Here is a 55,927-nt window from a genome sequence, read left to right on the forward strand (position 1 = left end):
AATGTGACCAAGGTACTGAGCAGCCGGATGAGAATGGTTTTCAAAAGCATAGATGCCTCATTGGAATAAGGTTTCGGACCGCAACAGAATTGCGGTCCGAGGTATCAAAATCGGGCAAATATGATCAGTTTTTGGTCACGGCCTGCGGCAGAAGATCGCCTGACGCGAAAGGCTCTACATCAATGTTCGAGTTGAAAACAATCGGTGTCACATATTGCAAAAGCGGAATGACATAGCCCTCTTCGGCGATGTAGCGCGACACGGCTTTGTAGCCTGCGATCCGTTTTTCTTCGTCGGCTTCGACAAACAGCGGGCCAATTTTTTCAACGAGATCCGGTGTGTCCCAAACCGCGTGGGGGGAGGGGCCAAACATCGAGAAGCCTGTGGATGTTGACGGGTCGCCAATCGAGTTGCCCCAATTGTAGAAGGCCGCAGGTGCAAGCGTGTCTGTGGCGCGCAACTCATAGTGTTTTGCGATTTCATAGACTTCGATTTCGGCTTCAATGCCAACTTTGCGCCACATGCCAACGATGGCTTGGATCATTTCGTAGTCTTTTGGCTTAAATCCGCGCGTGGTTTGGATTGTGAACTTCACGGGATTGTCGGTGGAATATCCCGATGCCGCCAAAAGCTCTACGGATTTCTCTGGGTCATAAGCGACTTGGATGCTGTCGTCATAGGCCGCATAACCGGGTACTTCGAGTGTCGAAAGGGGGACACCATAGCCGTGTAAAAGACGATCGATGAGCAGCTGTTTGTTGATCGCGTGGTGGGCCGCAAGACGCACGTTTTTATCCGTCATGACCTCAATGTCGTTGAGGAAAATCATGCCGATATCGGTGATTGGTATCGCCTTGCCAGAGAGGCCGTCTTTGGCGATCAAACGGTCATATTCTTCATAGGGAATGTTGGTTGTGATGTCGGCATTTCCCGACTCCACTTCGGCCACGCGCGAGGCCGCATCGGTCACGAATTTGATCGTCACGGTTTTAAATTCTGGCGCGCCGCCCCAGTAGTCTTCAAAGGCTTTTAGGCGTACATAGGCACCCGGCTCGAATGCGTCGACCATATAGGGACCCGAGCCGATGGGGGCCTTTTCGAAGCCTTCGGAGCCAACTTCTTCGTAGTACGCCTTCGGTAGAATAAAGGCCGTCAAGAAGGCCATCCATTTGAAAAGCGCCGGTTCAAATTCAATCACATCTGCAGTGATTGTGTTGCCCTCAACCGTGAAATTACCGATCTTGGACCAGACAAATTGCATGGGATTGCCAGTTTCTGGGTTTGCTGCGCGCGTGAGGGACCAGACCACGTCTTCTGGCGTCAGGTCGTCGCCATTGTGCCATTTAACACCCTCGCGGACGGTCATAGTCACTTTGGTTTTGTCGTCGTTGAAGCCCCAATCCGTCAACAGGCCGGGCTCGAAAGAAAGGTCCGCCGCTTGATTGATGTAACGGTCAAAAACCGCCAGATACACGGATTGCAGCGCGGGGTTTACCGCAGCGGGGCCAGTGGTTGGGTCCCAGCTTTGGACGGAGGTATTATAGGCGATTGTCAGGCTGTCGGCGTCTTGGGCAAAGACCGGTACGCCCGTTGCTAACAATCCGGCGAGCGCGGTAGTTGCTCCCACAAAACCACGTCTTGTGAGGTGTGTTTCATTCTTCATTTTGTAACTCCCGTTGGTTGAAAGGGGCCCTTGAAGGGCTCTTGTTGTGATATTATTTGTATTCACATTATCGGATATTAGTTTGAGCTTAAAAATTTTATAATTAAAGTATTAATTCGCAAAACGTCCGTTTTTTTGGTGTTTGCACGTTATTTAATCATTTGGGACACAAAAGTTCCCGATCCTGCGCCGGTTCCAGCACCGGGCCAACAGGAGGCTCCGATCATGAACAACCCGTTCAGTGGTGTGCGCCCATCCGCGAAGCCACGAACGGGGCGGAAAAGGAAGTTCTGATTGAGGTGATGGGAACCGCATATTTGATCGCCGCCAACAAGGTTCGGGTTCTCTTTTTCTAGGTCAAGAGGGGACACAACGGTTTGCGCCAAGATGGTTTCGCGAAAGCCTGGAGCCTGTTCTTCGATCAAGTCGAGCGCGCGTTCCGCCATCGGATTTTTTGCATTTTTCCAGTCTTTGGCCGTTATTTCGCCCGCAGCATCGCCTTCTATATCGGCGGGAACCATGCGTACTTGAACCCAAAGAACGTGCTTGCCCTCCGGCGTCCGACTGGTGTCAAAGGCCGTGGGCTGTCCAACCACAAGCAAGGGAGTCTCAGGAAGAAGACCCGCAGAGGCCTGCGCATATGCAAACGACGCCGTCTCCATTGTGCGCCCGATATGCACATAAGCAAACGCCTTGAGGGCGTCGGCTTTCCACGGGACGGGGCCGTTAAGCGCGAGGTGAATCATCATCGTCCCTGGCGCGTGTTTGAATTTCTTGAGGCCCTTGTTGAAACGGGTATTTCCCGAGTCTTCGCCTATCATACGAAGCAAGTGTTTCGGGGCAAGCCCCGCCAATATAGTTGAAGCTTCTACTTCTTTGCCATTGACACGCACGCCGGTGGCAACGCCATTCTTGTGCAAAATCTCGTCGACTTCGGCGTTGCAGGTGATCGTACCGCCATGGCTTTCGATCATCGAAACCAAAGCACGAGTGACGGTATCTGCGCCGCCTTTGCCGATCACCATTCCCATGGCCTGTCCGCCCATGGCTTCGAGGTAAGGAAAGATTGCGCCGCCAGCGATATCGGGTGCAAAATCGAGGTGCATACCCCAAGTGGACAAGGCCGTTTGTAGGCGCGGATCGGTGAAGTTTTCCTCAAGCCAAGCACGGGGCGACGTGACCAAAAACTGCGCAATCTCAAGGCTTTTCGCTGTACCCAATACGCGCCACGATTTCCAGAAAAACTTCAGCAACGGGCTTGGCCGCATCGGGGTGCCGAGCAGGCCACCCACAACACTGGCGCGCTGTGGGAAGGCCTTCATCAGACTGCGCCATGTCGCCTTATCCGCCTCAGAGTGAAAGGTAGAAAGCGTTTCTTCGACATCCGTTGTCACGCCTAGATGGTCGCCCGGCTCTAGTGCTTGGGCGAAAGGGCGCGTGATGGGTACGAATTCGACACCGTGTTTGGCAAGTTCTGCGCCATGTTTGGCCATAAATGCTGAACCCGCAAACATCGACAGGTTCATCGCTGCGACGTCGTGGCGAAAACCCGGCAAGGTGAGCTCTTCTGTGCGGACCGCGCCGCCCGGAGTGGGGCCGCGCTCAAAGATGTGCACGGATTTCCCGCGCGCTGTGAGGTCCGCAGCGGCGACAAGTGCGTTTATGCCCGCGCCGATAATGACATTAGGTGCAGGCATCTCATCTACCTCGCAAAGCTTTTGACGGTTTCGAGCGCACCATCGAGTTTGTCGCCCTCGACATCATCGAGCGCTGCTGTTCGCAAACGGCGCATCCAATCTGCGGCGTCCGCGCGTCCGTTGAGCAAATCAATCGCGCCCATAATGCGGGCAAATTTGGACATGCCGCGCACATGCGTATCCGAGTAGCCCTTGATGAGGCGGTAATTGGCAAGGATTTCGCTCGCAAGCGCGGTGTCCGTTTTGGCAATTTTCAGAACGGTGGCGAACCACGTGTTCATATGCGCCATTTCGCTGTCGTGGCGCAAAAGGCCGCGGCGGATTGGGCGCAGAGAGGACACAAACCATAGGGACAGATAGCCAAGCAAGCTGTCGGTGCGAATACGGCGGCCTTTGTCGAAGTGCTTGAAGTAAAAGGCGTCGATGCCTTTACGGCGTTGCATAAAACGGCCAAGAGCGCGGGGGAGGGTTGTGGTAAACTCTTCATAACGCGGGTGAAAATATTCGGTGAGGTGTAGAACTTGGTCGTCTTTGACGATGACTTCGTCCTTTACCCGCTCAAATCTGGAGGCGCGCGTTTTAATATCGGCGACCCGCAATAGATCATCATAGACCAGCGCGCGCGCGCAATATTTGGCGGCATTATTGCTCATGTCAAAAGGAGCGGCATCCAGAGCCACGACCTTCTCGACCATATCAAGATATTGATGGCCGTAGCGGATGTCTTGGAAGTCCACGACTTTTTTAATGCCAAGTCCGGTCATTTCTTGGGTGTCGTCAGGTAAGGCCAGCAGGCGTTTTTCGAGCGTTGCCCATGATTTTTTGAGGCGCTTTGGAACGTTGAGTACGGATACTGGTAAGGCGACGACCTCTGGTTCTGGCGCAGGTTTGTCGCCCTTGGCGATGTCATAGGCGTCACCGAATGCGCGCAAGGATGCCTCGACGCCACGGCCAGAAGCGCGGATTACCTCTTCATAACTGGCGCGCTCAAACGGCAATGCACCCGATCCCGCCAAGGCGCCCAAAAGCGATGACGAGATCACCGATCCTGCTCGCTTGGCCACGGTTTCCATGTCGAAGGCCACAACGTGGTCCGCCGCAATGCCCATGGCTTCAATGACGTCCGCGCCATCTACGCGTCCGTCGCCGGGTGCGATTTTTTCCGAAACCGCCGCGATCCGGTGGGTGGATGTGATCAGCGTTGTACGACCGGGGGTTACAAAACCACGCATGATCGCACGGCCCCCCTCCATCAATTCCGACGCCATCAAAATGTCGACGTCGCCAATGGAGGGCGAGAGGGAAAATACGGGCATGCGCCCTGTGTCACGACACATTTCGACATAGTAGATCGTTGCGCCTGTACGCTGTGCGACGCCCGCAACAGACGTGGATTGCGCGCGGTAACCGCTGGCCTCGGCGACGGCCACGATCCAATTTGTCAGGACGCCTCCGCCCTGACCCCCAACAGCCAGAGCCGCCAGTGTGATGATTTTTTCGCCGCTGGAACCGGGGGAACGACGGGCGACAATCGGTTTATTTGGAATGTTCATTGATCGGTTCCTTAGGCAAATGTGACGCGTTTGGCGTCTCGGCGTGTTTGAAGCCAAGCGATGACTTTGCCCGTGCCTTTGGCGCGACGTTTTTCACGGGCGCTTGGATTTGTGATGATGTCGGCTTGGAAGAACGATGGACAAAGGACCGCCGCATCCGCCACTTCGCCACAGTTGCCACAGCCAACACAGGTCTGGTCAATCGCGGCTACGGGATCGTCGCGCAACGGGTCACCTGTGTCTTTGACGGACAAGGATGGACAACCAGACAGACGCATACAGGCGTGATCGCCGGTACAAATATCTTCGTCGACACCAAAGCGCGGACGCACAACGCGTTTGCCCTCTTTGGCGGCTTTGGCCATCTGGGGTTTGACGCGGCGCTGTTTGTTGAGCATGCATTCAGACGAGGCAACAATGACCTTTGGCCCATCGGCGTCCGTGGTCAGGGCCTCTTTCAAGGTGTCGCGCATTTTTGTCACGTCATAGGTGTTGTCCAACTGACGGATCCATTTGACGCCCATCCCCTTACAGGCGGAAACGATGGAATTTTGGGTCTGTTTGGTTTTGTTATCCGCACGTGAAGACAAGTTATCTTGGCCGCCGGTCGCCGCCGAATAGAAGTTGTCGACGATGACAATCACATTGTCGTTCTTGTTAAAAACGGCGTTGCCAACAGAGGAAGTCAGGCCGTTGTGCCAAAACCCGCCATCACCAACGAAGGAAATTGAGCGACGCCCAGATTTATTGACGTTCTGAAGGGCAGACGCCGAAGCGGGGCCAAGTCCATAGCCCATGGTTGTCGCGCCGAGGTCAAACGGCGGCATGATCGAGAACAGGTGACAGCCAATGTCGGACGCGATGTGATGCTCGCCGAGTTCTTCCTCAACCAGTTTCGTTGCGGCAAAGATCGGGCGCTCTGGACAGCCTGTGCAAAATCCGGGGGGACGCGAGGGCAAGCTTTTGGAGAGATCGGGGATCGCTACAGGCTCTTCGTTGCTCATGACTTTGGCGGTGGGCACCATATTTGGCGCATGTTCAGAGAAGAAGGTTCCAAGCCCTTCGACCATCACTTGGCCGGTGTATTCGCCACCCATTGGCAAAACGCCTTTGCCCTCAAGTTTGACGGTTTTCCCCTTCTGATAGAGCATATGTGCGATTTGCTGCTCGACATAGTTTGGCTGGCCTTCTTCGACAATCAGAATGGCGTCTTTGCCCTCACAGAAGTCCAGAATTTGATCAGGAACCAGTGGGTATACACAATTGAGCACCAACATATCCACGTCGGTTTCGCCATAAATATCGGCCATTCCTAGACGGTTGAGGGCGCGGATAACCGTGTTATAGGTCCCACCTTGCAGGATGATCCCGACCTTGCTGTTGTCTTTGCCAAACCGCTCATTGATCTCTTTGTCGATAATGAATTTTTGCGCGGCGGGGAGGCGTTTGGTGAGTTTTTCTTCTTCGTGGATATAGGTCGCAGGCGGTAAAACGATGCGGTCAAGATTGCGCTGTGGGTTTTCCAACGCGTCCGACACCGTCACTTTTGGCGGCTTGTTGTCTTCGGCGATAAAGTGACCGTGGACGTGGCAGGAGCGAATGCCAACTTGGAGCATCACCGGCGTGTTTGAAATTTCCGACAGCTCGAACCCGTCGCCAACAGATTTAACGATCGACGGAAGATTAGGGCGCGGATCGAGCATCCAAACCTGTGATTTCATCGCGAACGCATAGGTGCGCTCTTGCATGATGGAGGAGCCTTCGCCGTAGTCTTCGCCGACGATAATCAACGCGCCGCCCGTCACGCCGCCAGAGGCGAGGTTGGACAAAGCATCAGAGGCCACATTGGTGCCAACAACTGATTTATAGGTCACCGCCCCGCGAATGGGATAGTGCACGGAGGCGGCGAGCATTGCTGTTGCCGTCGCCTCAGAAGCGGAGGCTTCAAAGTGTACGCCAAGCTCGGTTAGAATCTCTTGGGAATCCGAGAGGACGTCCATTAGATGCGAAATCGGGGAGCCTTGATAGCCGCCCACATAGCCGACGCCGTTTTGCAAAAGGGCCTTGGTGATGGCAAGAATGCCTTCGCCTGTAAAGGTTTCACCCTCTCCCTTTTTTAATTTCTGAACTTCCTTGGCGAATGAGCGTTCGGCCATGGTTTACTCCTTTAAAAGTCGTGATGGCGGATGTCGTAGAAGATCCGCACAAGAAATGTGTTGAAAGTTTCGCGCTCGTCTGGGCTTAGGGCGGCCAGCATCGTGTCGCGCATTGTTTGCATCGAGGGCCACGCAGCGTCATGCACGGCGCGGCCTTCTATGGTAAGGCTAATCAGGCGGTAACGGCTGTCGGTTTCAGGCGCCTCACGGGAAATAAGCCCCGCGCTTTCCATCGTGTCGAGCGTCCGAGAGAGCGTGGATTGTTTGATGACGGTCAGCACAGAAAGCGCGTTGATGGTGCAGGCACCGTTTTCCGCCAGCGACGCCAATGTCCGCATTTGAGCAACAGAAACGCCGGCCTCTTTGAGAGCGGATTCGACACCCTTATTATATCGCGCGGCGATGCGGTTCATCAGATAGGGGGTGAATTCTTCGAGGGACTCAGAAGGATTGCTCATGCGCCAAGCTCCTTGGCTGTTAAAAAGCCTGATCCGCCCGAGAGGCCCGGACCAGGATGCGTTGACGCCCCGATATGATAGAGGCCCTTGATGCCCGTTTCGTGGCGCACGCTGTCTTTGAAGGGGCGCCACAGGAAGAATTGCTCAACCGAGCACGCGCCGCCATACGGGTCGCCGCCGACAAGGTTCATGTTGTATGCTTGCAAATCCGCTGGAGAGATGGCACGGCGGGTAACAATGCGCGCGTCAAAATTTTCGATGTGTTGGGATAGGATTGCCTGAATGCGGTCGGCATAGGCTTCGCGTAAATCCTCGCTCCATTGTCCGTCGACTGGAGCTTCGATTTCGCCTTTTGCATCGCCTTTGATGAAACGTGGCGCTTCCGGCATTTGCAACCAAAGCACAGTTTGGCCCTCGGGCGCACGGCTAGGATCGGCGGCGCAAGGTTGGCCAACACAGATGGTCGGAACTTCTGGTAGCATCCCGCGCTCGGCCTCATTGCCAGCCTTTGAAACGGCGTCAAGACCGGCGGTCAAATGCAACAATTGGACGTTTTCCAACCCTTCGGTTTTCCAATTTACCGGACCATCAATAAGGAAGTGCAGTTGGAAATTACCCTTGCCGTATCGATACTTGCGCAAGTCTTCTTGTTTCTCTGGCGTGGGGGCCAATGTCTCGAACAATTGATTTGGCGTGGTTGAGGCTAACACCGTTTTGGCGGAAACCTTCTCGCCTGAAGCCAGTTTAACGCCCGTCGCCTTGCCGTTTGACGTCGTGATTTTTGCGACTTTGGCGGAGGTTTGAACGGTTCCGCCATGCTCTTCGATGATAGCGATCAGCCCGCGCACCATTTCCGCCGCGCCACCTTTGACAATCGGCGCACCTGCCGCTTCAAGGGCGAAACCAATGACTTGGCCCATTTGCCCTGAGAATGTGGCCTCGGGGCTAAGTCCTGCATGCAAGCACCATGGCGCCCAAAGCGCGCGCGTTAGGTCGCCCTCAAAGGAGGTTTCAAGCCAGCCGCGCATGGAGGTTAATGCATCGCCCATCGTTGCGGCGATTCCACGGGGTTTGCGTTTCCATGTTTCTTTTGCCATGAGTTTGGCAGTCGATTTTGACCATGGATCGCCGCCCATGAGGCCAAACAGCAGCTCTGCGTTTGCGCCAAAGGCATCAAGATCCGCCGCGAGTTGTGTCCCGTCGCCCGCTTGCGCCGCGTTAAAAGCCGCCACGTTGCGCGCGCGGTCAGTCGTATAAGTCAACGCCCGCCCGTCAGGCATCAAAACACCCGTGGGCGTATCGGTGGCGCAAAATTCAACGCCGTGCCGTGCGAGGTCTGCGCCCAATGCACCATGCGCCGCGCCAGTAACCCAGAGCACAAAGGTTGTGGCGAGGGGATCGTACGTCACCCCCTCGGCCAGATTTTCGGACCGCATGCAACCGCCAGCAATCGCTTCACGCTCAAAAAGCATGACGCTTTTGCCGGATTTCGCGAGCATAGCCCCCGCAACCAAGGCATTGATTCCGGAGCCGATGATGGCGATGTCAGTTGATGTGGCCATTACGCGTTCCTATGCGTTTGGAACGAGGGCCAGAGCGCGAATTGGCGAGCCTGTCCCTTTGACGATTTTGAGCGGTGCCGCGATGAGGATCGCACCTTTTGGAGGCAGTTCACTGAGGTTTGTCAGGGACGCGAGGCCGTAGCGGTTGTTCTTGTGGAGCAAGTTATGCGCAGGGAAGGGGATTTCAAATCCGCCCGCTGCGCCGGCATCTGTCCCGATGCACTGTGTGCCCCAGCCAAGCGCCTTTTTCTCTTCCATAAGATACACAATAACTTCGGCGTTCGGGCCGGGTGTATGCGGGCCATTTTCGTCGGCGTTCAGGAACTTGGCTTCGTCGGTATTGTATTGATCCCAGTCCGTGCGCATTAAAACCCACTCGCCTTCTTTGATCTCGCCGTGTTCGGCTTCCCATGCCTTAATATGCTCGACGGTGAGCAGGAAATCGGGGTCCGCTGCGGCCTCTTTTGAGCAATCAATGACATTGGCGGGGGCAACGAAATTCTGTGGCGCGATGGTGTCGACGGAACCGTCGGGGTAGTCTTTGCCGGTGACCCAGTGGTGCGGCGCGTCATAGTGGGTGCCGGAGTGTTCGCCAAGTTTCAGCCAGTTCCATGCCCACCAAGGACCACGATCGCCATATTCGGAAATTTTGTGGATTTCGACTTTTGGCGTGTTGTCAGCAAAGTCTTCAGGCAGCTTCAGGAGCGGTGTGTCTGGGCCAAGCGGCGCGGTGCAATCGACCACTTTGACAGAACCATCAAGTAGGCCGGTGGCGACCTCAGCAAGCAGATTTTGAGCGTTCATTTAGGGGAATCCTCCGTTGATTTTATTTTGTATTGTTTAGGTGTATGCAAATGCATGTAGATATATTCTTCAAGAGCAAAGTTTATTTTTGGCGATCTTTTTTCGATTTTTGAGGATTAAGATGAGGTTATGCCGCACCCCTGATGGAACATTAGGCTCGTAAACTCTATAAAATGCCCAATTTGTGCGCGGTATTGGCCCGTTCCATCCCGAGGAGAACCCTGTCGCGCACCGGCGCTCCACCTGAAAGGGTGTAATAAAATACTTGAAGTTTAAAATTAATGATGGCACGTTCACATTTGAATAAACGAGTTACATAGCCTTAGAGGAGTTCATATGACTGAGAAAGTTGTTCCCGTTGTCACACGCGCAGCCGAGCTTGATGATGGAACGTCGCAATCTGGTGATTGCGTTCGTAAATCTGGCGTTAGCCCGCAGCACACACCCGCAACAAAAATCTGGTTTGGACGCGTTTCCAATGACCCAGGACATCGCTCCCCCCCGCATCACCACGACGAATGCGAAACAGGTGGTTACGTTCTAAAGGGACATGGCCGCATCTATTTTGGTGACGGCTATAAAGAATACACGGACCTACATGAGGGCGATTTTGTATTTGTTCCACCTTACATGCCGCATGTCGAAGTCAACATGAGCACCACTGAGGAGCTTGTTTGGCTCACATGTCGGACGCCTGACAATCTTGTCGTCAACCTTCCCGATGTGCCTGACGAAGACCTCGAAGGCTACCGTCGCCCATAATTTAAGATGCGCCCTTACTTCGCCAAGTGGCAAGGTGAGGGCGTTTTTACAAAAGGAACTTTCATGAAGCTTCTCCGCTATGGGCCCATTGGCGCCGAACGCCCCGCAATTCTTGATACTGACGGAAAAATGCGCGATCTGGCGAATGTAATTCCTGATATTAACGGCGCTGCATTGTCCCCTGAAGGGTTGGCTAAGGTCGCAGGTCTTGATCTTGCAAGCCTGCCCATGGTGCAGGGCTCGCCGCGGATCGGTTCCGCCATCGCGCGCCCCGGGAAATTTATTTGCGTTGGCCTGAATTATGCAGATCACGCGCGCGAAACAGGTAAAGAACCCCCCGCCGAACCAGTCCTGTTCGCAAAGGCGACGACTTCGCTTTGCGGTCCGAATGATGACGTGGAAATTCCGCGCGGGTCTGATCGTACGGACTGGGAAGTCGAGCTTGGTATTGTGATCGGCAGTCGTGCGAAATATGTCGATGAGGCCGATGCGCTGGATTATGTTGCCGGCTATGCCTTGGTCAATGATGTGTCTGAGCGTCGTTTTCAATCAGAGCGGGGCGGTCAATGGATCAAAGGCAAAAGCCACGATACCTTTGGGCCTGTCGGACCTTGGATGGTAACGAAAGACGAGTTCGCAGATATTCAAAACGTTGATCTTTGGTTGGACGTGGATGGCCAGCGCCGCCAAACTGGCAATACCAAAACGATGATCTTTGGTGTGGCACATCTTGTGCATTACATTTCGCAATTCATGACCTTGGAAGCGGGCGACATTATTGCCACCGGTACACCTCCGGGCGTGGGTTTGGGGATGAAACCGCCGACCTTCTTGAAGGCCGGAGAAGTAATCACTCTGGGCGCTGCGGGCCTTGGAGAACAACGTCAACGGATGGTGCAAGCATGAGTATAGATTTTGAAAAAGTGAAATCGGCGCTTACCGATCTGAACGGTAAGACCGCCATTGTTACGGGCGGAGCACGGGGGCAGGGCGCGATCGAGGCGGAACTGCTTGCGCATGCAGGGGCCAGTGTTTTGATCTGCGATGTCCTCGAAGAAGAAGGCATTGCACTTGCCGCGCGGCTTTCCGAGGACGGTAAAGATGTGCGCTTTCAAACGCTTGATGTGACGTCTGAGACAGCATGGGTGAAAGCTCTAAGTGTTATTATTTCGTGGACGGGTCGCCTTGATATTCTCGTCAACAACGCTGGGATCATCAGTCGCAAAATCATCCGCGATATGTCGGTTGAGGAATGGCGCAAAGTGATGGACGTAAACGCAACGGGCGCTTTCATCGGTACCAAGCTTTGCGCGCCGATGATGGCGAAAACGGGCGGCGGAAGTATCGTCAATATTTCCTCCAACAGCGCATTTTCTGGCCATTATGATGCGGCCTATACTTCCTCCAAATGGGCGTTGCGCGGGCTTACCCGCACGGCGGCAATGGAATATGCGCAAGAAGGCGTTCGGGTGAATGCGATCTGTCCTGGGTTGATTGTGACCGACCTTAATCGTGGCTCACCCCACCTTGCTCCGATGATTGGCATGACACCGATGCAGCGTTCGGGCGAAGCGGATGAAGTTGCACAACTCGTACTTTTCTTGGCCTCCGAGGGGTCCGCCTTCATCACAGGCGAAGATTTTGTGATTGATGGCGGCTTTACCGCAGGCGCTGGCTATCGTCGCGTCGCAAAGGAAACTGGAATCCTTTAGGATCCCAAAAACATCTCCGGCCTTCTAGGGCCGGGGCTGCTTGTTGCGCACGTCGAGCATGATCGAAATGCCTCGTGCCGCGTCGGTTTCCGGCACGTTGGCGAACATTTCGTCGATCCAGCTGAGGTGCTCTGCGGTCATCACATCCAAAAGTTTGCTGCCCTTTTCGGTAATTTTGACCAAAAAGGCGCGCCGGTCGCTTGCCATATTTTCGCGCACGGCCAGACCTTCGTTGACTAGGCGCTCAACAACACCCGTAACATTGCCGTTCGAGACCACCAAATGTTGCGACAGCTCACTCATTTTCATGCCTTCGGGATTGGCATAAAGCGCGGCCATAACATCAAAGCGTGGCAGGGTTGTATCGTATCCCGAGCGCAATTTATCGCGCAGGGTGCCCTCAACATGGCGCACCGCCTTGAGCATCTGAAGCCAAAGCCGCAAACGCTGACGTGCGAGGGCGTCGTCCTCGACTTCGTGTTGGTTTTTCGTGGTCATAATTGGCCCCTAATCGCCTGTAGTTAACAGACACTTTCCTATACCAGCGGAAGCGCCCTTGGGTAAAGCGAAAGGTTCAAGGCTCAAGCATCAGGAAGTTTGCGGGATTTGCCCTCGGCGTCAACGGCCACCAATAACACATCCGCCGTCATGATACGCCGACATGCCGCTTCTGGCTCGGCCCATCCAGATATCGCAAGATTAAAGGAGCTGTTGCCCCGACGAGATAGTTCGGCGTAAACCGCGAATTCTTCTCCAGCGGCCAGTGCCGCGTGAAAGTTCAACTCTTTGATGCTGGCAATCACCACATTGCCATTGCTAATTTTACGCCCCGCCAGGCCCGCAGTGTGATCCAGTTGCGACATGATCCAGCCGCCAAAAATCGCGCCACTTGGGGTCGCCTCATTATAGGGGGCGACCGTGATCAATGTGGCGGGAGTTGTGGGGCGCTGCACGACGTCATTCATGTGGAACAACCGCCGTCGCTTCGATCTCGATGCGTGCTTCATCCTCCATGAGGGCAACTACTTGCACAACCGCCATCGCAGGGAAGTGGCGCCCAATAACATCACGGTATGCAGCACCAAAGGCGCGCAGATTCTCATTATATTCTTGTTTATCAGTGATGTACCACGTCAAACGCACCAAGTGTTCTGGGCCAGCTTTAGCCTCTGCAAGAACAGCAACGATGTTTTTCAGGGTCTGGCGGAATTGCCCCACCATATCGGTGTGCTCCCATTCCTGCTGCCCATTCCAACCAACAAGCCCGCCAGTGAAAACCATCCGGCCCTCGGCCAATACGCCATTTGAATAGCCTTTTGCGGGCGCCCAGCCGTCGGGTTGAAGAAATACGTGCGGTGTAAGGGTGGTCATATAAATTCTTTCTAATTATGTCGTAGGCGAAATGAGATAGGCAGACATTTCTGTCCGCAAAGGGGCAGGCCACGGTGTAGATTTTGAGGTTGAAGTGTCGACGTAAACAACGGTCGTCGATCCTTCAAAGCGGGTTTCGCCCTCACTGGAACACTTCAAATCAAAACTCGCAGATGAGGTGCCAATGCGGGTGACGGCCAAGGAAAACTCAAGCCAGTCGCCAAGCTTGGAGGGGGCGCGAAACCGCATATCGATGCTGCCTGTTGGGGTGCCCATGCCGTCACCCGTTTGAAGCATTTGCGCCCAGCTGGTCCCAACCGCATCGCCGAAGAACCGTTCGACCAACGCAGATATCATCTCGAAATAGCGCGGATAGAACACGATCCCTGCGGGGTCGCAGTGATTGAATTCGACTTGTCGTTTGAGGGTGAAAACCTTGCTCATGTCTCGCCCCCAGAGACGGAAATGCTTTGCCCCGTGACCATGTCGGAGCCTTCACCGCAGAGCCACAAAACAGTATTCGCAACATCTTCGGGTGGCACGAGCTTGTTCATCGGGTTGGTTGCTTCCAGCGAGGCGCGGGCCTCTTCGGGGGAGCGACCCGTTTTCTCAACAATATTCGCGATGGAGCGTTCGGTCATTTCCGTATCTAAAAAACCCGGGCAAATCGCATTCACGGTGATGCCCTTGCGTGCCAATTCAAGGGCGACGGATTTTACCATTCCGATCACGCCATGTTTTGCGGCCGCATAGGGCGCGACATAGGGATAGCCCTTGATCCCAGCGGTCGAGGCAATCGCGATCATGCGTCCCCATGGCTTGTCTTTCATCGCCTTCGTGGCTTCGCGCAGGGTTAAAAACGTTCCTGTCAAATTCACAGACATCATGCGTTCAAACGCGGCAAGTTCGGTGCGTGCGAACGGCGCACTTTCGGAGGCACCCGCGTTGGCAATCACGATATCTGGCGCGGTAGTTGCCATAACGCTGGAGATCGCGGATTCATCTGTGATGTCGCAAACAACCGCCGTTATATTGCTGTGTTTCGCGGCGACCGCTTGCAAAGGCTCAAGCCGACGCCCACAGATCGTGACCATTGCGCCAGCCTCGGCCAGCGTTAGCGCAATAACTGCGCCAACGCCTGAACCCCCACCGGTAACGAGGGCCGTTTTTCCTGCGACGCTCATGTTGCCATTGCTTTCGCGCGTTCCGCCAAGGAATTCGCTTGGCGGCGACCACCCTCATAGGGCGCGGGCCATTCTTGCTCGGTATCGCCGAGCTCAACAGCTGCATGCAGCGTCCAATACGGATCCGTCAAATGCGGACGCGCCAGTAGGACCAAGTCCGCACGGCCCGCCATCAATGTGGAATTGACGTGATCGGGTTCGTAAATATTGCCCGCGACCAAGGTTGGAATACCAACTTCGTTGCGCACTCGATCCGAGAACGGCACTTGGAACATCCGGCCATAAATTGGCTTTTCCGCCTTGTCCGTCTGTCCAGAAGAAACGTTTATCGCAGACGCGCCTGCGTCTTTGAACATCTGCGTGATGCCAACGGAATCTTCGGGCGTAACGCCGTCTTCACCCATCCAATCGTTTGCCGAAATACGGACAGTCATCGGTTTTTCTGCAGGCCAAACGTCGCGCATCGCGTGGAAGATTTCGAGGGGATAGCGCATGCGGTTCTCAAGGCTTCCGCCGTATTCATCGCTGCGCTTGTTGGTGATGGGCGAGATGAAGGCCGCGAGCAAATAGCCGTGTGCGCCGTGCATTTCGATCATGTCAAATCCAGCAGCATCGGCGGCTTTTACCGCGTCAACAAACTGAGCTTTGACCATGTCCATGTCATCGCGGTCCATTTCTTTGGGGACAACATTGTCCTCCATCAAAGGAATAGGTGAGGCCGACAGAAGCTCCCAGTTTTCACCATCGGACAAGGGCATATCAATGCCGTCCCACGCCAACCGTGTAGAGCCTTTGCGCCCAGCATGACCAATCTGTGCACAGATTTTCGCCTTGGTTTCTGTATGGGCAAAGTCGACCAAACGCTTCCACGCAGGGACTTGCGCGTCAGATATACAAGGGCAACCGGGCGTGATGCGGCCTTGCTTGCTCACACAAAGCATCTCGGTAAACACAAGCCCTGCACCACCTTTGGCGCGTTCGGCATAGTGGACAAAATGCCAGTCGGTGGGCATGCCGTCTTTGGCTTTATACTGCGCCATCGGGGAAACAACGACGCGGTTTTCTAGCGTCATATTCCCCAGTTTAAACGGCGCGAACATCGGGCTGCGTTTGGAGTTGCTGCCAGCTTGCGCCTGAAACCACGCCTCCGCCGAAGCGAGCCATTTAGGGTCGCGCATCCGTAGGTTTTCGTGGCTGATCCGTTGGGACCGCGTGAGCATGCCATAGTTAAGCTGCATCATGTCCAGCCCAAGATAGCGCTCGACATCTTCGAACCATTCGGTCGAATTACGGGCCGCCGAAGTGACGCGCAAAACCTGTAGTTTGCGTTCATCTTGATAGGTTTGCAGCGCTTCAGAAACCGGCTTGTCGGAACTCAACTCATCAGCAAGCATGATCGCGCTTTCCATGCCAAGCTTAGAACCCGATCCAATCGAGAAATGCGCCGTCGCCGAAGCATCGCCCAAGAGCACAACATTATCGAAATACCAATTTTCACAGGTGACGCGCGGGAATTGAATCCACGCAGAGCCACGAATGTGATTGGCATTGGTCATTAAGGCATGGCCACCCAAATGTTTGGCAAAAATCTTCTCGCACAGGGCAATGCTGTCGTGCTGATTTAGGGTGTCAAAACCGAAGGATTTATAGGTTTCAGGCCCGCACTCCACGATGAACGTCGCGGTGTCATCATCGAACTGATAGGCGTGCGCCCAAATCCAGCCATGCTCGGTTTCTTCAAAAATAAACGTAAAAGCATCGTCGAATTTTTGATGCGTGCCAAGCCAGACAAAGTGATTGCGGCGCATATCAATTTCCGGCTGGAATTTGTCTTCATAAATTCCACGCGTCATAGAATTCAGGCCATCCGAAGCCACAACGATATCGAACTCTTCTTTGAGGTCTTCAATGCGTTCGGGCGTAATATTCGTTTCAAACTCGATCTTCACACCGAGTTGGCGCGCGCGGTCTTGTAGCAAGAGAAGCAGTTTTTTGCGCCCAATACCGCAAAAACCATGGCCGCTTGATGTCATGCTTTCGTCGCCGCGCACGACCTTGACGTCATCCCAATACGCAAAGCTGTCACGGATCATTTTCTCAGAGACGGGATCGTTTACTTCGAAGTTTGACATGGTCTCGTCGGAAAGGACGACGCCCCAGCCAAATGTATCATCCGCTTTGTTGCGTTCGAAAACGGTAATGTCATGGCTGCTGTCGCGCAACATCATTGAAATTGCAAAGTATAGACCCGCTGGGCCGCCTCCGAGAATCGCTGTCTTCATCTTGGTATCCTTTACGGGTGGAGCTTTTGCTGCCTCTATGTGAAAGGCAACGCATGAACTAGGCAATTTACTTTAGATATAAAGTTAAATTCCGATGATGCATCTGTCAACGACCTTTGTGCGGAAATCAAAGATTCCGCGTGGCTAAGATATATTTGTGGAAAATTCATATGTTTAACGCATGAACTGGCACAGATGAGCCGTTGAGGACAAAAGCCTCATTTCGGGGCAAGCTTGACGATTGAACGAACTTTAAGCATAAACTATATAGACCCGCGTATCACCTCGATATTGGTCGCAGTAATTGAAGGATAAGTTATGCCATTTGAAATTTCAAAACCCATGCGTTTCGGCGATTGCGATCTGACCGGAATTGCATACCACCCTGCCTATTTATCCTATCTTGTGGATGTAAATGAGGCCATGTTTGCCTCTTTTGGCGTCACGTGGAAAGAGTTGATGTTTGAACGGCACCTGGGGTTGCCCAGCGTGAAAATGAATATCGTGTTCAAAAAACCAGCAGTTTATGGCGATACATTGAAGTTTGCGGTGCACGTAAAACGTATCGGTAAGTCTTCGCTAGAACTCTATACCGTGGTGACCGTGGATGGGGATGTGATTTGGACGATTGAGCAACTCATTGTCATGACCTCGACCAAGGATCACAAATCCCATCCTTGGCCCGATGATTGCCGCGCAGGCCTCGAAAAATATCTACATCCCGAGTTGAATGACTAGGATCAGAATTCAGCGATTGATCCAGAAGATGACACTTGCGGAATAGAACGTGTGTGCGCATCGGTCGAAGCGCATGGCAATACGTCGCCAATCTTTGAGTTTGGCGAATATGTTTTCAACCGCTTCAATCAGGATCGCAGCCTATCGCAAGAGTTCATTTCAAAGCCAATCGCAACGCAGCTCTTACTGAGTGGCGCGGCCTTTGTGCGGCATAAAAGGGCAGGGATACGGGCCTAGCTGAGGCGAGTTCGAATTAGTCTGACACCAACCCCCCAAAACTCTCGCGGCGCAAGCGAGGCTGATGGAAGGTCCGGCGCTGTTTGCGCGACAACCAGATCCCCGCATCTTGCATCCATTTGCGCAGCGTCTCGCGCGAGACCTTCAAATCATGATCTTCAGCCAACTTCTCAGCCGCAAGGGTTGGCCCAAAGTCCGCATATTTTTCCTGAACCAAAGTAATCGCAAAATCCCGGATCGCAGGATCAATCCAATTATTAGATCTACGGCCGCGTGCTCGATGTCGAATGGCCGCTGCACCACCGGATTGAAACGCTTTCAACAACCGTTGTATTTGCCTTCGGCTCAACCCCAGCACATGCGCCGCGGCAACAGCTGTCATCCGGCCCTGTATTACTTGGCTCAAAACCTCAATCCGGTTCAACTCACGCTCGCTCATCATCACCCATCCCACGACCACACTCCAATCCTGTTTCAGACGGGGAAGTGTGACATTCTAACTTTGCGGCTACATGAGAAAGTCCTATAATCAATATTATGTAAAATAAAATTGTCTTCTATAACCGCGCGTCATCGATAAGTGCCCATAACAGAAAAAAACAATTACCGACGAAAACGATCATTAGGCTCAGGTCTCATAACCAAAATAGGCCTGTAGCAGCGAGTGCGATTGCGGAGATGAATACGTTAGGGCATCGATCATATCGGGTTGAAACGCGCCGCCAGTCTTTCAGCTTTCCAAACATATGTTCGATCCTGTTGCGCCTTTTATACCGGCGCTTGTCATGCTTGATGACCTTTTTACGGGACTTTCTGCCCGAGATGCAGGGCTGTGTTCCCTTTTCATCAAGGCATTCCGAAACCAATCAGCATCATAGCCACGATATTCCCGCAGCCAATCTGCAGCGGGAATATCACCCAATAAGGCGGCCGCGCCAGTATAATCGCTGTACCATTGCCCGGCAGGCGATGCTTGCATCGCTGAGAGGGTTGACCTGCGGTTATAATGAAATGAATTGGGCGACCTTTGGTGTCAGGGATTGCATGCAATTTGGTGTGCATCCCACCCTTTGTGAGCCCGATTAGGCGAGCAGACCCCCTTTTTCAACCGTAGGCTTGAAGCCGTACGGTGAGCCTTGAGGTCGGTCGCACCAATTGAGATTGTCGTGTTGTCAGGTACCTCAGAAGCTAAACCAGCCATAATGTTGGCGAAAATACCCATATCACTCCAACGCTTCCACCTATTGTATAGTGTCTTGGGATGGCCATAAGCCGCAGGCGCATCACACCATCGTAACCCATTGCGATTTATGAAAGACAAGATGTAATCTTTTTTCGAAAGAGTAAGCCGCAATTTTCCTGAAGATGGTCTTGTCGCAGTTTAATTCCGGTCTCCTTCAAGCAATGTTTGCTATGAATGGGAACGAGATACACAGACGAGTTTCGCGGTGATGCAGTGCGCATTGCAACGACCAGTGGACTGACACGGCCACAAGCGGCCTCTGATTTGGGGATTTGGCTTTCGACGCTGAACAATTGGGTCCAAAAGCATCAGCATGATGACCTGGTGTCGGGTCCTTACGAAGACGTCGAGAAAGAGAACGAACGTCTTCGCAAGGACGTCCGGCTGCTTCGCGAGGAGTATCCGTGTTGGTCAAGTGGGTGAGGTTCGCCTTCATTGATGCCTGGAAAGAAGGGTGGCCCGTGGAATTTCTCTGCCGCATTATGCAGGTTACATCGCATGGTTTTCGCGCGTGGCGGGTTCGCCCGATGAGCCAACGGCAGCGCGGCGACATGGTTATTCTGGCGCATATCCGAGAGCAATATCGTCTGAGCCTGCATAGCGATGGTCGACCACGCATGACCGAAGAGTTGCAGGAGATGGGGCTGAGGAGAGGTGGTCCTACTTTTTCGACCAGTTAGCAGCCATTTTAAGATGGATCAGGATTTCATTTAGGCTGCCATTCTCATTGGTTCTGTTTTTCTTTCATAAGCGTCGTCTGGCGTCAATATTCCGTGGGTGGAATGCGGGCGCTCGGTATTTTAGTAGGCCAACCATTTCCCGATACCGGCGCGGAACTGTGAACCCGAAATGCGTTTAGGTAAATGCATTCATACTTCAAGGATCGCCAGAGCCGCTCAATCATGCGGTTATCAACCCAGCGGCCTTTGCCGTCCATGGATATCGCCACGTCGCCATCTTTCAGCGCCTGTATCCACTCAAAGCCGGTGAACTGGCTGCCTTGATCGCTATTCATGATCTTGGGTTTTCCGTATTTGGCCATTGCCTCGTTCAAGGCATCGACACAAAAATCCGCTTCCATGCTGTTTGATAAACGCCAGCTCAAAACCTTGCGACTGTACCAATCCATAATGGCGACCAAATAGAGGAACCCGCGCTGCATCGGAATGTACGTGATGTCGACACACCACACCTGATTTGGTCTATCAATTACCAATTTCCTCAACAGATAAGGGTAAACCTTGTGTTGAGGATGTTTCTTGCTGGTGTTTGGCGTCTGGTTGATTGACACCAAACGCATGAACCGCATTAATCTGCGCACACCCCTCTCAGCAATGCAAACATAGCTTGCCGGCAGCGGATGGCGGCCTCATTTGTGACCCTGCCGTTGCATATAACGCGCCATTTGCCGTGACCCATACCAAGGTGTATCTAGGAATTGCTTGTCAATAATTTGCATGAGCCGCAAATTCTCGATCTGCGCTTCATCAACCCGCTCCGGATCTCGCCCTCGTTTGTAAAATGCAGTGGCCATATTCTCAATCTCAGCGCGTTTCCACGTCCCTATCTGGGTGGCCTCTCGGTGTTTGCAAACAAACACCTGCCGGTAATAGATGCACCCCATACTTCTTCGACAGTTCCGCCATCGTCATTTCCTCACGGATTGCCTCAAGTGCAACCTTGGCTTTGAAATCGGCCGAATGGTTCTTTGGTTTCGTCATTTTGAATCGCCTCTCTCAGAAGTCGATCCATCCTAACTATAAATCGCTCAAGGCAGAGCTGATCTGGTGCAAACGCTAGGAAACCAGACGCAAGGCTGAAGGGTCATCTTTTGGTATATCAATGGGTTCTATAATCCACGACGGTGTCATTCTTCGTTAGGTGGCAAAAGCCCCTTGGCCTTTGAACGAAAGGCTGCCTAAATGAGTTGAGAGACAGGAACGTAAGCGTGACAAGACAAAATTGTCAAAGGCCCATTTATTTCCGACCATAATCGGTTTGAGACCAATCGCCGCTTTAAGCCTTCAAGGCGGTTTTTAAAGGCCCCACGCGCTTTAGAAAATCTCGCGCCGTTGCAGCACACTTTGGTCTCACCTCATGAGGGTATCAGCCATCCGCCCAACTTTGTTAATATCTGCTCCTGCCTTTTTGACACCGAAAACGTGCGACGCGCAGTTCACGGCTTGACCAGTTTGTTCTTTTCCGCTTCTGCGGTCAGCCAATCATAGAAAGCTCTAACCTTCGCCCGACGCATGTGGCTGTGAGGGCAAACCAGCCAATAGGCCAAATCTGTTTTCAAATCGAGATCGAAGGGCTTGACCAATCGGCCAGATTTCAAGTCGTCCGTGATCGACGAATGGCTAACGAGGGCAACCCCAGCACCACTGATCGCCGCTTCGATTGCCATTCCTTCAACCGTGAACCTTGGGCCTTGTCCGGTTTTAATACCTTCCACACCCGCCGCTTTTGTCCACATTTGCCAGTCTGGAACACCCGTCTTCATCTTGCCCCAGTCGACATGAATTAAGCGGTGCCCCACCAGATCCTCGGGTGTACAAAGGGGAATGGGGCCGTTCAAAAGGTTGGGACTGCAAACCGGACTCACTTCTTCATTCAGCAGTTGGGTGACGTGCAGTCCTTTATAGCCGCCCATGCCCAAACGAATGCTGACGTCGATGCCATCAAGGTCAAAGTCCTTAAAGTCCAACGACGCGTCCAGCCTGACGTCGATGTCGGGATATTTGCGCGAAAAATCTGGCAGTCGGTTTAGCAACCACTTGCTCGCAAATGTCGGCACGCTGCTGATCGTAAGAAGGCCGGCTTCCTCATCGCGCGCCAAACGTTCAACGGCCTCCGCAAGATTGTCAAAGCCCTCCGTCACCAGTGGCAATACGGTTCTTGCCTCTGGTGTGAGTTGGACGGCTCTCGTCATCCGCCGAAACAGCTCAACTCCGAGATAATTTTCCAACTGCTTAATCTGTTGGCTGATGGCGGCGGGGGTTACAAACAGCTCATCTGCAGCCTTAGCAAAGCTCTTCCATCTGGCCGCTGCTTCAAAGGCTTGCAGTGATTTTAAGGGCGGAAGTTTGCGCATCGTGGCCTCTGACTACATTATAGATAAGTAAATCTAACTTGTTCTAATGGATTATATCATTTGTACGATACGCCCAGTGGAGTCTACATCTGATTCAGAAATGTAAAGTCGAATCAAAACAGGAGCAAGCAAATGCAAAACCAATTTCCCCAAATGTCAGTCACGGTTTCCGGGATGATTTCAGAAACGGCCTATTGGGTTGTTATGCGCGTTACAGGTGGGTTCGGTTTGATCGCAAAGGCATTCAAAGATTAGAAATTTCAAAATGTGCGTGCGTTAGTTAGTTTATGGTTTGGCCGCATTAAATCGGCCAAACTTAAAAAGACACTATGCTCTATGGGTGTTTTCACCAACATTATGGCTGGTTTAGCTTCTGAGGCACCTGACAGCACGCCAATCTCAATTGATGCGACCGACCTCAAGGCTCACCGTACGGCTTCAAGCCTACGGTTGAAAACAGGGGGTCTGCTCGCCTAATCGGGCTCACAAAAGGTGGAATGAACACCAAATTGCATGCAATCCCTGACACCAAAGGTCGCCCAATTCATTTCATTATAACCGCAGGTTAACCCTCTCAGCGATGCAAGCATCGCCTGCCGGGCAATGGTCCAGCGATTATACTGGCCCGCCTTATTGGGTGATCTTCCCGCTGCAGATTGGCTGCTGGCAGATCGTGGCTATGATGCTGATTGGTTTCGGAATGCCTTGATGAAAAAGGGAACACAGCCCTGCATCCCGGGCAGAAAGTCCCGTAAAAAGGTCATCAAGCATGACAAGCGCCGGTATAAAAGGCGCAACAGGATCGAACATATGTTTGGAAAGCTGAAAGACTGGCGGCGCGTTTCAACACGATATGATCGATGCCCTAACGTATTCATCTCCGCAATCGCACTCGCTCCTACAGTCCTATTTTGGTTATGAGACCTGAGCCTAATGACCCGACAGACCCTGAATGGGCATGGTATGTTATCCTACGCGATCAAGGCTGTTCGTGCTTTCCGTGTCTAAAACAACGGCACGAGTACGTCCAATCATCAGCGCGGCATTTGCGGCCTCACGACCCTTTTGCACGAAGTGGTCGGCGAAAATGCTCATGTGGTGGGTGGTTTCTTGAAAGTGGTGCGGCGTCAAGGATACTGACAAAATTGGCACACCAGTCTCAAGTCCAGCCTGCATTAGGCCCGTAACAACAGCCTGCGCCACAAACTCGTGGCGATATATCCCGCCATCGACGACCAGCGCTGCGCACACGATTGCGCTATACCGACCTGTGCGTGCCAACTCCCGCGCCATCAACGGCATTTCAAACGCGCCAGGCACATCAAAAACGTCTATGTCATGGCTGTCAATGACTTCGCAAAACCCGACCAGCGCCTGATCAACAATATCGGAATGCCAATTGGCTTTTATGAAGGCGTATTGGGCTTGTTGCATATGTCTTTCCTTTAGCAAACTATTGGCCAAGGCGATCACATGCAATGCGCGCTGCGCAAAGGGCACAGGCGGAAAACACACTCTCTTTCATCCGGACTATGACCGTCGGCTCGGGAATCACACCCAATCTGCTGGACCCTTACACAAGAATATAAGGCGCTCGCGGGCTTGCGAACGTGTTCGCTTACCGCCGGTGGGGAATTTCACCCCGCCCTGAGAATTAAATTACTGGTTATCGAAATAGCCAAAAAGTGCAACCCCAAATTCTCCCTAACTCAATTGCCGCAAGTCATGTAGCGCACACCTTTTGTCTATCGAGAGGAATCGGTTTGGGAACAACCTATCTTCAATTAGTTTTACAGAACGACGCTGGTCATCACCTCTGACCAAACGCCAATCATCAAAGCCGCCGACTCTGCGCCGGGATTTATGTGTCCAATGGAGCGGTCGCCAACGCCGTGACAAATCTCCTCACCAAACGTCGTTTATTTGGCCGCCCTGTTTCGGGACCGACATCTGGTTTAAGCTTTCTTCAGACATCTGTGAAATATAGTCGCGCAGCAGCCTGACACGGTTTGGCCGAAAGCTCTCGTCGGCTGGTTCTGCCGATTCCATTCTCGACATGAGGAACTTCCTAAAGTCCTTCCGGAGGCAACACCAAGCGAGAAGTCCTGGGCCTCTGTCGAGGTACACAATCGCGAGCGGATAGACGCGCCGATCGGTGAGCGCTCCATCCACATCTCGATATCGAAGGTCGATTGCGGTTTCTTCCCAGCTGGCAGTCCGGATCTGGGAAATATCCGGCGCTACGTTTGGGGGGACTTGATAACGATAGACCATATGCGTTGCATGAAGAATTTGGCGCTGCAGCCGTTCCGGCAGGGTCGCTGCGATCTTTGCGAGCGCGGACTCGGCCGCCTTGGCCAATTGTGCATCACCACGCTGGCGCACATCGCTCAGGCCGACAACCAGGGCTTCCATCTCAATCCGGTCAAAGGTCTGGGGCGGCAGAGCGGGATCTTCGGTTAGGGTGTAGCCAACCCCTGCCGCCCCGTCGATCAAGGCGCCACTCGCCCGCAGGCTTGCAATATCGCGATAAAGCGTGCGTTCCGACACTTCGGTCTCGATGGCGAGCCGAGCAGCGGTCACGGGCTTGGGCAACACCCGCAAGGCGTTCATCAAGCGAAAAAGGCGTTCGGGGCGGCTCATAACATCCTGACGGAAACTGACAGTAGACCCCCTCTATAACCGACACCAGATCGAAACCAAACATGGAAAACAACACTGTGCTCACCCTATATCATGCGCCCCACTCGCGGTCTTCACGCATCATCCGCCTGATCGACGAACTAGACATCTGGACACAGGTCGAAATCCGTGTCGTCGGTGTCGCGCGTCAGGATGGATCGGGCGGACACGATCCGAAAAACCCGCATCCCGAAGGCAAGGTGCCGTTACTGGTTCATGACGGTATTGAAATATGGGAATCGAATGCGATCATCCTCTACCTGACCGACCTTTTTCCAGATGCAGGAATGGGGCCTGTCGCCGGTGATCCGCAACGTGGGCGGTATCTGAGTTGGCTTGCTTGGTATGGCAACGTTGTCGAGCCGGTCATCGTGATCGCGGCTGCGGAGGTGTCGCACCCGATACTAGATGTCACCTTTCGGGGTGTACCGGAGATGACAAGTCGATTGGTCAAGGCCCTTGAGCAATCGCCTTTCCTTATGGGCGATAAATTTACGGCGGCTGACTTGCTGATGGTCTCGCCGTTCACATGGTTTCCCGCCTCAGCCCCCGACCACCCGGCCATCAAGGCATGGATCGAACGGTGCGAAGCGCAACCATCAGCGCAGCGAACTGCAGAGTATGAGACACGGCAACTTGAGCAGGACGTTTTGGCCTGATCGAAACTGATATGCGGCGGCAGACAATCCGCCGCGTATCAAGTTCTTAGAGGTCGGGAAGTTTTCCAACATCGTCGACCCTTTTAATACCCGCTCAACTATTGAAGAACTTGACCTCCCTCGTTATTCGCTGCGTTGCAAAATTCCGGTGTGACGGGATCAAACCTGCCGTTAGCAGTGAAGCTAATCGATGGCCGCTTTTCTCCAGATGCTCATTCGGCGGTCAAAGGCCCCTAGGCCAACAATCACCATGATCACGGAAGTCAGATTCGACATAAGCGCGTTAATCTGGGCCTTTATTGGAGACGAAAGTTTCCCTTAATCAATCAGACCCCTGTCCTTGGCCATGACACCATCCGGCTGAATGCTTGCAATCATATCCTTAGATCGCCGCGTAAGAGTGACCCATCCGCGGACATCGTGGATTCAACATAATCTGTGATCTTGAGAATGGATCCATTGGCTTCAACCCAGGTCTTACTTTTGTGCTCCTGCGTGGATATCCGCTGCGGCAAACCCCATTCAAACCTAAAGCAGTTGTTCAAGGTTTCGGCCTCTTCTGTGAAAGCAGACCTTGGCTGCATTGCAGAAAAATGGATTATTGGGCTCAGACGGGAATTGAACACGCCAACAAGTGTCGTTCTTTTGAAAGACAGCTCTTACAGTAATTTAACTCAGCACATGGTTCGTCGCAGACAGGGCGACCGGCGGCGACCTTTCCAACGCTTCAGATACCGATATTTCAATCGTGCGACACATCGCATCCAATGGCAGGCCGTTCTGAACGTTGCGGAATGGCAGTTCCAACTCGTTCGTTACAGCCTGAAGTCCAAAGAACGCATAGGCCACAATTGCGGCGAAGACAGGTGCGAACCAGCCGGTTGCCTCAATCAGCGCGAAGGGCAGCAGCCAGCAGTATAGATAGGTCGTTCGCCGCACCAACAGGGAATAGACGAAGGGTAGTGGCGTCGTGAATATCCGTTCACATCCGGCCTGCGCCAATGCCATCGACGACAGCGTTTGCGAGATCGTCATTTGCCCAAATCCACTGATTGCGTCTTTACGCATCAGCAGGCCGATTTTGTCAGCAATAGACCGCAAAGCTGCATCTGCAGGGTTCTTGTGAGCCGTCATCGCGGTGGTTTTTTCTTCGCCTATCCAGCCGACGATGTCGGACTTCACATCCACACTGCGCAAAAAGCCGCGGTGCAAATGCGCGAAAGCAACTGCGCAAGATAGGATATGCTCTCGATCTTCCCCCTTGCCGACAAAAACGCACATGTGCCGCCCCAGATTGCGCACATCAGCAATCATTCCACCCCACAGCTTGCGGGCTTCCCACCAACGATCATAGGCGGCGTTGTTACGAAATCCGAGGAACAGCGACAGTGCGACGCCAAATATACCCATCGCGGCTATCGAGATGTGCGGCAACGGGATGACGTATTGATCCAATGCCAAAACGATCACAGACAGCAGGGCTATGCCCAATATCTTGTCGATAATCTTCGGCACCACCGATCCTTGCATGACGAAGAACAGCTTAAACGAAGACGGAGACTCTCTGACGATCATCTGGCTGTCCTTCTCAAGTGTAAATTCGAAACGTTCAAGTTTGAGCCAACCTTTCACCCAGATGATCTAACAGCAATCGCACTTTCGGCGACAGATGCCGGTTTTGCGGATAGATTGCCCATATTCCATCATCCGGCGCACGATAAGTGTCGAGCATGGGCACCAACCGGCCGGCCTGCAACTCCGCTTCGACGTAATAATCAGGCAGTTGGATGATCCCGACGCTTTTTCGAGCGGCATCGACCAAAGACCATCCGCTGTTGCAACGCAAATTTCCTTTGACGCGGATATGGCGTGACTTGCCCTTTTCCTGAAACCGCCAATAGCCCAGCGTTCCTTGCAGACAATTGTGCTGGTCAAGTTCGGACAGCGTATGCGGCACACCATTCACAGCCAGATAATCCGGCGAGGCACAGACGAAATGGGCGCGCGACGCGAGCCGTTTGGCCATCATAGTGCTGTCTTTAAGCTCGCCCAATCGGATCGCCAGATCGAAGCTTTCCGACACCAGATCAAGCCTCTGGTTGGTCAGCTCCAGATTAACCTCGAGTTCCGGAAAGCGGGCGACAAAGTCGTTGATCAGCGGCGCAATTCTGGATTCGCCGTAGGTCACGGGCGCGGTCAGGTTAAGCCTGCCCTTGGGGGTCTGGTGCAGATCGGTGATGGCACGGTCAGCATCTGCCAGCCCATCCAGAACCTGTCGGCAATGATTGTAATAGATTTGCCCTGTATCGGTGATCGAAACCTTGCGCGTGGTGCGATAAAACAGTTTGACGGCCAGCCGTGCTTCGAGTGCCCCAATTTGACGGCTGACCTGCGCCGTGGAAATCCCCAAGCGGTTGGCGGCGGCGGTAAAGCTCTCGGCTTCAGCGACTGCGACGAATTCTGAAATGCCTTCCCAAATTGCCAACATTGTTTCCTCTACCGCCGATCCAAGTGATTTTCACTATTACAGTACAGTAACAGTCATTTGCATAAACGCCCAATTATCCTTTGACGGAAATAGTGTAAAACATCAATCACAAACCGCCGCACCAGAAAAAAGTGAGTTGAGATGACCAATATAATTAAATCCAAGGCCGCCGTTGCCTGGGCCGTTAACCAGCCGCTCTCTATTGAAGAGATCGACGTGATGCCGCCGCAGGCCGGTGAGGTCCGCGTCCGTATTGTCGCTTCCGGCGTCTGTCACACCGATGCTTTCACCCTGTCAGGCGATGATCCCGAAGGCCTGTTCCCAGTCATTTTGGGCCACGAAGGCGGCGGGATCGTTGAATCCATTGGCGAAGGCGTGACCAGCGTGGCCGTTGGTGATCACGTGATCCCGCTTTACACACCCGAATGTGGCGAGTGCAAATTCTGCAAATCCGGCAAAACCAACCTGTGCCAGAAAATCCGCGAAACCCAAGGGCGCGGTTTGATGCCCGATGGCACCAGCCGTTTTTACAAAGACGGCAAACCGATCCTGCACTACATGGGCTGCTCGACTTTCTCGGAATACACCGTGTTGCCGGAAATCTCGCTGGCTAAAGTGAACCCCGAGGCGCCATTGGAAGAAGTTTGCTTACTGGGTTGCGGTGTCACCACGGGCATGGGAGCTGTGATGAACACCGCCAAGGTCGAAGAAGGCGCGACCGTCGCGATCTTTGGCATGGGCGGCATTGGTCTGTCGGCTGTGATTGGTGCGGCAATGGCCAAGGCCAGCCGGATCATCGTGATCGACATCAACGAGAGCAAATTTGATTTGGCTCGCAAACTGGGCGCGACGGATTTTATCAATCCGAAAGACCACGACAAGCCGATCCAAGACGTGATCGTCGAGATGACCGATGGCGGCGTTGACTATTCGTTCGAGTGTATTGGCAACGTTAACGTCATGCGTTCGGCACTGGAATGCTGCCACAAGGGCTGGGGTGAATCCGTCGTCATCGGTGTCGCCGGTGCTGGTCAGGAAATCTCCACCCGCCCCTTCCAACTGGTCACTGGCCGTGTCTGGCGCGGGTCTGCGTTTGGTGGCGTCAAGGGTCGTTCCGAGTTACCTGATTACGTCGAGCGCTACATGCAGGGTGAATTCAAACTAAATGATTTCATCACCCACACCATGGGTCTTGAGGACATCAACACTGCGTTCGAGTTGATGCACGAAGGCAAAAGCATCCGAACCGTCATCCACTTCGACAAATAAACCAATAAGTCGGTCGCGCCCAATATGGCGCGGCCCATATCCAAGCAAAGGGTGCAGCATGTCACTAGAAATCACGAGTGTTTACAAAAGCTTCTGCGGCTGGACCAAACATTACACGCACCGTTCAACCACGCTGAACTGCGACATGCGGTTTGCAATCTATCTACCGCCTCAGACGGCCAACGGGCAGAAGGTGCCGGTGCTTTATTGGCTGTCCGGGCTGACCTGTACGGACGAGAATTTTATGCAAAAGGCCAATGCGCAGCGTATCGCAGCAAAGCTTGGCGTTGCTATTGTCGCCCCCGATACCAGCCCGCGCGGCGTGGGTGTCGCTGATGACGAAGGCTATGATCTGGGACAGGGTGCCGGATTTTATGTCAACGCGACGCAGGCCCCTTGGAACCGTCACTACCATATGTACGACTATGTGTTGAATGAACTGCCGCAGTTGATCGAGGCCACTTTCCCAGTCAGCGATAAGCGCTCTGTTTTTGGCCATTCAATGGGAGGTCATGGTGCGCTGGTTTTGGCGCTTCGCAACCCTGACGCCTTTCAATCTGTTTCGGCGTTCAGTCCGATTGGCAACCCGGTCGACTGTCCTTGGGGCCAAAAAGCCTTTGCCGCATATCTGGGCAACGATACTGGCGCATGGGCCGATTATGACGCCAGCCTGCTGATGCGAAAAGCCAAAGGGGCTGTTCCCGCACTTGTGGATCAGGGTGAAGCTGACGGTTTCCTTGAAGAGCAGCTTAAGCCAGAAACATTGGAAGCATCAGCGAAAGTGAGCGGATATCCATTGGAGCTGAACCGGCGCGAAGGCTATGATCACAGCTACTATTTCATCGCCAGCTTCATCGAAGATCATCTGCGGTTCCACGCGAAACACTTGGCCGCATAGCGACCAGCCGCCAACCATTGGAGAGATAGTCATGAGTAAAGCGTTTACAAAAGAAGACGATGGCACCGAGAATGTTCGCTTGGATGATCTGCCACAAAGCCCGCATCCAAACTTGGTGACCCTATCAGGTCTCGATGCGCTCAACAGCCGACTTAGTGCGCGTCAGTCGGATCTGGCAAAGCTACGGGGCGAAACTGATGACTTTGACAGCAAGTTGGCCATTGCAGTTGCTCAACGTGACATCCGCTTTCTTGAAGGGCGTGTCAGCCGTGCGATCCTCGTTGATCCCGAACGCCACGCCCCGGACATCGTCGCATTTGGCGCAGAGATCGAAGTTATCACCGAAGACGACAATCGCCAGACCTTTCGGATTGTCGGCGAGGATGAGGCAGACCCGACGCATGGCTTGATTGCCCCATATTCGCCGCTTGGCGTTGCGCTGATGGGGGCGCGGCTTGGCGATACAGTCGAATGGCAAAAGCCCGCCGGCATCGTTGATCTTGAGATCGTTGGGATCCGGTTTGATTAGAAAACATCGGATGATCTGGCCCGCCGAGAGGCGCAAAACTGCGCAACCGTCGCGCCAAAAAGGAAATTTGGAATGAACTCCATTGTCCTGATCGGGCTTTCGCTTGCGTCGGTTGTATTTCTCAGCCTTGTCCATTTGCTTGCTGATATGTTGCGGTGGAAGCACCAAATGCCTCAGAAGTATTGGCTGTCGTTCGCTGATGGCATTTCCATCAGTTATGTCTTTCTCGGCCCTCTGCCCAAGATCGTTGACGGGACAATTGCCTTTCCAGAATCCCTTGGACCTATGGCGGAAACCCCGAAGCACAGCCCGTTTCTGCCGCTCCTGATCGGTCTCGTCGCGTTCTATGGAATGGAACGCCTTGTGGAAAAACCAACTGGATTGCGGGTATGGATACATCTTGCGTCTTACGCGTTTTACAAAGCAATCATCGGATATCTCATCGTCCAGATGAATGATCCCGTGGCAATTGTCATTTTTGCACTTTCGATGGCTGTTCATTTTTTGGTCGTGGATTACCGGATGATGAAAATCCACAAAGAAGTCTATCAACGTATCGGGCGGTGGGCGCTGACTGTTGCTATACTTGCCGGGTGGATTGTCGGCATCACCACCTTCATCTCGCCGGTTCTGGTCACTCTTCTGTTGTCGTTTCTCGCCGGTGGTATTGTGCTGGTTGTGCTTGAAGAAGAGTTTTCGCGCGAACACCCTTCTTCGTTTCCGGCGTTTTCGACAGCGGTCATTGTTTACGCGGCAGGACAGATTGCAATCTGACCCGCCCAAAAACTCACGCCGAGAACAGTTCAATTTCTTGACAGTCTGTAACCGTGATTCAGGGTTTCAGACTGTCAATATGGCCATCTAAACCTGCCATTGTTGGACGCCATCACGAGGCATCTATTATCATTTTAACAGCGATCCAACAGGATATGCGCAAAAGGAGAAGTACTATCTCCAGTTCCTATTCAGGTGGGTGCGACCACGTCCACATCAAATCCACAGCCGAACCCATCGACAATCACGTCTGTCATTGCAATGTTTGCAAAGGCGTGACCGGCCAACAAACCACCCATGTGGCATTTTTCAATCGCGGTGATCTACAGATCGACCACCCAGAGAAAATGAACCGCCAACCGTTCAATAGGGACAATCCCGACGGCTCTCTTGAACTGTGCGGTTTTGATGCTGGATGACAAACAAAAGCGAATCCGCGTCGCGGTGCCGAACGTCAAGGGCTACGAAGGTCTGCGGCCGGAATTCGTTTGCCCCCCATTCTGGAACTTATCAATCTGACGCTACCGCTCCGGAAACAAAAAGGCCGCGGTTCGGCTGGCTTTTGACTTCGCCACGCTGGCCGGAATGCCCTGCGCGACGATCGCTCCGCCCTCATCTCCGGCACCCGGACCGATGTCGATGATCCAATCGCTATTTCTGGCGACCTGCATGTTGTGTTCCACCAGAATGATAGAGTTGCCCGCATCAACCAGCTCGTTCAATTGGACCATCAGCATTTTGACATCCTTCGGGTGCAAGCCGGTAGTAGGCTCGTCCAATATGTAAAGCGTGTCACTGCGTCCGGCGCGTTGCAACTCCGTCGCAAGCTTGATCCGTTGCGCTTCACCGCCCGACAGCTCGGTCGCAGGCTGTCCAAGTCGTAGATATCCAAGGCCGACCTGCAACAATGCATCAAGCGCGCGCAACACCGTTCGGTCATCGGCGAAAAAATCATGCGCCTTCTCGACAGTCAGGTCGAGCACTTGCGCGATCGTCTTGTCGCGATAAGTAATTTCCAAGGTCTTGGCGTTATAGCGCTGCCCCTGGCACACCGGACAGGGCGCATAGACGCTGGGAAGGAACAGTAATTCAACGCTGACAAATCCCGCGCCCTCGCAATTGGTGCACCGCCCCTTCGCGACGTTGAACGAAAAGCGCCCAACATCATAGCGGCGCGCCTTCGCTTTCGGGGTGGCCGCAAAGAGCCTGCGAACATGATCAAACAGCCCCGTATAGGTCGCAAGATTGGACCTCGGCGTGCGTCCGATGGGTTTTTGATCGACCGTCACCAAGCGCCGGATACCCTGCATCCCGTGAACGATCCGCCCACCAGTTGAGGTTTCAAGTTCCCTCTCTAGCAACTCGGCCTCATCGCTTGGGGCATCAAGAACTGCCTTCTTTCCCAAGGCGTCGCCGGCGAGCTCGACCAGTGCCTGACTGACAAGGCTGGATTTACCCGAGCCTGATACACCCGTGACCGTCGCTAAAACTCCAAGCGGAAACTCAACATCAAGGCCACGCAGATTGTTGCGCTCGACCCCTTCAAGCTTCAGCCAACCCTTGGGCTCTCGTGGATTGCGACCCGTCGCAACCTCCGGGCTGAATAGATACCGCCCCGTATGCGATGCCTCAACGTCGCGCAGCCCTTCAATCGGCCCGTTATATACCACCTCGCCGCCATGGGTTCCCGCGTCTGGTCCGATATCCACAATCCAGTCGGCATGGCGGATAACATTGTCATCATGCTCAACCACGAAAAGCGAGTTTCCAGACCCCTTGAGCTCATCCAGCGCCCCCAGCAGCGCCAGCGTGTCGGACGGATGCAACCCAGTAGAGGGTTCGTCCAGAACATAAATCACACCAAACAACTGTGATCGTATCTGTGTCGCCAACCGCAGACGTTGTAATTCCCCGGGCGACAGGCTCGGTGTGCCGCGTTCAAGTGAAAGGTAGCCAAGGCCCAGCGTCGTAAGCGCATCGACACGGGCCAGTATATCGCTGGCGATGCGCTGCGCCACGATGATCTTTTCGGGGTGCTGATCGCCCTCGCACGGTTTCGCATGGGCCGTTTCGCGCAGAGTTTCGGCAAGCTCGCTCAGCGTAAGTTGCGACACCTCGCCAATATCTAAGTCCGCAAATTTCACCGCAAGCGACTCGCGCTTTAACTTCTTGCCGTTGCACTCTGGGCACTCAGAAATCTGCATGAACTGCGAAACGCGTTTCTTAGTGCGGTGGCTTTGGGTGGTTGCAAATGAGTGTAAAACATAGCGCTCGGCACTGGAAAACGTCCCCATATAGCTCGGCGCCATGTCACGCTGCTGCGCCACACGGGTTTGCGCTGGGGTAAGCCCCGCATAAACCGGCACTGTAGGTGTCTCTTCCGTGAACAACATCCAGTTGCGGTCTTTTTGCGGCAAATCCTTCCACGGGATATCGATGTCATGGCCAAGCGACGCAAGGATATCGCGCAGGTTTTGTCCGCCCCACGCAGGCGGCCAGGCAGCGATGGCACGCTCACGGATGGTCTTGGTATCGTCCGGAACGAGCAGTCTTTCCGTGACTTCAAACACCCGCCCTATCCCGTGGCAACGCGGGCATGCCCCCTCCGGCGTATTTGGCGAAAACGCATCGGCATAAAGAATTTGCTGGCCGCGTGGATATTGCCCTGCCCGCGAAAACAACATGCGCAACCCGTTTGAGATGGTCGTCACGCTACCAACCGAGGATCGCGCTGACGGCGCACCGCGTTGCTGCTGGAGCGCGACCGCGGGCGGCAGGCCATCGATGGAATCGACATCCGGTTCACCGACCTGATCAATTAGGCGTCGCGCGTAAGGCGACACCGAATCCAGATAGCGCCGCTGGGATTCCGCAAACAGCGTCCCGAACGCGAGCGATGATTTTCCGGACCCCGAGAGGCCAGTAAATACCACCAACGCGTTGCGTGGCAGATCAACGTCTATATTTTTAAGGTTATGAACGCGAGCGCCCCGCACTTGGATGCAGTGATCAGGGTCACAAAGGACATGTTCGATTGGTTCTGAGGTGATGGTGTTCACTCTTTCTGATGTAGAAATATTACTGCTGTAGCGCCCAACTTACAGCCCTCTAAATCCGGAGGCTGATTACTTGATGTTATGCGACCATATCTAATGTGGTGAGTTTATGCATAGTACCTCTCTTTTGGCTCTGCTGGCGGGATGTATCCGATGTGCTCAAGCAGGCGACGGTTATTGAACCAATCGACCCATTTTAACGTTTCCCATTGGACAGCGGAGTGAATAAATACTTTGCCTCGCGCAGACACCTTTAGGGTGTAGTTCAGCTAAAAATTTTCAATTCTCAGCAACTCTAAACCTCTGGGAATTAAGTATGCGAGTTAACGTCACACCGCCTGATGTTCATTGAGCCAGCTATTGGAGGCACATTTGAAGTGCAAGCCCCCTGCCCCGGCTATCATAGGCAATGATCTAATTAGGGCAACTTGCTGAGACCATACACGCCAGTAACGTATGCATTCTTGAGATAGACAGGTAGCTTATCGGGATAGCCTTGGATCTCTTTTTTGGAAAAAGCTGCAAGTGTGGCAGCATGCACAAACCTCGTCTTTGTGCCGTCAACGAGCTGGATAAGTGTCTCGAGCTTAAAGGTAGCCGGTCCACCAGCCATTTTGCCTTTGCGCGCCCGAGATTTAATGATGAAGGTTTCAATTTTGTGCTCATCGGCAAAGGCTTGCAATTGCGCCAAACAAAACTTTAATTCTGCATCCGAGGTATCGTCTGAAATTTCAATCCGGGTTGTTCCAATTGGAAGTTTGGCAGGTTGCCCGTCTTCATCATAATAGACCACTGCCAGCCTCACTTCTTGTGCCGATATTTCACATCCACAAATTCGCATACATATCTCCAAATAGTCTCGGTTGGAGGCTAGTGCGTCTTTTGAAAATTGTCATCAATTCTAAAATTTACTCCCTCCTGTTGTTATCCCCCCATTTGCGGAAACCTTTGCAAATAGACCTGCGCAGCCATTTGGGGGTGGTTTAATGTATATCACCGCCAATACTGATTTCTCCAAATGGTTAGAGCACCTTCGCCCAAAAAGAAGATTTCCGATCATGCTGTGTCTGAAGGGTTTGGAGATATCTATCGTGAGGGAAAAACCCTCGATAATCTGCGATCTCTGCATCGACTGACGTGCAATCCGCCAAGTGATCGGCAGCATGGCCGTATCGTGTTGAGCACCCCTGCCCCAGTGTGAAGTCGATCATTGCGCGCCAAAGAAGCGCCGCGGCGAGCGGATACCTTACTCGGAGGACTTCGGCGGCTGGCGTTAAGAGCAAGTAGTGATCGCCGTTGATTTCATCTGCGCGGGTTTCGATCAATTGGGCCGCTGTCAGCAAGTCGGGCCAAGTGATGCAAAATTCCAGAGCCGTTGAAAAGCTTGGAAACGATAGGGCATGTGTCTTGGCAGCATCCTCAACCTCAACATCTTCGAAATCCGGCAGAAGTTTCAGATACTGGCGCAAATGCTCTTGGTTTAGCGTCGCCGCAAAACAGGCCCAACGGTGCGCTTGGGCTTCTTCAATCCGCTCAAGGACAGTTAGGCAGGCGATATAGGCCGCGTCCCATTCATCCCGACCTAGAGTGCGCCCGTCTTGGTCAGCATCAAGGAGAAGATCCAACGCCCCTTCAGGTCGGTCTTCCGCGAGCAAAAGCATGGCCACTTCCGCCGAAATATCCTTCCTCTTCAGATCCTCATCCGAATATTGCGCTATATAGGCATTCGTGTCGCCAGCGGCCAAGGCTATCTCTTGTAAGCAGCCTTTGACGAAACTGGCTTTGCGTTCATCTGCGTAGGTGCTCCCACCGCGGAGTTGGCGCAAAAACTGGATTGCTTCGTGATCTTCCTCTTCAACCTCAAGAGGGGCCACAGCATAGGTCTGAACATTGGCCTTCAACCGTGCAAGTCCGGCGGCCCCAAGAGTAGGAGACATGAGAGGAATAATGCCGTCCCATTCTCCGTATCCGTTGTCCTGTAGGGCAATCCACACTCGGTCGGCCAGCGCTGCTGGATCAACCATTGCACGGGAAGCTATGTCTTCAAACTGCTCGATTGCCGAGCGAAACACATCGCCAACGTCGCCCCTGCTGTCATCCACACGCTCATAGGTGGAAGGGGCGATTTCAATGAACTGCCATAAAAGGTCAAACGCGGTTGTCGGATCCTCTGGTGCGATTTTTTCGGCAATCATTGTCACTTGTGTATTGAGATCCTTGATCAGGGCCTTTCGCTTTCGCCAACTGACAAAGCCCGTCGATTTTCGCAGCGACACGAGTCGTTTGCGCACTTCGCGTGCCAACTCGGAAGCCCCGAGGTTGTGGCTAAGCTCCAAGCGTAGCCTGCGTTTTATTTCAGCACTGCCGGTACTCACCTCGATAAGCAACGCGGCCAATTGCTCGGCTCCCAGTGCTTCCAGATTGGTTTTGTTCAGGGTCTTTTTTGACATACCCAATTGTGGCATCTGGAACGCTTGAAGGAAAGCGGGCGTTAACATGCTGCAACAATTGCCATACCATACTATGGCTTTTTTAAAGTTTTTGAAGTATCCTAGCATTGCAAAAATGTTAAAAATGCAATACATCAGCATGGCAAAGAGTAACTTTATGCTAAGCTAAGGGGTGACAAATGACCGTCGCACGCACAAAGCAAAGACAGGCTAGAAATAGGGTCCGCCTCGCAGCAGAGGCGTCCCAAGCCTTTGAAAAACCACTTGGTGGCTGGCTAGCTACTTTCCAAGAAGCAATCGGCATGAGCGCGGCCACCTTGGCTGAACGTCTGGGTATTTCTCGCAACAGTATCTACAGCTCGATTGAAAAGGAACGGATTGGGTCAATTTCAGTGAACCAACTCGCAAAGATGGCTGACGCAATGGGTGGTAAGCTGGTCTATGCAATTGTACCGCGCGAGGGGGACATCGAAGAGATCCTTATGACTCAAGCCCGCAAGAAGGCAGAACGCATCATTCAGCGCACCCGCGCACACATGGCATTAGAGGAACAAACCGAGGGCCTAGGCAGCCAAATAGAGATGATTGAAGAGTTGGCGACTGAACTGGTGCGTGAAATGCCAAGGGATTTCTGGAAGTGACCTTAACATTACATGAGCCATCGGGTGCCACCCCACTGACGCCCGACGAACTGCTTGGTTTGAAGGTCAAACACATCACCAATCGTGGCGAACTCAATGAGTTGGAGGGTGCCAACATCGTTGAAGGTCTGACTTGGCTCGATCGGCGGCCAAAATCATTCGACGTCCTGACAGACGGTGCTGCGCGCGAAGTCCATAAACGTCTGTTCGGGAAAATTTGGGACTGGGCAGGCGCATACCGCATGACTGAGAAGAACATAGGTGTACCAATTTGGCACATATCGACGGAGATGCGTACTTGCCTAGACGATGCCCGTTATTGGCGCGAGAACGGCACCTACGAACCTTTGGAAGCCACAGCGCGATTCCACCATAAGCTGGTATGGATCCACCCATTCGCAAACGGCAATGGACGCTGGGCAAGGATCATGGCGGATGTCTATCTTACTGGGATCGATAAAGATATTTTTCTAGATTGGTCAGGTAGCGGAACGTTGGTTGCCGAGAGCGATCACCGCGCAAGGTACATTGCGGCATTGCGCGCGGCAGATGGCCATATTTTCGAACCAGTGACCGAGTTTGTTAGAGACATTGCACAGTAGTTGGAGTGTAAAGTGAAGGACTTCCGGCGCTGTGCCTCGCTGGAAATCAATGGCGCATAGTTGACCATTCATCTGTTCAAGGTTGCATGGTCAACTTCAACGCCACACTCCTGCATGATCTCTTCGTGGTCTCAATAAGACACGGCATATCGCACATAGAAGAAGACAGCGTACAGTACGACGGCCCCGGAATATTTGGTAGATGCATTCGCCGAATGCGGACCTGAACGCCAAACTGCCAAACCTGTTTTATTTTTGCGACAGAGCCGGACTTTTGACCATCATGCGCCCCGATGATAAAAAGCCCGCGCCAAGGGCAATCACCCTCTCTACCTTTCGCAAGAAAAGCTAACGACTTTTAAAACCTTATTTGACCTGTTAACTCTGCACGCAGTCACGTCTTGGAAAAGAGATCCTTAGAATGCTCGATATACCTCAGCTTCGTACAACCCTGTCTCAACACTTTGATCTTGCACCGAATGTTGAATTGGCATCCTCCATGCAGGATATTTACAGTCAAATGGACAGGGTGGTTTCTCCAGCCGATTGGGCCATCTATGCGCCCTACGTCAAAGCGATCAACGATCTTAAGCGCGAGCAAAATGCCGTGATCCTCGGGCACAACTACATGACGCCCGAAATTTACCATGGCGTCTCGGATTTCGTTGGCGACAGTTTGCAACTTGCGATGAAGGCGACCGAAGTTGACGCGGACATCATCGTCCAAGGCGGCGTTCATTTCATGGCCGAAACCAGCAAAATTCTGAGCCCCGAGAAAATGGTGCTGATGCCCGACATGGCAGCGGGGTGTAGCCTCGCGGAATCTATCACTGCTGAAGGCGTCGCAGCAATGCGCGCAAAATACCCCGGCGCACCGGTTGTGTCCTATGTCAACACTACGGCGGAAGTGAAGGCGGCCTCGGATATCTGCTGCACGTCCTCCAACGCCGTTCAGATCGTCGACGCCATGGACAGCGACATTGTGATCATGACGCCGGATCAGTTTTTGGCGCAAAATGTCGCCAATCAATCCAAGAAAAAGATCGTCTTCTGGGAAGGGTCCTGCATCGTCCACGAGCTTTACACCGCCGAAGAATTGCGCGCGTACCGCGAGTTTGACCCAGAGGTTAAGATCATCGCGCATCCGGAATGTACGCCCGCCGTTGTCGCAGAAGCCGATTTTTCTGGCTCCACCAGCGGCATCATCAACTGGTTGCATAAGAACAAACCCGAGAAGGCAATGCTGGTGACAGAATGCTCCATGGCGTCAAATATCTCGAATGAATTGCCAAGCATTGAGTTCGCCAAGCCATGTAACATGTGCCCCTATATGAAGAAAATCAGCCTAGAGAAAATTCTCTACGTTCTGCACACGCATGAAAATCAGGTCGTGGTTGACCCTGATGTTGCCGCCCGCGCCCGCGTCTCGGTGCAGCGGATGATTGATCTTTCACGCAAGCTTGGGCTCTGAACTGACATGAAAGAAATCACGACCGACCGTATTGTCATCGTCGGTGCAGGGCTCGGCGCGCTCTATGCGGCGCTTGAGCTTGCACCGCGGCCGGTACTAGTGATTGCGCCCGAAATCCTCGGGCAAGGCGCGAGTTCTGCGTGGGCACAGGGTGGCGTGGCCGCAGCAATGGCAAAAGCGGATAGTGCGGCGTCGCACTCGGCGGATACCGTGCGCGCAGGGGCTGGGATCGTGGATGAGGCCGTCGCCGATCGTGTAACCCAAGATGCCCGTGACCACATCCTTGAGTTGACCGACCTTGGCACCCCGTTTGATCGCTCCCCCGAAGGCGGTTATGTCATGTCGCGCGAGGCGGCGCATAGTTTTGCGCGGGTCGTGCGCGTCAAGGGAGATCAGGCGGGGGCGGCGATCATGGCCGCCTTAATCAAGCAAATACGCAGGGCCCCCTCAGTGCAAATCTTGGAAGGCACAATGGCCTTGGCGCTTGAAACCCAAGGCGAGGCGGTTACGGGGATTGTGATCCAAGCTTCAGGCCCAGAACGATCCGCCCCCGTGATGTTGCGCGGCGCGGCCTATCTTTTGGCGGGCGGCGGTTCGGGCGGGCTTTACGCGCTCACCACCAATCCCGACCGTATTCGCGGGCAGGTCATTGGCATGGCCGCACGAGCAGGCGCGATGATTGCGGATGCGGAATTCGTGCAGTTTCACCCAACGGCCTTGGATGTCGGCGAAGATCCAGCCCCCTTAGCCACAGAGGCCCTGCGCGGCGAAGGTGCGACCCTGATCAACAAACACGGCACGCGGTTTATGCTCGGCGTGCACTCCGACGCCGAACTCGCCCCGCGCGATGTTGTGGCGCGCGAGATTTTTGCCCAGACGCAGGCGGGCAATCGCCCCATGCTCGATACCCGCGCCGCCCTCGGCGATACAATAAAAAGCCTCTATCCTGCCGTAACTGCGGCCTGCGCGCGCAATGGAATCGACCCTAGCGTTGAAGCAATTCCCGTTGCCGCCGCCGCGCATTACCATATGGGTGGCATCGCGACGAACGCGGAAGGGCGCTCAAGCCTCGGCAATCTTTGGGTCTGTGGCGAAGCGTCCTCAACGGGGTTGCACGGTGCCAATCGTCTTGCCTCAAACGGGCTGCTTGAGGCGCTGGTTTATGCGCGCATTTGTGCCGTGAACATCGCCGCCAACACACCTATGTACCAAGCGCCCGAAGTCGCTCTGAGCTTTGGGGCGGAAAACAATACGCCCCCCGCCACGGCCATCGAAACATTACGCCAGACGATGACCGAACATGTCGGAGTGCTTAGAAACGGCGATGGATTACGCGCAGCTTTGCGCCAGATCGCCGCCTTGGAAGACGCAAACCAGAACAACGTGGAATTTCTCACCATGTGCGCGACAGCGACCCTGATTGCCGCCAGCGCCCTTCTACGCGAAGAAAGCCGAGGGGCGCATGAACGCACCGATTTTCCCCAAATGAGTGCGGGCCCCGCCCAACGCTCGATGATGACTTTGGCCCACGCGCAAGCTCTAAAGGACGCACTATGACCTCCCACGCAAGCCTCCCCGATCTGCTGCTAGAACCACTTGTGCGCAACGCATTATTTGAGGATTTGGGCGCTTATGGCGATATCACCACCCGCGCGGTCATCCCGCATGGCACGACCTATAAAGCCCGCATAAACGCCCGCGAAGATGCGGTGGTTTCGGGGATGCAAATCGCCGCCCTCGCCTTTCGCCTCGTTGATCCCACCCTGAGCGTGACCACGTTGTTTTTCGACGGCCATCCTTGCAAAAAGGGCGACACCTTGATGCAGATCGAAGGCTCTGCGGCGTCGATCCTTTCGGCGGAACGCGTGGCCTTGAATTTTGCGGGGCGCTTGACTGGAATCGCGACCCAAACCGCGCAGTTTGTCGCGCAAACCGAAGGTACCAACGCGCGTATCACCTGCACCCGCAAAACAACCCCCGGATTGCGCAGCGTTGAAAAACTGGCGGTGCTGCATGGGGGCGGTTCAAACCACCGATATTCGCTGTCGGATGCGATCTTGATTAAGGACAACCACATCGCCGCCGCAGGCGGCATCGGCGCGGTTCTTGCGGCGGCCAAGGCGAACGGCTCGCATATGACGATTGTTGAAATCGAAGTGGATCGTCTGGATCAACTGGCCGAGGTTTTGGCCGTCGGCGGCGCGAATGTCGTCCTGCTGGATAATATGGACAACGATACGCTCCGCCAAGCGGTGGAACTTGTGGATGGAAGACTCACAACCGAAGCCAGCGGCAATGTGACCTATGCGCGCGTCGCCTCTATTGCCGCCACGGGAGTTGATTTCATCTCGTCTGGGGCCCTCACACATTCGGTCAGGACGGTGGATTTAGGCTTGGATTTTTAGTCCTTTTCGATTGCGCCCGCATTTGTTGAAACCCATTCCTTAGCGGTCGGGAGGCGTCCAATCGTTCTCTCGCCCCGTTGTCTTTTCTCGCAGCCGCAGGGCAAGGCCAAGCGAGACACCGACACCAATGGCAACGGTCAGATCCGCGAACACGGTCAGCACCAACGTGAGCAAAAGCAGAATGCGATCCGAAATGCGGGTCTGCATATACCCGCGCCATTTATGTGGCTCGCTCATATTCCACGCGGTTAGAATGAGAAGTCCCGCGAGCGCAGGCATGGCAAGATAGCCTGCCAGTGGCGCGGCCAGCAACATTATTAGCAAAATGGTCAACGCGTGAACAACACCGGCAACGGGCGTTTTCCCACCGGCACGCACGTTGGTCGCGGTGCGGGCAATCGCGCCGGTGGCAGGAAGTCCGCCAAACAAGGCAGACCCGATATTGGCAAAACCCTGCGCCAGAACCTCGGCGTTTGGCCGATGACGCCCGCCAATCATAAGATCAGCAACCATCGCGGAAAGCAGCGATTCAATGCTGGCGAGAAAGGCAATAACAATGGCCGACGGGAGCAGCGTTATCATGCGCTCAATACTGATTTCAGGGAAACTGGGAAACGGCAACGTGCTGGGCAAGGCCCCGAACCGCGAAAAGATCGTTTCAACGGGCAGAACCGCCACGGCAACAATGGCGGAGGTCAAACCAACGGCGACAATGAGCCCAGGAAACTTGGGCGCGAGACGCCGCAGAGCAACGATCAACACCATCGTCCCAACGCCGATCCCAAGGGCGGAAAGGCTTAAGGTATCTTTTACCCCCCAAAGCGCCTCGACCTTACCGATAAATTCTGCGGGAACCTGCTCAATTGAAAAGCCAAACAGGTCTTTGATCTGGCTTGTCGCAATGATGACGCCGATGCCGATGGTGAAGCCATTGATCACAGGTTCAGGCACATAAGCGACGAGATTCCCAGCTTTCAGGAAACCCGCCACCAACATAATGACCCCCGCCATCAACGTTGCAAGGATGAGGCCGTCATAGCCGTGTTGCGTGATAACGCCAAAGACAACGACGATAAACGCGCCAGTCGGCCCGCCGATCTGAACCCTACTGCCGCCAAGCAACGAAATGATCAGCCCGCCGACAATTGCGGTCACCAGCCCTTTTTCCGGACCAGCCCCCGAGGCAATGGCAATCGCAAGGCTTAACGGCAAGGCAACCATTGCCACCGTCATTCCCGCGACCAGATCACTGACGAACTGGTGCCGATCATAAGTCGTAAGCGTGGTTAGGATTTTTGGCTTCATGATAGGGTCTACGCCCCTCAACGAAGGGAATTCAACCTCCTAGTATCAAAAACGACGCGCGACGTTTCCCCGCACTCATCGGGGCAACGCCGCCTAAAGCCCGCCTTAGAAACGTACGGTTACACCAACCATCGGCCCGCCAAGACCGATTTTAATGTCGCGACCGTCGATTGATTTTTCGACGTCCATATACCGATAGCCAAATCGACCAGACCAGTTTTCGTTGAAGTTATAATTGGCCGTTGCCAAGGCTTGCCACGTTTGGCTCGATCCACCGATACCGCCGAAATCTGCAAAAGCGGAGGCTGACCATTTTTCAGAAAACTTCCATGTGGCGCGCGCGGCCACCAAGGGATCAACCCAGCCGTCGCCGATACTGGCAGATTCGGAGGGGAGCGTGCCTGCATTCAATGTGGTGCCGATGTCGAGGCCAAACGCGCGAAAACCAGCGGCCACATCAACCGTCACGTTTGGATCGTCCACCACGCGATACGCAAGATAGCCGCTGAGGGCGGAAACTTTTACGTCGACATCCGCGCTGGAGAACAGGACCCCAAATGGGGTCTCTTTTTGCGTCGCCAAATCGGTATAGAGGAGATCGCCAAGTATGCTCCATTTACCGTTCCGAGCCTCAAACGTCCCCATGAACGCCATTTCAAGATTATCGAGGTCAATGCTGCCACCAGACGAGCCGAGATCGAGGTCGCCACGGGGCGTCGCAAGGGAGCCACTAACACCGGGGAGCCATCCGTAAATCGTAGCGTCATACGTCCAATCATCGGCCAAAACCGCAAGGGGTGCCGCGGAAAGCAAAGCGGCCAAAGCAATTGAATAACGCATCGTGAATTTCCTTTTAGGTCAAATTTCAGTGCCTAGATTAGCATAGTCAAAACCGCTCGTCGCTATAATTTATGGAGTCTTAGCGCATAATTTTGGATCCGTCACCAAGGCACCTCTATAAATTAGCATTTGCAATACCTATTTAAAAATGCCATCACTAGCCCATCATGAATGCGGATTTAGAGGAGTGAAACAATGACCCTTGCCCAAGCGATACTCTGGCCCGGCACCAAAATCTGTGAACGCTTGGGGTTAGACCCTGATGCGGACGCGGGACTCATCCGATCCATGTTCAACATGATCATCTATTTGGCGATCTGCTTAGGGATCGTTTGGATCGTCGTCGGCTGGTAAACGCGGCATTGCGGTGCCAGCCTTGAGTGCCTAGTGTTCCCAGCAACAAATATTGGGGTCATCAACATGAGTACGCTTGTTTTTATTGCCGTCATTTGTGCGGCTTTATTGCATGCCTCATGGAACGCTTTGGTCAAAGGTGGCGCCGACAAAATGATGAGCATGGGCGCCGTTGTAATTGGCCACCTGCCCCTTGCCCTGCTCGCGCTTCCCTTTGTTCCCGCCCCTGCCCCCGAAAGCTATCCTTACCTTGTGGGGGGAATGTTACTGCACGTCGGGTATCAAATCTTTCTGCTGAAATCCTATCAATCGGGCGACCTCACACAGGTCTACCCAATTGCGCGCGGGTCGGCCCCCCTAATGGTCGCGTTATTTTCCATTGTGGTTCTGGGCGTGCGTCTGGACCCGATCGAGTTGCTTGCGATTGTGATTATCGGCGTCGGAATTCTGAGCCTCGCAATGGTGCGCAGCGCCAATGGCCAGCGCAACGGCCACGCCGCGTCCATGGCGCTCACGACCGGATTGTTTATCGCGTCCTATTCCTTGGTTGATGGTTTGGGCGCGCGCGTTTCAGGAACCGCGCTTGGCTATTTTAGTTGGCTTGCGATTGGCAATTGCATCCTCATGGTCGGTTTTCTTTTGCTCCGCTCCCCTACAACCCTCACCGCGATAGCAACGCGGGGCAGAGCCGTGTTTTTGTTTGGCGGGTCGGCGTCTTTTATCGCCTATGCATTGGTGACTTGGGCCTTCACACAGTCCCCCATCGCGCTGGTGACGGCGCTGCGTGAAACCAGTATTATCTTTGCCCTGATGATCGGAGTGTTCTTTCTCAAGGAGCGTCTTGATTTGGTGCGCGTGTTTTCAACTTTCACAACGTTGCTCGGCGCAATCCTGCTGCGTTTTGCCAAATAGTCTAGCGTTAGACACGAAATCCACGGAGGGGTGATGTCCTTTTCAATCAACGAATTTCTACCCTACCTCCTCAACCAAACCTCCGAGGCCGTGAGTAAAGATTTTCAACCGCAATATCGCGAGCGCTATGGGATGCTGCGCACCGAATGGCGGGTTTTGTTCCATTTGGGCATACACGGCAAGTTAACCGCCAAAGAGATTTGCACCCTTGCCTCGCTGCACAAAACCAAGGTCAGCCGCGCGGTAACGGCGCTTGAAGCCAAGCGGTTCCTCTCGCGGACAGCCGACGAAAACGACCGCAGGCTTGAGCATCTTTCCCTCACCAAACAAGGGCAGAAGGCCTACGCCGACCTTCACAAAGCGGCCCAAACCTACGAGGAAAAGATCACCAGCGCCCTCTCAGAACACGAGATAGATACCCTGAAATCGGTTCTGAAAAAGCTGGGGTAACCCCTTTGATGCGCCCTATTTAGCAGTTTTAAGAGACACACCCTCCGCGCGACCCGCATCTAGATAGGCAAATCCGTTCGGACCCAAATTCAGAATATCAGTCTCTAATAAAGCATTATGTGGCCCAACAAGGCGCGCCGCAGGGTCTACGGCAAGGGTCTGTGGCTCCGCTGACAAATTAAAAACACAGGTCAGTGTTTGGCTCGTCCCCACCCGATGAAAGGCAAGCAAAGGTTCGGGCAGATCAATGAACTGTGTCGTGCCGCGCAACATGGCCTCGCTCGCTTTGCGAAATGCAATTGTCTCGCGATAGGCATGCAAAACGCTGTCGTTGCTACGCTCTTGCGCATCCACCGCGCGGCTCTGTTGCGGCGTTTTCACCGGCAACCAAGGCTTGGCACTCGAAAACCCGCCATGCTCCGACTCGGCGTTCCAAACCATTGGCGTGCGGCATCCATCGCGCCCCTTGTTCTCGGGCCAAAACCGCAAACCGGGGGGATCGGTCAACTCGCTGTATTCTAGCTCGGTTTCCGGCAAGCCCAATTCCTCCCCTTGATAGATCCCAATCGTGCCCTCAAAACTCATCAGCATGGCAACGGATTGTTTCGCCAAAGCATCGGCATCTTCGCAATGTTCCAGCCAACGACTGACGTGGCGGCGCACATCGTGGTTGGAAAAACTCCACGAGGGCCAGCCATCCGGCGCGCCCTTCTGGAACCCCTCAATCGTTTTGCGAAAATGCTTGGCGGTGAAGTCCGGGCTGAGCATTTCAAAGCTATAGCACATGTGCAAACGGTCGGTGCCACGGGTATATTCGCCCATGATATCAATCGCCGTTTGCCCGCCGTCGCCAACTTCACCGACCATCATCCGCGCGTCAAATTCATCCGTCAAAACCCGCATCCGCATCAGAAACGCGATGTTTTCGGGGCGGTTCTTGGAGTAAATATGGGCCTGCATCCCGTAAGTATCGACCTGCTCGGCCACCACATCGGCGGGAGCCGCGGGGTTGTCGCGCAATTCGGTGTCGTGGAAATAGTAATTGACCGTATCCAAGCGGAATCCATCGACGCCCCGTTCCAGCCAAAACCGCATCCCGCGCAGAATCTCGTCCTGCACATCGGCGCAATGCATGTTCAAATCGGGCTGCTCAATCAGGAAGTTGTGCAGATAATATTGCCGACGGCGCGGCTCCCATTCCCAAGCGGCGCCACCAAAAACCGACGGCCAATTGTTGGGCGGCGTTCCGTCGGGATTCGGCTCGGCCCAAACGTACCAATCGGATTTCGGATTGTCCCGCGACGCGCGGCTCTCTGCAAACCATTCATGTTTATCGGAGGTATGCGACAACACCTGATCGACGACCACCTTAAGGCCCAATTCATGCGCCCGTGCGATCAGCGTGTCAAATTCCGCTAAGGTGCCAAAAAGCGGGTCTATTTCGGTGTAATTGCTCACATCATAGCCCATGTCCTTCATCGGCGAGGTGAAAATCGGGCTCAACCAAATCGCATCCACCCCAAGCCCCGCAACATGGTCAAGTCGCGAAGTGATTCCCGCAAGATCGCCAATCCCGTCGCCATTGTTGTCCTGAAAAGACCGTGGATAAATCTGATAAATCGTCGCGCCGCGCCACCATTCCGTCATGAAAACTTCTCCTGAGCATCGGGATTCCCCCGTGATTCTTTGCTAAGCATAGCGTGGGCAAAAAATTATTCAAATCGATTTGAATAAATTGAACCTTGCATAAAAAAAGAGAAACATTTTGCCTTATTTAGAGACGCATAGTATATCTAAATCGTTTTGAAGAGGAATGTATGTCCACATTAAAAGATATCGGCGCTGCCCTCAACCTCTCCCCCGCAACCGTCAGTCGCGCGTTGAACGGATTCCCAGAGGTCAGCGAGAAAACCCGCGCCGCCGTTGTGGAAACCGCCCGCCTGATGAAATACCGCCCAAACCAACTCGCTAAAAAGCTGGTCACTGGGCGCTCGGGCATGGTGGGGATGATTCTCAAATCCGACAGCACCCAAGCCACCGACGCCTCCTTCTATGAAATCATGTTTGGCCTCTCGGATCAGCTTGCCCGCCGCGACCTCGATCTTGTATTTCACGCCACCACGGCAAGCGATATTCTGCTGCCCTATCAACGCATGGTCGAGAAAAACACGCTGGACGGCTTTATCCTGAACGCCCCCCAAAACGACGATCCGCGCATCGCCTATTTGCGCTCCGAAGGCATTCCTTTTGTGGTGCATGGTCGCGCCGACGACCCGAATTACGCGTTCTACGACATCGACAATGCCCAACTCGCCGAAGATTCCTTCAACCTGCTTTTCAATCTTGGGCACCGTCGGATCGCGATGTTAAATGGCCCTACCCCCCTCGCCTTCTCAACCGCACGACTGGCGGGATTCACACGGGCCGCGCAGCGCAAATCCCTCGATATCCCCGCCTTTGCCCTCCATCACGGCGCCCTCACCGACTCCAATGGATACGCCGCCGCGCTCGCGCTCTTATCGGGCCAAGACGGGCCACCCCCAACCGCCATCATATGCGCCTCGACCCTGATCGCCGCAGGGGTCTATCGCGCCGCCAGCGATCTCGGGTTTGCCATTCCCCGTGACCTCTCAATCATCGCCCATGACGACGCAGTGCCGCAAATGCGCGCCGTTAATTTCAACCCCGCCCTGACCGTCACCCGCGCCCCATTCCGCGACGCCTGCGAACCCCTCGCCAAAGCGATCTTCGACCTCCTCGCAGGAGCTGATCCAACCACGCTGCAAACAATCGAACGCGCGGAATTAATCCTGCGCGACTCAACCGGCCCCGTCGCCACCTCTTGCGATACACCTTGGTAACCACACGCGATTTTTACTCCGCAGGCCTTGCAATTACGCCGCCGCACTTACATTTCTTGGGGCTAATACTGCCTTAACTCCCTGGAAGGAAAACCATGACTGTTTCCCCGCAACCCCTTCGCATTGATATCGTGTCAGATGTGGTGTGCCCGTGGTGCGTCATCGGCTATCGCCAACTTGCACAAGCCCTCAAAGCCTCTGGAACGCCGCATGAAATCCACTGGCACCCGTTTGAACTCAATCCGCAAATGCCGCTTGAGGGCCAGAATCTGGCCGAGCATTTAACGGAGAAATATGGCGCAACCCCCGCGCAATCCGCCGAAAATCGCACCCATATCACCAAGCAAGGCGCGGATGTGGGCTTTGACTTTAGCTTTGCCGATGACATGCGGATGCACAACACGTTCAACACCCATCAGCTTCTGCATTGGGCGAATGAACAGGGGCGGATGCAGGACCTAAAACAGGCGTTGTTTGCCGCGCATTTCACCGATCGCCGCGATCTAAGTGATCCAGAAGTTTTGGCCGATGTTGCGGGCGAAATCGGGCTGGACCGTACAGAGGCCGTCGCCGTGCTGGATGATCAGCGCTTCGCCGAAGAGGTGCGCCGCGCCGAAACCCACTGGACGCAGCAAGGTATTAGCGGCGTTCCCGCCATGGTTTTCGATGAGAAACATCTGGTAACGGGTGCGCAGGGCGTTGAAAACTATACGCAAATATTGGGTCAATTGGCCGAGATGCGCAAATAGCTCCTAGGAAATCGCGACAACATCCGTAAGGCTCTCGTCGGCCGCAATACACGCCTCCAACACCACCTGTTTGAGGCGTGTATTGATATATGTCGCGTGAAATGCCGTGGGGGCCTTAAGGATCAACACGCCCCCTTCCCGCTTGTGACGCGTCAGTTTTTGCAGCCAAGCGCCGTATTGCGCAACATTTTCGCGGTGCAAAATCGACTGTGCAAGGCTCCACTCCTCACTGGTGATTTCGGGCGGCGCGACGGTGACATTCGGCGTAAACGGCACCACGGTTTTGTCCTGCTCTGGAGTGCCCTTCATCCGTGCTTCAAAATCTGGCCCGACGGCGCTCCACTGTGGTTTTGTCGCGTCCAACAAAGCCTGCGTATCGAGGCGATAATCCGTCACCCTGCCCCGCGCGCCTTGCCGCCGCACAACCAACCATCCAAGTGCGCGCAGCTTCGCCATCTCGCGTTTCACGGTGCGTTCATCCACCGCCCAAAGCCGCGCAATCTCGCGTTGCCCCACCGTCAGGCTATCGCGTCCCCAATTATATCGTGCCGTGATCAGCGTCATAAACCGAAGGCACATCCGTTGATTCGCTTTGCCCTCCGCCAAGGCAAAAGCCCCGAGAGCCGTCAACAGGTCGTACTTGACGACCGAGGCCTGAGGCCCAGTTTTACGTTTGGCAATCATTTCTGCCTCCGACGTGTTCTTTGCAAACACGCGCTCTCAATGCGACGAATCTTAATGTTCATTCTACGAAGGTTAAGGTTTCAAACTCCTAAACTCAACGCTCTTTGTATCCACGCTCTAATTTGCGTCCATTTGTTCGATTCTGTCAAGCCAGAACTTCTGGAGGGGGTTTTGAATTCAAACCCTAAAATATAAATATTGGTATTAATTGGTATAGGGGGACATACAGTGCGTCCCCCATTGGCAATGTTTTGTCCCCTATATGTGGTTGGGGCTGCCAAATCTGTCCCCTAAACTTTGTGATCACCGGAAGATTCAGCGCGCAAAGCGATTCGGGGTCCGCGACCGCTCTTTCCCGTTATTCCGTGCATCAGGACGCTCTTTTGCGATATTTGCACTTTTTTGGCTTTTTGCAAACTTGGTTTTTGCATTTTCTTCTAAATGGCGCTAAATCGGGTGAAACGCTGAATTAGCGTCCCCGCGGGGACAGGAGGTTATATGTACAGCCACGAAGAGCTTGCGCGCCTACAGGCCCAGTCCCTCAAGATGCAGGGGTTCATTCGTCAACAGACCTACTCGCCCGAGATGGAAAAGACCCTGCGGCGGTTTTCGAGTTGGGAAGTTGGCGAGCTGATCTTTAAGGTCAATCAATCCACATTGCGTGGCCGTCTCGCGGCGGACCCTACCCTACCCCAGGGCGTTGTCGAGGGTGACGGGCGGCAACATTGGTACTCGCTCGACGAAATTAACGAGTTGCGCCGCCGTCTCAAGGTGAACCGAAAATCCTTGATGCCGCATCGCCCCGCGGGGCAACGCGCGGTCCGCGCAGCGATTGCCAACTTTAAAGGCGGCGCAGGGAAATCGACGGTCGCCCTCCATTTAGCTCATGCTGCCGCCCTAGATGGCTATCGGGTTTTGTGCGTGGATTTCGACCCACAAGCGACCCTTTCCCACTCGATGGGCCTGTCGGATGTCACCGAAGAATACACCGTTTGGGGTATCATGGCGCGGGATTTGGTGCGCGAAACCGAACGGATGAATGCCGCCGCGACGGGGGCCGAATCGGGCACCTCCCTGCCCCAGCGCCAACTGCCCGCGTCGATCACTGGCATGGGGTTGGCTGAATTGCGGGTCAATGACTTCATTAAGCCCACCTCTTGGCCGACCATCGATATCGTGCCGAGTTGCGCCAACGCCGCCTTCGTGGAGTTTGCCTCGGCGCAGTATCGTCACCTCAATCCCGAATGGTCGTTTTTCGCCGCCGTGTCGCGCTACCTTGATCAGATCCCCGACGACGCCTACGACCTGATTATTTTCGATTGCCCCCCCGCAATTGGCTATCAATCGATGAACGCGGTTTTCGCGGCGGACATGCTCTATATCCCGTCGGGTCCTGGTTACTGGGAGTATGATTCGACCACCTCCTTTATCGGTCAGCTTGCCGAAGCCTTGGAGGATTTGGCGCAGTTTTCCAGCTTTGTCCCCGCGGGGACAGTGCGCCTTCCCAAGGCGTTTCACGACGTGCGGTTCCTTCTGACGCGCTATGAGCCGAACAACGAATTGCACCGCGCGATGCGGTCGGCATTTGGCAAGGTTTTTGGCGATAGAGTAACTGAACATCCCATCGAGATGACCCGCGCGGTGGAGCAATCTGGCCGCTTCCTGTCGTCGGTTTACGAGATGGATTATCGTGACATGACCCGCGACACGTGGCGCCGCGCAAGGGCGTCGTTTGATCGGGCTTATGAAGAATTTCAGGGCCATGTCGTTGAGGTTTGGAAATCAATGGAGGATGAAAAATGAGCAAGCGACGTATTTTTGACATCGATTTTCCGGCGGAAGAAGAGGCCGAAGTCACGCCACAAGAGGCGCCAACCGAATCGCTGCGACGTGGTCCGATGGCCTCCGCGATTGCCGAAAATGCCGAGGCGTTGCGGGGACGACATGCCGCCGAACAGGCCATTCGCGAGGAAAACTTCGCCCTTGCTAAAGAGCATGTGCGGATGAAAGAGCAGGGGCTGATCGTCGATTTAATTCCGCTGGATCAAGTGCGTGTGGAAAAACTTTCGCGGGACCGTGGCGCGGGGCGCGACCCTGAGCTTGACGAACTCAAGGCGTCGATTCGTGCTATCGGCCTGTCCAATCCCATTCAGATTGAGCAAACCGACGAGGGGTATCAACTGATTCAAGGCTTTCGGCGCTTGTCAGCCTATCGCGAATTACTGGCGGAAACCGGCGATGCGGAGGCCTATGGTAAAATCCCTGCGGGTTTGATCGCACGCGGGGAAGCGTTGGAAAACCTGTACCGTCGCATGGTCGATGAAAACCTTGTGCGCCGCGATATTTCTTTTGCGGAGATGGCCGCGCTGGCCCGTAACTATGCTGCCGATCCGGCGACGTCTGTGCAGGATGTTGAGGCCGCCGTCGTGGCGCTTTACGGCTCTGCAGGTCGTCAAAAGCGGGCTTATATCCGCAGTTTCGCGGTTTTGCTTGATCGTATTGGCGCGGATTTGAAGTACCCAGAATCTATTCCACGGGCACTGGGTTTGGCGCTTTTAAAGCAGATTGAGCGTACGCCTGGTGTGGTGGCGAATCTGCGGATTGCCTTGTCATCGGAGCCTGATCGCAGCGTCGAGAAAGAGTTGATCTTGTTGAAAGAGGCCTCGGAATCGGTGACGCCAAACCCCAAAAAACGGCCGGTGAGGGCAGGGGGCGCGCGCACTACATTCCGTGTTCCGCATGCCTCTGGTGTGGTGAAATGCACCGCGGCGGACGGGCGTCTTGAGGTGCTGGCGGCGCGTGATTTCTCGGCACTGGAGCGGCACAAATTAGAGGCTGCAATCGCTGCGTTTCTAAAGGTTTTGGACGGGCATTAAGGGGGTGTCCCTGCGGGGACAACTCGCCAACGCCAAGAGTAAAGTTGCTCTGCCGAAAAAGCAGGACGCCTTGACAGTTGGTGTGCAATGCGGCTCATCTAGGGGTGAAAAACAGCGCATGTTTGGGAAAAAATGATGAGTTTTCAATCCACTGATACCACTCGCCCCATTGACCTTGTCATTTTTGATTGTGACGGAGTTTTGATTGATAGCGAAGCGCTGAGTGCAAATGTTCTGACTGCTGTCCTTAAGGAAGAGGGGATCGTGATCGATTTTCCCTACTTTCGAAGGCATTTTCTGGGGCGCAGTTTTTCTACCGTTGTGAAGGCAATTGACGCGGGTTTTGGGGTTGTTGTGCCGCAGGATTTTGAAGCCCGATATACGTCGCGCCTCTTGGCGGGGTTCGAGTTGAATTTGAAAACCACCGAGGGGGTTTTGGAAATCCTTGCCGCGCTTAAGGTGCCCTTTTGTGTGGCGACGAGCAGCAGCCCGAAACGGGTTGCCCGATCGCTGGAGGTTGTGGGCCTGTCGGGCCATTTCGACGGGGTGGTTTTTACCGCTTCAGAGGTGAAAAATGGAAAACCTGCGCCGGATTTGTTTTTACATGCTGCCAACAAAATGGGGGTCGATCCCGCGCGGTGTCTTGTGATTGAAGACAGCTTGCCCGGGGTTGCGGCGGGGCTTGCGGCGCAAATGGATGTGGTTCGATTCCTTGGGGGGGCGCATTTTGCGGGCAGACTTCCTGCGGTTGTTGAAAACGTAGATGTTTTTGACAAATGGTCCAAATTGGTGGAGTTGAGACCCAGTTTGTTAAAAGGAAGCGCAAGATGAGATCCCTAAAGAAAACCTCGAAGGCAGAGATTAAGCTCGATGAGGCGGCGCGCGCGGGGTGGCTTTATTACGTGGCCAGCAAGACGCAGGACGAAATTGCGCGCGAACTCGGGGTCTCACGGCAAACGGTTCAGCGCCTGATTTCGCTGTCTGTTTCGGAGCATCTTGTGAAAATCCGCATCGATCATCCAATTGCCGTGTGCATGGAATTGGCGCTGGCGGTGAAGGAAAAATACGGTCTTGTGGCGTGTAACGTTGTGCCGTCGGATAAATCCGCGCCAGAATTGTTGAGCGGTTTGGCCATTTCGGTGGCCGCTGATATGGAGAAATACCTTCGGTCGGAAGCGCCCCAGATTATTGCGCTTGGAACGGGGCGGGCGTTGCGGGCCTGTATTGAGCAGCTTCCGACACTCACAACCCCGCAACATACGATCGTTTCGCGGCTTGGGAATATGATGACGGACGGATCGGCCACGCAATATAACGCGGTGACACGGATGGCCGAGAAAACCGGATCGGCGCACTATCCAATGGCGCTGCCGCTTTTGGCGCATGACGCCGAAGAACTCAAATTGATGCAAAGCATGGAGGCGGTGCGCAACACGCTGCATTTGTGTGATATTGCGGACGCCACCTTTGTCGGGGTCGGGCAAATCAACTTGACGGCGCCCTTGGTTTTGGACGGATTTATGACCAAGGACGAGGCCACCGAACTTCAAGACGCGGGGGCCGCGGGCGAGATCACGAGTATCATTTATGACAACCAAGGGGTTGTTTTGGATTGTGCCTATAATGCCCGCGTGTCATCAGCTCCCCTTAAAAAAGCGGGCCCCGCTCCTGTTACTGCTGTGGCCGCAGGTCCCGCAAAAGTGCGCGCGATTCAGGCCGCCTTGGTGGGGTCTTTGGTAAACCGTCTGACAACTGACGAAGCCACGGCAAAAATACTCCTCTCTTATTAAGCGCTTAGAACGGAATCGCTCTCCGCTCTACAAAACAGTTGACTCGAAATTTACCCAAGAGTAACATTTGCCCACAGCATGGGCATATGCCCAAAACTGATCTGTGGGAGGATCCAATGAAAAATACTGTAACCAAATTACTTGGGGCAACAGCCTTGAGTGCAGCAGCGACGATGTCGTTTGCTCAAGAAACAACACTGACAATTGCGACCGTGAACAACGGTGACATGGTGCGCATGCAGGAACTTGCTGGCGATTTTACAACGGCAAATCCGGACATCAAATTGGAATGGGTCACACTGGAGGAGAACATTCTTCGTCAACGTGTGACGACAGATATTGCCACTAAAGGTGGCCAATATGACGTTATGACCATCGGTACATATGAAGTTCCAATCTGGGGCAAACAAGGCTGGCTAACATCCTTGAATGACCTGCCAGAGTCTTGGGACAAAGACGACATTCTGCCAGCGATTGCCGGTGGTTTGACCGTAGACGGCGAGCTTTTTGCTGCACCGTTCTATGGTGAATCGTCGATGGTTATGTGAAGTGGTCCTGCTTTTTAGGACAGGTTTACGGCTTTGCTAAGATGCACCTGGTTTATGTTCATGCCGCGTTTCGTGTTTCTAGTTGTCCGAAGTATGCGATGTCCGGCGTACGCTTATC

General features: G+C 54.0%; 52 protein-coding genes, 8 pseudogenes and 1 riboswitch (1 of these 61 running past the window's edge). Of the genes and pseudogenes, 29 read left to right on the top strand and 31 right to left on the bottom strand.

Annotated elements, in window-relative coordinates:
- The 8 genes from AB9F26_RS18585 to AB9F26_RS18620 all read right to left on the bottom strand — a co-directional run.
- Window positions 1-50, bottom strand: partial view of an ABC transporter permease gene (locus AB9F26_RS18585; protein WP_369768699.1) — the start only. The gene continues 958 nt to the left of window position 1, outside the view; only the first 50 of its 1,008 coding nucleotides appear in the window; its start codon is at window positions 48-50; the stop codon falls past the left edge of the window.
- Between the two features lie 74 nt (window positions 51-124).
- A complete protein-coding gene (locus AB9F26_RS18590) occupies window positions 125-1,663 on the bottom strand; it encodes an ABC transporter substrate-binding protein (protein WP_369768700.1) in 1,539 nt (512 codons plus the stop codon).
- Window positions 1,664-1,812: 149 nt separating this feature from the next.
- A complete protein-coding gene (locus tag AB9F26_RS18595) occupies window positions 1,813-3,360 on the bottom strand; it encodes a phytoene desaturase family protein (RefSeq protein ID WP_369768701.1) in 1,548 nt (515 codons plus the stop codon).
- Window positions 3,361-3,365: 5 nt separating this feature from the next.
- Entirely contained in the window at window positions 3,366-4,913 is a 1,548-nt protein-coding gene (locus AB9F26_RS18600; protein WP_369768702.1) for an indolepyruvate oxidoreductase subunit beta family protein, read from the bottom strand.
- 11 nt (window positions 4,914-4,924) lie between these two features.
- Entirely contained in the window at window positions 4,925-7,069 is a 2,145-nt protein-coding gene (locus tag AB9F26_RS18605) for a thiamine pyrophosphate-dependent enzyme (protein WP_369768703.1), read from the bottom strand.
- A gap of 11 nt (window positions 7,070-7,080) precedes the next feature.
- Window positions 7,081-7,527: a MarR family winged helix-turn-helix transcriptional regulator gene (locus AB9F26_RS18610; protein WP_335585232.1), complete on the bottom strand. Its 447-nt coding sequence runs from the start codon at window positions 7,525-7,527 to the stop codon at window positions 7,081-7,083.
- Entirely contained in the window at window positions 7,524-9,089 is a 1,566-nt protein-coding gene (locus AB9F26_RS18615) for an NAD(P)/FAD-dependent oxidoreductase (protein ID WP_335585233.1), read from the bottom strand. The genes AB9F26_RS18610 and AB9F26_RS18615 overlap by 4 nt, the downstream gene beginning before the upstream one ends.
- Before the next feature lie 9 nt (window positions 9,090-9,098).
- On the bottom strand, window positions 9,099-9,893 hold the full coding sequence (locus AB9F26_RS18620) for a cyclase family protein (protein WP_039003112.1): 795 nt from the start codon (window positions 9,891-9,893) through the stop codon (window positions 9,099-9,101).
- 336 nt (window positions 9,894-10,229) lie between these two features.
- On the opposite strand from AB9F26_RS18620, the gene AB9F26_RS18625 reads away from it, so the two are divergent.
- The 3 genes from AB9F26_RS18625 to AB9F26_RS18635 all read left to right on the top strand — a co-directional run bounded on the left by AB9F26_RS18625 (window position 10,230) and on the right by AB9F26_RS18635 (window position 12,367).
- Window positions 10,230-10,655 (top strand): cupin domain-containing protein, encoded by a 426-nt coding sequence (locus tag AB9F26_RS18625; protein ID WP_039003113.1) that lies wholly within the window; start codon window positions 10,230-10,232, stop codon window positions 10,653-10,655.
- 63 nt (window positions 10,656-10,718) lie between these two features.
- Entirely contained in the window at window positions 10,719-11,561 is an 843-nt protein-coding gene (locus AB9F26_RS18630) for a fumarylacetoacetate hydrolase family protein (RefSeq protein ID WP_335585235.1), read from the top strand.
- Window positions 11,558-12,367, top strand: a complete 810-nt coding sequence (locus AB9F26_RS18635; protein WP_335585236.1) for an SDR family NAD(P)-dependent oxidoreductase — start codon at window positions 11,558-11,560, stop codon at window positions 12,365-12,367. Before AB9F26_RS18630 ends, AB9F26_RS18635 begins: the two co-directional genes overlap by 4 nt.
- Before the next feature lie 24 nt (window positions 12,368-12,391).
- Here the strand turns inward: AB9F26_RS18635 and AB9F26_RS18640 are convergent, their stop codons facing one another.
- The 6 genes from AB9F26_RS18640 to AB9F26_RS18665 form a co-directional block, all read right to left on the bottom strand.
- The gene (locus AB9F26_RS18640; RefSeq protein ID WP_335585237.1) at window positions 12,392-12,865 is read right to left on the bottom strand and encodes a MarR family transcriptional regulator; all 474 of its coding nucleotides are present in this window, start codon (window positions 12,863-12,865) and stop codon (window positions 12,392-12,394) included.
- A gap of 83 nt (window positions 12,866-12,948) precedes the next feature.
- Window positions 12,949-13,332 carry an acyl-CoA thioesterase gene (locus AB9F26_RS18645; protein ID WP_369768704.1) on the bottom strand — a complete coding sequence of 128 codons (384 nt, stop codon included), beginning with the start codon at window positions 13,330-13,332 and terminating at the stop codon, window positions 12,949-12,951.
- On the bottom strand, window positions 13,325-13,738 hold the full coding sequence (locus AB9F26_RS18650) for a RidA family protein (RefSeq protein WP_335585239.1): 414 nt from the start codon (window positions 13,736-13,738) through the stop codon (window positions 13,325-13,327). The genes AB9F26_RS18645 and AB9F26_RS18650 overlap by 8 nt, the downstream gene beginning before the upstream one ends.
- A 15-nt stretch (window positions 13,739-13,753) precedes the next feature.
- Complete coding sequence (locus tag AB9F26_RS18655; protein ID WP_369768705.1) at window positions 13,754-14,182, bottom strand: acyl-CoA thioesterase; 429 nt, start codon at window positions 14,180-14,182, stop codon at window positions 13,754-13,756.
- Entirely contained in the window at window positions 14,179-14,922 is a 744-nt protein-coding gene (locus tag AB9F26_RS18660; protein ID WP_369768706.1) for an SDR family NAD(P)-dependent oxidoreductase, read from the bottom strand. Before AB9F26_RS18660 ends, AB9F26_RS18655 begins: the two co-directional genes overlap by 4 nt.
- On the bottom strand, window positions 14,919-17,204 hold the full coding sequence (locus tag AB9F26_RS18665) for a bifunctional salicylyl-CoA 5-hydroxylase/oxidoreductase (RefSeq protein WP_369768707.1): 2,286 nt from the start codon (window positions 17,202-17,204) through the stop codon (window positions 14,919-14,921). Before AB9F26_RS18665 ends, AB9F26_RS18660 begins: the two co-directional genes overlap by 4 nt.
- Before the next feature lie 318 nt (window positions 17,205-17,522).
- On the opposite strand from AB9F26_RS18665, the gene AB9F26_RS18670 reads away from it, so the two are divergent.
- Complete coding sequence (locus AB9F26_RS18670; RefSeq protein WP_039003123.1) at window positions 17,523-17,942, top strand: thioesterase family protein; 420 nt, start codon at window positions 17,523-17,525, stop codon at window positions 17,940-17,942.
- Window positions 17,943-17,951: 9 nt separating this feature from the next.
- On the opposite strand, the pseudogene AB9F26_RS18675 reads toward AB9F26_RS18670, so the two are convergent.
- The 3 pseudogenes from AB9F26_RS18675 to AB9F26_RS18685 form a co-directional block, all read right to left on the bottom strand.
- A pseudogene (locus tag AB9F26_RS18675) lies at window positions 17,952-18,062 on the bottom strand (IS5/IS1182 family transposase); the annotation flags it as partial.
- A gap of 142 nt (window positions 18,063-18,204) precedes the next feature.
- A pseudogene (locus AB9F26_RS18680) lies at window positions 18,205-18,633 on the bottom strand (helix-turn-helix domain-containing protein); the annotation flags it as partial.
- Between the two features lie 181 nt (window positions 18,634-18,814).
- A pseudogene (locus AB9F26_RS18685) lies at window positions 18,815-19,545 on the bottom strand (IS5 family transposase); the annotation flags it as partial.
- A gap of 51 nt (window positions 19,546-19,596) precedes the next feature.
- Here AB9F26_RS18685 and AB9F26_RS18690 point away from each other — a divergent pair.
- Together AB9F26_RS18690 and AB9F26_RS18695 are read left to right on the top strand one after the other, a co-directional pair.
- Window positions 19,597-19,845, top strand: coding sequence for a transposase (locus AB9F26_RS18690; protein ID WP_369768708.1), 249 nt, complete (start codon window positions 19,597-19,599; stop codon window positions 19,843-19,845).
- 38 nt (window positions 19,846-19,883) lie between these two features.
- Window positions 19,884-20,102 (top strand): hypothetical protein, encoded by a 219-nt coding sequence (locus AB9F26_RS18695; protein WP_369758167.1) that lies wholly within the window; start codon window positions 19,884-19,886, stop codon window positions 20,100-20,102.
- Between the two features lie 30 nt (window positions 20,103-20,132).
- Here the strand turns inward: AB9F26_RS18695 and AB9F26_RS18700 are convergent.
- Window positions 20,133-21,143: pseudogene (locus tag AB9F26_RS18700) on the bottom strand (IS3 family transposase).
- 40 nt (window positions 21,144-21,183) lie between these two features.
- On the opposite strand from AB9F26_RS18700, the pseudogene AB9F26_RS18705 reads away from it, so the two are divergent.
- Window positions 21,184-21,344, top strand: a pseudogene (locus AB9F26_RS18705) (IS3 family transposase); the annotation flags it as partial.
- A gap of 254 nt (window positions 21,345-21,598) precedes the next feature.
- Here the strand turns inward: AB9F26_RS18705 and gcvA are convergent.
- A complete protein-coding gene (gcvA, locus tag AB9F26_RS18710; protein WP_369758166.1) occupies window positions 21,599-22,516 on the bottom strand; it encodes a transcriptional regulator GcvA in 918 nt (305 codons plus the stop codon).
- Between the two features lie 132 nt (window positions 22,517-22,648).
- Between gcvA and AB9F26_RS18715 the strand changes: the two genes are divergently transcribed.
- Both AB9F26_RS18715 and AB9F26_RS18720 read left to right on the top strand, forming a co-directional pair.
- A complete protein-coding gene (locus AB9F26_RS18715; RefSeq protein WP_369758165.1) occupies window positions 22,649-22,771 on the top strand; it encodes a hypothetical protein in 123 nt (40 codons plus the stop codon).
- Between the two features lie 84 nt (window positions 22,772-22,855).
- Window positions 22,856-23,437 (top strand): annotated as a pseudogene (locus AB9F26_RS18720) (IS5 family transposase); the annotation flags it as partial.
- 45 nt (window positions 23,438-23,482) lie between these two features.
- On the opposite strand, the gene AB9F26_RS18725 reads toward AB9F26_RS18720, so the two are convergent.
- Both AB9F26_RS18725 and AB9F26_RS18730 read right to left on the bottom strand, forming a co-directional pair.
- A complete protein-coding gene (locus AB9F26_RS18725; protein ID WP_335585148.1) occupies window positions 23,483-23,950 on the bottom strand; it encodes a 6,7-dimethyl-8-ribityllumazine synthase in 468 nt (155 codons plus the stop codon).
- A 75-nt stretch (window positions 23,951-24,025) separates the two neighbouring features.
- A riboswitch (FMN riboswitch) is annotated at window positions 24,026-24,175 on the bottom strand.
- A gap of 246 nt (window positions 24,176-24,421) precedes the next feature.
- Window positions 24,422-25,159, bottom strand: a complete 738-nt coding sequence (locus AB9F26_RS18730; RefSeq protein ID WP_369768709.1) for a helix-turn-helix transcriptional regulator — start codon at window positions 25,157-25,159, stop codon at window positions 24,422-24,424.
- Window positions 25,160-25,221: 62 nt separating this feature from the next.
- Here AB9F26_RS18730 and AB9F26_RS18735 point away from each other — a divergent pair, with 62 nt between their 5' ends.
- Window positions 25,222-25,857 carry a glutathione S-transferase family protein gene (locus tag AB9F26_RS18735; protein ID WP_369768710.1) on the top strand — a complete coding sequence of 212 codons (636 nt, stop codon included), beginning with the start codon at window positions 25,222-25,224 and terminating at the stop codon, window positions 25,855-25,857.
- A 669-nt stretch (window positions 25,858-26,526) separates the two neighbouring features.
- Here AB9F26_RS18735 and AB9F26_RS18740 read toward each other — a convergent pair.
- Both AB9F26_RS18740 and AB9F26_RS18745 read right to left on the bottom strand, forming a co-directional pair.
- Window positions 26,527-27,432 (bottom strand): bestrophin family ion channel, encoded by a 906-nt coding sequence (locus AB9F26_RS18740; protein ID WP_335585151.1) that lies wholly within the window; start codon window positions 27,430-27,432, stop codon window positions 26,527-26,529.
- 34 nt (window positions 27,433-27,466) lie between these two features.
- Complete coding sequence (locus AB9F26_RS18745) at window positions 27,467-28,345, bottom strand: LysR substrate-binding domain-containing protein (protein WP_335585152.1); 879 nt, start codon at window positions 28,343-28,345, stop codon at window positions 27,467-27,469.
- A 150-nt stretch (window positions 28,346-28,495) separates the two neighbouring features.
- Between AB9F26_RS18745 and AB9F26_RS18750 the strand changes: the two genes are divergently transcribed.
- The 4 genes from AB9F26_RS18750 to AB9F26_RS18765 all read left to right on the top strand — a co-directional run bounded on the left by AB9F26_RS18750 (window position 28,496) and on the right by AB9F26_RS18765 (window position 31,815).
- Window positions 28,496-29,614 (top strand): S-(hydroxymethyl)glutathione dehydrogenase/class III alcohol dehydrogenase, encoded by a 1,119-nt coding sequence (locus AB9F26_RS18750; RefSeq protein ID WP_369758015.1) that lies wholly within the window; start codon window positions 28,496-28,498, stop codon window positions 29,612-29,614.
- Window positions 29,615-29,672: 58 nt separating this feature from the next.
- The gene (fghA, locus tag AB9F26_RS18755) at window positions 29,673-30,512 is read left to right on the top strand and encodes an S-formylglutathione hydrolase (RefSeq protein WP_369768711.1); all 840 of its coding nucleotides are present in this window, start codon (window positions 29,673-29,675) and stop codon (window positions 30,510-30,512) included.
- Between the two features lie 31 nt (window positions 30,513-30,543).
- Window positions 30,544-31,041, top strand: a complete 498-nt coding sequence (locus AB9F26_RS18760; RefSeq protein ID WP_335585154.1) for a GreA/GreB family elongation factor — start codon at window positions 30,544-30,546, stop codon at window positions 31,039-31,041.
- Between the two features lie 72 nt (window positions 31,042-31,113).
- Window positions 31,114-31,815: a hypothetical protein gene (locus AB9F26_RS18765; RefSeq protein WP_369768712.1), complete on the top strand. Its 702-nt coding sequence runs from the start codon at window positions 31,114-31,116 to the stop codon at window positions 31,813-31,815.
- Window positions 31,816-32,336: 521 nt separating this feature from the next.
- On the opposite strand, the gene AB9F26_RS18770 is transcribed toward AB9F26_RS18765, so the two are convergent.
- The 3 genes from AB9F26_RS18770 to AB9F26_RS18780 form a co-directional block, all read right to left on the bottom strand.
- Entirely contained in the window at window positions 32,337-34,874 is a 2,538-nt protein-coding gene (locus AB9F26_RS18770; RefSeq protein WP_369768713.1) for an excinuclease ABC subunit A, read from the bottom strand.
- Between the two features lie 415 nt (window positions 34,875-35,289).
- Entirely contained in the window at window positions 35,290-35,712 is a 423-nt protein-coding gene (locus AB9F26_RS18775; RefSeq protein ID WP_369768714.1) for a DUF3010 family protein, read from the bottom strand.
- Between the two features lie 181 nt (window positions 35,713-35,893).
- On the bottom strand, window positions 35,894-37,336 hold the full coding sequence (locus AB9F26_RS18780) for a DUF6880 family protein (RefSeq protein WP_369768715.1): 1,443 nt from the start codon (window positions 37,334-37,336) through the stop codon (window positions 35,894-35,896).
- 164 nt (window positions 37,337-37,500) lie between these two features.
- On the opposite strand from AB9F26_RS18780, the gene AB9F26_RS18785 reads away from it, so the two are divergent.
- Window positions 37,501-37,962: a helix-turn-helix domain-containing protein gene (locus tag AB9F26_RS18785; protein WP_369768716.1), complete on the top strand. Its 462-nt coding sequence runs from the start codon at window positions 37,501-37,503 to the stop codon at window positions 37,960-37,962.
- The gene (locus AB9F26_RS18790; protein WP_369768717.1) at window positions 37,959-38,564 is read left to right on the top strand and encodes a mobile mystery protein B; all 606 of its coding nucleotides are present in this window, start codon (window positions 37,959-37,961) and stop codon (window positions 38,562-38,564) included. Before AB9F26_RS18785 ends, AB9F26_RS18790 begins: the two co-directional genes overlap by 4 nt.
- A gap of 2 nt (window positions 38,565-38,566) precedes the next feature.
- Here AB9F26_RS18790 and AB9F26_RS18795 read toward each other — a convergent pair.
- Window positions 38,567-38,806: pseudogene (locus AB9F26_RS18795) on the bottom strand (hypothetical protein); the annotation flags it as partial.
- Window positions 38,807-38,985: 179 nt separating this feature from the next.
- Between AB9F26_RS18795 and nadA the strand changes: the two are divergent.
- The 3 genes from nadA to nadC are packed head-to-tail and all read left to right on the top strand — an operon-like array spanning window position 38,986 to window position 42,440.
- On the top strand, window positions 38,986-40,035 hold the full coding sequence (gene nadA / locus AB9F26_RS18800) for a quinolinate synthase NadA (protein ID WP_369768718.1): 1,050 nt from the start codon (window positions 38,986-38,988) through the stop codon (window positions 40,033-40,035).
- A gap of 6 nt (window positions 40,036-40,041) precedes the next feature.
- Window positions 40,042-41,592, top strand: coding sequence for an L-aspartate oxidase (locus AB9F26_RS18805; protein ID WP_369768719.1), 1,551 nt, complete (start codon window positions 40,042-40,044; stop codon window positions 41,590-41,592).
- Complete coding sequence (gene nadC / locus AB9F26_RS18810; RefSeq protein WP_369768720.1) at window positions 41,589-42,440, top strand: carboxylating nicotinate-nucleotide diphosphorylase; 852 nt, start codon at window positions 41,589-41,591, stop codon at window positions 42,438-42,440. Before AB9F26_RS18805 ends, nadC begins: the two co-directional genes overlap by 4 nt.
- Before the next feature lie 39 nt (window positions 42,441-42,479).
- Here nadC and AB9F26_RS18815 read toward each other — a convergent pair whose 3' ends face one another.
- Window positions 42,480-43,745 carry a SulP family inorganic anion transporter gene (locus tag AB9F26_RS18815; protein ID WP_369768721.1) on the bottom strand — a complete coding sequence of 422 codons (1,266 nt, stop codon included), beginning with the start codon at window positions 43,743-43,745 and terminating at the stop codon, window positions 42,480-42,482.
- A 105-nt stretch (window positions 43,746-43,850) separates the two neighbouring features.
- On the bottom strand, window positions 43,851-44,585 hold the full coding sequence (locus tag AB9F26_RS18820) for a hypothetical protein (protein WP_369768722.1): 735 nt from the start codon (window positions 44,583-44,585) through the stop codon (window positions 43,851-43,853).
- Between the two features lie 195 nt (window positions 44,586-44,780).
- Here AB9F26_RS18820 and AB9F26_RS18825 point away from each other — a divergent pair, with 195 nt between their 5' ends.
- From AB9F26_RS18825 to AB9F26_RS18835, 3 genes are all read left to right on the top strand, one after another.
- Window positions 44,781-44,939, top strand: a complete 159-nt coding sequence (locus tag AB9F26_RS18825) for a hypothetical protein (RefSeq protein ID WP_335585167.1) — start codon at window positions 44,781-44,783, stop codon at window positions 44,937-44,939.
- 66 nt (window positions 44,940-45,005) lie between these two features.
- Window positions 45,006-45,851, top strand: coding sequence for a DMT family transporter (locus AB9F26_RS18830; protein ID WP_335585168.1), 846 nt, complete (start codon window positions 45,006-45,008; stop codon window positions 45,849-45,851).
- Window positions 45,852-45,884: 33 nt separating this feature from the next.
- Window positions 45,885-46,301: a MarR family winged helix-turn-helix transcriptional regulator gene (locus AB9F26_RS18835; RefSeq protein ID WP_369768723.1), complete on the top strand. Its 417-nt coding sequence runs from the start codon at window positions 45,885-45,887 to the stop codon at window positions 46,299-46,301.
- 15 nt (window positions 46,302-46,316) lie between these two features.
- Here AB9F26_RS18835 and AB9F26_RS18840 read toward each other — a convergent pair whose 3' ends face one another.
- The gene (locus tag AB9F26_RS18840; protein ID WP_369768724.1) at window positions 46,317-47,948 is read right to left on the bottom strand and encodes an alpha-amylase family glycosyl hydrolase; all 1,632 of its coding nucleotides are present in this window, start codon (window positions 47,946-47,948) and stop codon (window positions 46,317-46,319) included.
- Window positions 47,949-48,118: 170 nt separating this feature from the next.
- On the opposite strand from AB9F26_RS18840, the gene AB9F26_RS18845 reads away from it, so the two are divergent.
- Window positions 48,119-49,162, top strand: coding sequence for a substrate-binding domain-containing protein (locus AB9F26_RS18845; RefSeq protein WP_369768725.1), 1,044 nt, complete (start codon window positions 48,119-48,121; stop codon window positions 49,160-49,162).
- A 95-nt stretch (window positions 49,163-49,257) separates the two neighbouring features.
- Window positions 49,258-49,911, top strand: coding sequence for a DsbA family oxidoreductase (locus AB9F26_RS18850; protein WP_335585172.1), 654 nt, complete (start codon window positions 49,258-49,260; stop codon window positions 49,909-49,911).
- A 3-nt stretch (window positions 49,912-49,914) separates the two neighbouring features.
- Here AB9F26_RS18850 and AB9F26_RS18855 read toward each other — a convergent pair whose 3' ends face one another.
- Entirely contained in the window at window positions 49,915-50,595 is a 681-nt protein-coding gene (locus tag AB9F26_RS18855) for a hypothetical protein (RefSeq protein WP_335585173.1), read from the bottom strand.
- Window positions 50,596-51,093: 498 nt separating this feature from the next.
- On the opposite strand from AB9F26_RS18855, the gene AB9F26_RS18860 reads away from it, so the two are divergent.
- The 5 genes and pseudogenes from AB9F26_RS18860 to AB9F26_RS18880 all read left to right on the top strand — a co-directional run.
- Window positions 51,094-52,398, top strand: a complete 1,305-nt coding sequence (locus AB9F26_RS18860) for an AAA family ATPase (RefSeq protein WP_335585174.1) — start codon at window positions 51,094-51,096, stop codon at window positions 52,396-52,398.
- On the top strand, window positions 52,395-53,471 hold the full coding sequence (locus AB9F26_RS18865) for a ParB N-terminal domain-containing protein (RefSeq protein ID WP_335585175.1): 1,077 nt from the start codon (window positions 52,395-52,397) through the stop codon (window positions 53,469-53,471). The genes AB9F26_RS18860 and AB9F26_RS18865 overlap by 4 nt, the downstream gene beginning before the upstream one ends.
- Before the next feature lie 135 nt (window positions 53,472-53,606).
- Window positions 53,607-54,302, top strand: coding sequence for an HAD family hydrolase (locus AB9F26_RS18870; RefSeq protein WP_369768726.1), 696 nt, complete (start codon window positions 53,607-53,609; stop codon window positions 54,300-54,302).
- Window positions 54,299-55,261, top strand: a complete 963-nt coding sequence (locus tag AB9F26_RS18875; protein ID WP_335585177.1) for a sugar-binding domain-containing protein — start codon at window positions 54,299-54,301, stop codon at window positions 55,259-55,261. The genes AB9F26_RS18870 and AB9F26_RS18875 overlap by 4 nt, the downstream gene beginning before the upstream one ends.
- 116 nt (window positions 55,262-55,377) lie before the next feature.
- A pseudogene (locus tag AB9F26_RS18880) lies at window positions 55,378-55,806 on the top strand (ABC transporter substrate-binding protein); the annotation flags it as partial.
- Window positions 55,807-55,927: the final 121 nt, after the last annotated feature.

The sequence above is a fragment of the Falsihalocynthiibacter sp. BN13B15 genome, from assembly GCF_041205415.1.
Taxonomy (GTDB): Bacteria; Pseudomonadota; Alphaproteobacteria; order Rhodobacterales; family Rhodobacteraceae; genus Falsihalocynthiibacter; species Falsihalocynthiibacter arcticus.

Excerpts from the sequence above, each read along its gene's own strand:
- AB9F26_RS18635 (WP_335585236.1), top strand. The coding sequence starts at position 11,558 with ATGAGTATAGATTTTGAAAAAGTGAAATCGGCGCTTACCGATCTGAAC.
- AB9F26_RS18785 (WP_369768716.1), top strand. The coding sequence starts at position 37,501 with ATGACCGTCGCACGCACAAAGCAAAGACAGGCTAGAAATAGGGTCCGC.
- AB9F26_RS18780 (WP_369768715.1), bottom strand. The coding sequence starts at position 37,336 with ATGCCACAATTGGGTATGTCAAAAAAGACCCTGAACAAAACCAATCTG.
- AB9F26_RS18590 (WP_369768700.1), bottom strand. The coding sequence starts at position 1,663 with ATGAAGAATGAAACACACCTCACAAGACGTGGTTTTGTGGGAGCAACT.
- nadA (WP_369768718.1), top strand. The coding sequence starts at position 38,986 with ATGCTCGATATACCTCAGCTTCGTACAACCCTGTCTCAACACTTTGAT.
- AB9F26_RS18615 (WP_335585233.1), bottom strand. The coding sequence starts at position 9,089 with ATGGCCACATCAACTGACATCGCCATCATCGGCTCCGGAATCAATGCC.
- AB9F26_RS18765 (WP_369768712.1), top strand. The coding sequence starts at position 31,114 with ATGAACTCCATTGTCCTGATCGGGCTTTCGCTTGCGTCGGTTGTATTT.
- AB9F26_RS18805 (WP_369768719.1), top strand. The coding sequence starts at position 40,042 with ATGAAAGAAATCACGACCGACCGTATTGTCATCGTCGGTGCAGGGCTC.
- AB9F26_RS18725 (WP_335585148.1), bottom strand. The coding sequence starts at position 23,950 with ATGCAACAAGCCCAATACGCCTTCATAAAAGCCAATTGGCATTCCGAT.
- AB9F26_RS18625 (WP_039003113.1), top strand. The coding sequence starts at position 10,230 with ATGACTGAGAAAGTTGTTCCCGTTGTCACACGCGCAGCCGAGCTTGAT.
- AB9F26_RS18855 (WP_335585173.1), bottom strand. The coding sequence starts at position 50,595 with ATGATTGCCAAACGTAAAACTGGGCCTCAGGCCTCGGTCGTCAAGTAC.
- AB9F26_RS18655 (WP_369768705.1), bottom strand. The coding sequence starts at position 14,182 with ATGAGCAAGGTTTTCACCCTCAAACGACAAGTCGAATTCAATCACTGC.
- AB9F26_RS18740 (WP_335585151.1), bottom strand. The coding sequence starts at position 27,432 with ATGATCGTCAGAGAGTCTCCGTCTTCGTTTAAGCTGTTCTTCGTCATG.
- AB9F26_RS18870 (WP_369768726.1), top strand. The coding sequence starts at position 53,607 with ATGAGTTTTCAATCCACTGATACCACTCGCCCCATTGACCTTGTCATT.
- AB9F26_RS18610 (WP_335585232.1), bottom strand. The coding sequence starts at position 7,527 with ATGAGCAATCCTTCTGAGTCCCTCGAAGAATTCACCCCCTATCTGATG.
- AB9F26_RS18850 (WP_335585172.1), top strand. The coding sequence starts at position 49,258 with ATGACTGTTTCCCCGCAACCCCTTCGCATTGATATCGTGTCAGATGTG.
- AB9F26_RS18840 (WP_369768724.1), bottom strand. The coding sequence starts at position 47,948 with ATGACGGAATGGTGGCGCGGCGCGACGATTTATCAGATTTATCCACGG.
- nadC (WP_369768720.1), top strand. The coding sequence starts at position 41,589 with ATGACCTCCCACGCAAGCCTCCCCGATCTGCTGCTAGAACCACTTGTG.
- AB9F26_RS18735 (WP_369768710.1), top strand. The coding sequence starts at position 25,222 with ATGGAAAACAACACTGTGCTCACCCTATATCATGCGCCCCACTCGCGG.
- AB9F26_RS18730 (WP_369768709.1), bottom strand. The coding sequence starts at position 25,159 with ATGAGCCGCCCCGAACGCCTTTTTCGCTTGATGAACGCCTTGCGGGTG.
- AB9F26_RS18835 (WP_369768723.1), top strand. The coding sequence starts at position 45,885 with ATGTCCTTTTCAATCAACGAATTTCTACCCTACCTCCTCAACCAAACC.
- AB9F26_RS18745 (WP_335585152.1), bottom strand. The coding sequence starts at position 28,345 with ATGTTGGCAATTTGGGAAGGCATTTCAGAATTCGTCGCAGTCGCTGAA.
- gcvA (WP_369758166.1), bottom strand. The coding sequence starts at position 22,516 with ATGCGCAAACTTCCGCCCTTAAAATCACTGCAAGCCTTTGAAGCAGCG.
- AB9F26_RS18620 (WP_039003112.1), bottom strand. The coding sequence starts at position 9,893 with ATGAACGCTCAAAATCTGCTTGCTGAGGTCGCCACCGGCCTACTTGAT.
- AB9F26_RS18650 (WP_335585239.1), bottom strand. The coding sequence starts at position 13,738 with ATGACCACCCTTACACCGCACGTATTTCTTCAACCCGACGGCTGGGCG.
- AB9F26_RS18845 (WP_369768725.1), top strand. The coding sequence starts at position 48,119 with ATGTCCACATTAAAAGATATCGGCGCTGCCCTCAACCTCTCCCCCGCA.
- AB9F26_RS18775 (WP_369768714.1), bottom strand. The coding sequence starts at position 35,712 with ATGCGAATTTGTGGATGTGAAATATCGGCACAAGAAGTGAGGCTGGCA.
- AB9F26_RS18815 (WP_369768721.1), bottom strand. The coding sequence starts at position 43,745 with ATGAAGCCAAAAATCCTAACCACGCTTACGACTTATGATCGGCACCAG.
- AB9F26_RS18830 (WP_335585168.1), top strand. The coding sequence starts at position 45,006 with ATGAGTACGCTTGTTTTTATTGCCGTCATTTGTGCGGCTTTATTGCAT.
- AB9F26_RS18860 (WP_335585174.1), top strand. The coding sequence starts at position 51,094 with ATGTACAGCCACGAAGAGCTTGCGCGCCTACAGGCCCAGTCCCTCAAG.
- AB9F26_RS18760 (WP_335585154.1), top strand. The coding sequence starts at position 30,544 with ATGAGTAAAGCGTTTACAAAAGAAGACGATGGCACCGAGAATGTTCGC.
- fghA (WP_369768711.1), top strand. The coding sequence starts at position 29,673 with ATGTCACTAGAAATCACGAGTGTTTACAAAAGCTTCTGCGGCTGGACC.
- AB9F26_RS18825 (WP_335585167.1), top strand. The coding sequence starts at position 44,781 with ATGACCCTTGCCCAAGCGATACTCTGGCCCGGCACCAAAATCTGTGAA.
- AB9F26_RS18600 (WP_369768702.1), bottom strand. The coding sequence starts at position 4,913 with ATGAACATTCCAAATAAACCGATTGTCGCCCGTCGTTCCCCCGGTTCC.
- AB9F26_RS18715 (WP_369758165.1), top strand. The coding sequence starts at position 22,649 with ATGCAAAACCAATTTCCCCAAATGTCAGTCACGGTTTCCGGGATGATT.
- AB9F26_RS18820 (WP_369768722.1), bottom strand. The coding sequence starts at position 44,585 with ATGCGTTATTCAATTGCTTTGGCCGCTTTGCTTTCCGCGGCACCCCTT.
- AB9F26_RS18865 (WP_335585175.1), top strand. The coding sequence starts at position 52,395 with ATGAGCAAGCGACGTATTTTTGACATCGATTTTCCGGCGGAAGAAGAG.
- AB9F26_RS18670 (WP_039003123.1), top strand. The coding sequence starts at position 17,523 with ATGCCATTTGAAATTTCAAAACCCATGCGTTTCGGCGATTGCGATCTG.
- AB9F26_RS18690 (WP_369768708.1), top strand. The coding sequence starts at position 19,597 with ATGGGAACGAGATACACAGACGAGTTTCGCGGTGATGCAGTGCGCATT.
- AB9F26_RS18660 (WP_369768706.1), bottom strand. The coding sequence starts at position 14,922 with ATGAGCGTCGCAGGAAAAACGGCCCTCGTTACCGGTGGGGGTTCAGGC.
- AB9F26_RS18875 (WP_335585177.1), top strand. The coding sequence starts at position 54,299 with ATGAGATCCCTAAAGAAAACCTCGAAGGCAGAGATTAAGCTCGATGAG.
- AB9F26_RS18640 (WP_335585237.1), bottom strand. The coding sequence starts at position 12,865 with ATGACCACGAAAAACCAACACGAAGTCGAGGACGACGCCCTCGCACGT.
- AB9F26_RS18605 (WP_369768703.1), bottom strand. The coding sequence starts at position 7,069 with ATGGCCGAACGCTCATTCGCCAAGGAAGTTCAGAAATTAAAAAAGGGA.
- AB9F26_RS18630 (WP_335585235.1), top strand. The coding sequence starts at position 10,719 with ATGAAGCTTCTCCGCTATGGGCCCATTGGCGCCGAACGCCCCGCAATT.
- AB9F26_RS18595 (WP_369768701.1), bottom strand. The coding sequence starts at position 3,360 with ATGCCTGCACCTAATGTCATTATCGGCGCGGGCATAAACGCACTTGTC.
- AB9F26_RS18645 (WP_369768704.1), bottom strand. The coding sequence starts at position 13,332 with ATGAATGACGTCGTGCAGCGCCCCACAACTCCCGCCACATTGATCACG.
- AB9F26_RS18665 (WP_369768707.1), bottom strand. The coding sequence starts at position 17,204 with ATGAAGACAGCGATTCTCGGAGGCGGCCCAGCGGGTCTATACTTTGCA.